We start from the raw sequence: 57,671 nt of genomic DNA, 5'->3' as shown, positions 1-57,671 counted from the left end.
GATACGGCGCCGGTCGAAGTCGTCCTGTGCGAGGTCGGTGAGCAGGCACGATTTCTGCGCGACGGGCGCGCGGATGTGGCCCTCATGCACCGGCCGGTCGATGACCTCGCCGGGTTTGACACCGAGGACATCTGCACCGAAGGCCAAGTTGCCCTCCTCCCGTCGGGACACCCGCTCGCCGCGCGCTCCCAGTTCACCCTCGCGGACGTCGGCAACGTGCCTGACCTGCCCATCGCCCGATGGCCCCGGCTCGACGGCTCTTACCCCGACGGCCCCGGACCAGAGGTGCACACCCAGTCACAACTCGCTCAGCTCGTCGCGCTCGGCAAGACCCTGCTCGTGATCCCTGCCTCCAGCCGCGCATGGCAGTGGCCCGACCATGTTGCGGTGCCCGTCGTCGACGCCCCGGACATCACGACCGTGCTCGCATGGCCGGCTGGCCACCAGTCTCCGGCCCTCGCCGCGCTGGCCCGAGCCGCAGCCGGGCTACGCAGCACCCCACCGGCTGCACCCGCGCGTTGAACGCCACCTGGAGACGTTCGCCAAAGCGCACCGCGAGCGCCTGGAAGGCCAACTACTGAGGGTCGGCCCTTCCTGAACCTCGGGTTCGCCGGAGCCTCCGCCATGGCGGGACTGATCAACATTGTCTCCCGCTACCTGCCCGACTACGGAAGGCGCCTGAGCGGGGCCGCGTGGTGCGGCCCGTAGTGATCGTCCACACCGCCCTGTGCGTCCTCATCGCCATCGCCTTTCAACGCGGACGTCGGCCGCCAGGCCGGCGCGTACGCCACCGGCATCCTGGCCATGATGGTCTCCGGCGCCTTCGCGGTGACCCTCTCCGTGGCTCGCAGAGGCCGCCGACCAGTGGCCGTCAGCTTCGCGCTGCTCACCCTCGTCCTGCTCTACGCCCTGGCCCACAACATCGTCGACAAGCCCGACGGCATCACCATCTCCGGCTTCTTCATCGCCGGCATCATCTTCGTCTCACCGATCTCCCGCGTGTCCCGCACCACGGAGCTGCGCGCCGACCGCATTGTCTTCGACGAAGCCGCCCGCCGTTTCATCACCGACACTCTCGCGCACGACAACTCGATCAACATCAACATCATCGCGCCAACCGCCGCCAGGCCGGCGACAGCGCCGAGTACAGCGACGAGTACAGCGACAAAGAGCGCGAGCAGCGCGGCAACAACCCGGTCCCCGGCCCGGCCGACGTACTGTTCCTGGAGATCGACGTAGTCGATCCCTCCGACTTCAGCGAAGCCCTTTCCGTCCATGGAGTCGAGGTCGACGGCTACCGGATCCTGCGCGCCGAGGCCCCGGCCGCCCCGAACGCCATCGCCGCGCTCCTCCTCGGCCGCGGCGACACCGCCCCGTGACGCGCGAGACCATCCGCAAACACCAACCCGACCCCGACCACCGCCCCGGCATCCACGTAGGCGGCTACCGGGTGACCCGGAACCTGAGACGGCAGATAACCGCGTCGGTGTCGCGTCGAACGGCGTGGGCGACGACCGCGCCGCGCTGGTTCTGCAGCAGGCGCTGCCACAGCCGGTCCGGCTCCGTCTCGGCGATGAGAACAGTGACGCGGGTGCCGGGCTGCGTCTGGGCCAGTGCGCGGACGTACGCGGCGATCGGGCGGCCCAACGTACGGCGTTCGGACGGCAGGCGGACAAGTTCCACGCCCGGGTCCCACAACGCCCAGTCGCGCTCCAACGCCTCGGTCACCGCCTGGTCCTCCGCGTCCGGGTGACACACCGTCACCGCCCGTACTTCGTCACCCAGGGAGACGGCGGCGGTGAGTGCCTCGCTGGTCAGGCGGGTCAGGGAGGAGACCGGGACCAGGACGAGTGAGCGCTGCTGGTGCGGCGGCTCCGGGATGCGGCCGATGCCCAGGCGCTCGCCGATGCGTCCGTACGTCCGGTGGACGTGCTCGAAGAGGGCGACGAGCAGCGGCAGGGCGATCACGATCAGCCAGGCTCCGTCATGGAACTTGGTGGCCGTGACGACGATCGCGGAGACGCCGGTCAGCAGCGCGCCCAGGCCGTTGAGCAGAGCCTTGCCCACCCAGCGGGGTCCACGCTCCTGGCGCCAGTGCAGCACCATGCCGGTCTGGGCAATCGTGAAGCCGACGAAGACACCGATCGCGAAGAGCGGCACGAGCGTGTTGGTGTCACCGCCGGAGAACACCAGAAGGACCGCCGAGACCACGGCCAGCCACACCACGCCGTGCCGGTGCACCTGGCGGTCCGCCTTCAATCCGAAGACGTGGGGCAGGTAGTTGTCGCGGGCCAGCAGCTTGAGCAGGACCGGCAGACCGCCGAACGACGTGTTCGCCGAGAGCGCCAGCAGCACCATGGTGGCGAACTGCACGACGTAGAAGGCCCAGTTGTGGCCGAGGGAGGCGTCGGCGAGCTGAGCGAGGGTGGTGACGCCCTCGACCGGCTGGAGACCGAAGCGGGAGATCAGCACCGACAGGCCAATCAGCATCACGCCCAGGAGCACACCCAGCGCGACCTCCGCGCGCATCGCCCGCCGGGCGGCCGGTGCGCGGAACGCGGGCACCGCGTTCGCGATCGCCTCGACTCCCGTGAGCGCCGAGCAGCCGGAGGCGAACGCCTTGAGCAGCAGGAGAGCACCGACGGTGGTGGCGTTGTCCGCGAGCACGGAGGCGTGGCCGGAGGAGGCCGCCGTGGACACGGGGGCGTCTCGGAACAAGCCGACAACGATCAGGACGAGGATCGCGCCGATGAAGATCGCCGTGGGCACGATGAACACGCGAGCCGAATCGACGATCCCCCTCAGGTTCACAGCGGTGATCAGAACCAGGACGGCGAGGCAGATCCACAGCCGGTCGCCGTACAGCCCGGGGAAGGCCGAGGTCAGGGCGGCGACACCGGCCGTGACGGCCACGGCCACGTTCAACACGTAGTCCAGGACCAGCGAACCGGCGGCGACCAGGCTCGTACGGCGGCCGAGGTGCGCCTTGGCGACAGCATAAGAGCCTCCCCCGTCGGGGAACGCCGCGATCACCTGCCGGTACGAGGCAACCAGGACAGCCAGCAGGCCGGCTATCGCGAGCGTGACGGGGAGGGTGAACCCAAGACCATGGCCGCCGGCGGCAGCCAGGACCAGGACGATGGCCTCGGGCCCGTACGCCACGGAGGCCATGGCGTCCAGGGAGAGCGCGGCGAGGCCGGTAACGGCGGTGAGCCGGTGACGGGCACCGGGATCAGAAGGCTTTTCGGCGCTCGGAGCGGCGGCATTCGAGGGGGTCAGGACGGCCATCGGGTTGATCCCTTTCAAGACTGGTCCGCTCAGACTGCGGTCCGGACTGGCCGTTTCCGACCCGTCTTTCCGCTCCCTTGACGCCCCGCGGCAGAGTCGTTACGTCCCCTTGATGCCGCAGCGCCGATCCGGCGGGCCGTCGATGACGGGCTTGCCGACGCTGAAGCACAGAGAAGAGGCGAAGCGGGCCGAGTACCGAGCCCTCCCTGTGAGGTGATCCGTCGGGAAGCGCCCGTCCTCGACGACCGAAGCTGAACAATGTTGTTCAAGGCGTGGCCCACGGCTGCCTGCACCACGGGGTAGCGCACCAACGTGACGACGATCGGGTCCGAACCGTAGTGGGTGGCCGAGCAGCGGCGCCGCCCGCCCGCCCGCTACCAGCTCCATCCCGCCAACAGCCCCCCGCGCGCGCCTTACACCGTCCCCGCTCCGGGGGCAGCGCTCCAGGACGCGAGGACGCGAAGTCATCGGCATCACGGCAAGCCCGCCGATACCGATCGGTGCCTCCTCGAAGGGGATCGGCCGTGCATCACCGGCGCAGGGAAGCATGATCGCCGTTCATGGGATGCGCCCCGCGGAACAAGGGCAGCGCCGGTGCGGGTGCCGGCGCTCCCTCACCCGCCGAACGGCCCAAAGGCCAAGATCTGCCTCTGCTGGTAGGTGTGTTCGCGGTGCTGGGGACCACTGCCCTCCCGCACGTGCTGAGCCGGTTCACGGAGGTGCTGGCCTACGCGCCGAACTTGAGCATGGCGATGACCCTCGACCTGACGATCGATACACGCTGTTCTTGCTCAGCCGCTACCGCGAGGAGCGGGCGCCGGGGTGCGCCATCCCGGCGCAGACACTGCGTACGATGCCGGCCACCTCCGGCCGGGCGGTTGCGATCTCCGCGGCCACGGTCGCCGCCGTGATGGCTGTCCTGCTGCTCTTCCCGGTGCCGCTGTCGCGGTCGATCGCCCATGCGGTCTCGCGGTGACGGCGATGGTGAGCCGGAAGGCTCGCCCGGGCGTCAGCCGACATTCGAGCGCCACACTCTTCGCCCGCAAAAAGCGGTTCTGTTCCAACGGCCCGGCCCGGACTGCGGCGATTGGTGCTTCCGCGCAGTGTGGTGCTGGTGCTGGTGCTGGTGCTGGTGCTCCCGGGTGCTGGTGCTCCCGACGGACGAGCGCGAGCATGGGCGCGAAAAGGGGCGCCCACCGTCTTGAGCTGCAACACACGGTGAACGACGGACTGATCCTTACGTCGATCGTCTGACCCTGCGGCAGGATGCACGGAAAGTAGCCCCCCATGACCCCTTCGTGATGTCACCCTGCGCAAGGTGACATGTCAGCGGAGGAGGGATCATGGGGCGGGCTGGGACATTGGCCGCACGGCTGTTCGGGGTCGTCCTGGTCCTGGGGCTCATGTCGGCCACTCCGGTACGGGCGGACGAGAGCGCGCGGCTGGAGGCGACGCCGCGCCGGGCGGCCGAAGGCTCGTACGGGGTTCTGAGCGTGTCAAACGCTCCCGAGACCTGCCGGCAAGACGGAGACGCCTTCCTCGTACAGGCATCTGTCCGCCTGCTCTGGGAGGGCTTGTCCATCGAGAGCAGCGGCACTCAGGACACCTGGTCGTCGTACCGCGTCAGTGATGATTCCTTCCTCGTCGGCTTCCAGTATCCGAACGTCTCGGCCGGCGATCAGGGCGGATCGCACACCGTGGTCGTGGAATGCCGTTCTGCCGACGGCGCGTCCTGGACGAGGGTCGGGAGCAGCACTCTCGACGTCGCAACGCTTGGTCAGGACGCACCCAGCTACCACTTCGGTGGTGGGCCCGGCATCCAGATCAGCGAGGGAAAGGCGTCGGAGGGCGAGAGGCGTCGGACCATTCGGATCCAGGACGCCGCCGATGAGTGCGCAGGCGGCCAGGTCCGGCTGGACGGCCGCGCCTTGGCGACCACGCTGGACGCGAAAGAAGGGCTGGGATACGTCACAGCGGAGTTCACCGTCCCCGCGAACACGCCGCAGGGACGACACCGGATCGCACTCGACTGCCCCCGGGGCACACTGATCAGCTACCCGATCGCCGTCCACAGGACGGCAGCCGCTGCCGGTGACCCGGCGCCCGCCCTCAACAAGTCTCCGGTGTTCGCGGCGATCCCCAAGCCCTCCGAGGTGCCGTGGGGACTGCGCAGCGTGGCCTTGACGCTGGCGGTGGCCTCGGCGCTGATCCTGCTGATCGGCTTCCCCGCAGACATGGTGAACAAGACGATCGAGGAGAACCGGCAGGAAATCGAAGGCTGGTTCCTCCCCTGGACGGTTTGGTTGCGTCGGCGGCGGACAGCGATGAACGCTCTGCGCATCGGCGGGCGGTCCGTCAGCGCTCTGTGGGCGTCACCCCGGCGGCGGTTCTGCTGGTTCGCGTTGGCCGCAGCACTGCTGACCACCCTGATCGATCCCGCGATCGGTATCCGCGGGGACACGATGATGCTCTTCTTCGGCCTCCTGGTGGCCTTCCCGGTGACCACCCTGGTCTACGCGGTGGTGGTGGAGTCCTTTGCACGGCGCTTCTCGGACGGTGTGGCGGGGGCCCTGTTCGTCCTGCCGTTGGGGCTCGTCCTGGCCGCGTTCTGCACACTCCTGTCGGTGGTGGCCGGATTCGTACCGGGTTATGTCTTCGGTCTCATCGCCGGATACGCCACGGCCGGCGAGGCCAGGCGTCAACTGTCGGACGAAGACCAAGGACGCAGCGTGCTCGCGGGCGCGTTCTGCCTGCTCGCTGTCGCGCTGCTGGCGTGGGTCGCCCTGGAGCGTACGTACGACGGGACCTGGCTGCCCCTGCGGATGCTGGACGCTGTGCTGTCCGCGGTCTTCTTGCTCAGCGTGCAGACTCTTGTCTTCGGACTGATTCCGCTGCACATGATGGACGGCCGACGCCTGTTGGCCTGGAGCCGCCGCGCCTGGCTGGCCGTCTACGCGGTAGCGGTGATCTGTTTCGTGCACCTGCTGGTACTGAACCGGCGGGACGTGCTGGCGCAGGGCACCGCGCCCGCGTTCGCGTCCACACTCGCGCTGTTCATCGGTTTCGGCGCACTGTCTCTGGCCTTCTGGGCCTACTTCCGCTACCGACCGCCGAGGCCTGTCCTGGCTGATCCGCCGACTCCACCAGTACCGCCCACTCCACCAGTGCCGCCGACTCCCCCGGCACCGCCGGACCCGTCCGCCGTCACCGGGAGTCAGCCGTAGGAATGCCGCGTACACGGCCACCGAACTCACCGAGCTCAGCCGGAGGAACAGCAGATGGCAGACAGCAGTGCGGGGACACCGGCATCGGGCCCTGAAGGACGTCGTGGCCTGCTGGTCATCCTGGCTCTGGTAGTCGTCTTCGTGCTGATCCTCGTCCTCGCGCGATGTGTCGGCTCGGGCGGCGGACCGGCATCCGCGTCCCCGACCGGCGCGCCCACCGAAATCGCGGAGCAGTCGAGTGAGGGCGCTCCCTCCCGCGCACCCGCGACGAAGGCAGAGGGCCGTTCGCCTTCCGCCACGGCCACGGCCACGACACCCTCGCGTCGTGGCGTGCCCACCGCCACGTCGTCGGCGCCGTCCACGAAGGCCGTAACCCCCACACCTCCCCCGAGCAGCACGAAACCCGAGGAGCCCACCACCGCCTACGTACACGTGATGATGACGACCAACTTCGAAGTGACCGTGACCAACGACCGTACGGCTGAGCGGTGTTCGCAGGAGCTCGACGCGCGGCCCAGCCAGCAGAACGCATGGTGCACCCTGGCCCTGCCGACCGGTGGCAGTGTCCAGCTCACAGGTGTGCTCAGCGGAACACCCTCCGGGGTCGTCAACCGGGAGCCCGAGCGAGATCCCGTCTGGTACGGCTGTCAGGAAGGCGACGGCGCGCCGACCTGCACCCTGGACCTGGCCAACGGCCACTGGGTCTGCCTGGCCAGCCACGACGTGTCCGAAGGGTCCGACACTGTCTGCGAGGGGTTTCGCGACTCAGGCGCTTTGGGCCCCGTGCCGCCTGGCTCTTCAGCGCCTCCCAGCGGCATCAGGATGCCGGGCTCGTGACGCGGACCGTGCAGAACGTTCGGAGTCTCACCCCACCTTGCGTGAGCCGCTGGGGCCGGGTACGCCGCGCATGCGCTGCGCCTTCGAGGTGCACCAAGGTGCGGGCGGCCGCCCAGTCGGCAGCCGGGAGGAGTACGCCGATCAGCGGACCCGGCTGTGACGGAAGGCGGCGACCGGCCCACCGTCCAGTGAGTGATGGGGCCGATTGTGTGTCCTGGTACCGGAGCGTACCCGGAGCGTACCCGGAGCCAGGGTCGCGGGGTGCGGGGATGCAACTGGCGCGGGACTCGACCGTGTCCTTGTGTGCGAGAGGCCAACAGGGAGGCCGTCAAGGGAATGTGACGGCAATTCAGGCGGTGCGCCGGGCAACGGTTCGAGGAGGGCAAATGGAACGCAGGCGATACATCCGGATAGCGGGGGCCGCCGTGGCACTGGCAGCAGGAGGCGTCATGACCACGGCCACCGGGGCGGCAGCGGTCGCACCCACACCCGCGGCCGCGTACAACAAGGTATGCGGCACCGGCTACAAGGTCGTGAACCACATCGACGTCGGGAAGGCGGGGACGGCCTATCTGACCTACAACTCCGCGACGGGAAAGAACTGTGCCGTGACGATCCGCAGCGCGCCGGGTCCTGCCGTCCACATGTACGTCTGGGTCCAGCGGGACGACACCAGAGATTACGCCGATGACGACGGCTATTACCGGTCGTACGCGGGGCCGGTGTACCTCGACGCCAGAGGCTACTGCGTCTCCTGGGGCGGCGTGATCGCCGGTGAGTCAGCCGGCAGGAACGGCACCAACTGCGGCCAAATCACCCGGTGACCGCGCCCCAGTGTCCGGCAGCGAGGGCATGCGGCCGCGGCGCTGCCCATTGCCGCCTCGCGCGGCATCACGCACACCTGTCTCAGCGCGGCACGCTCCTGCGTACCTGGACCAGGCAAGGCGAAGCAGGACGCACCCAAGCCGTGCGCGCGCCTTCACCTCCTACCCCCACCTGGACCGCTCGTCTTCGCCACGAACTCCGGGGCGCTGCTGGGTGCCCCGGCCTCGGCGTGCTCTGGTGGCGTACGTTTCGGCGGACAAGCCCCGGCGACCGAGGGGGCGCTGGAACGACTCGTCGTTCGGCTTGAGCGGCGGTGCTCGCACCTGTTCGGTGAAGTCGTCGGCGAGGCCCAGGCAACTCGGGGCGGCCGCCGCCTTCACCGGTTGTCAGCGGTGACGCATGCGCCAAAGCCTGCTGCCGCACAGAGGCTATCCGCCCGCAAAAGACGTATTGGACCGCGCCCAGCACATGTCCCAAAGCACTTCCCCCAGACCCTTCTCGAGGGAAAGCCGCTGAAACCTCGTCGGGGCTGGTTCGGCAACCGATGACGGAGTATGTCAGTCGCCTGCGCCGGCTCCGGGCAAGCCCGCGGGCCTAGGGTCCGTCATTGCGTCGGCGGTAGATCTACCGGTCGAGTACAGGTGGCCGTCCGCCGCGACGGCCGCGGTTGTGTCGGTGTCGCTGCTGGTCGCTTTTCTCCGGGATGGTGCACGCGATGCCGCGTTTGCGCAGGTAGGCGCGGAAGCCGCGTGAGCTGTACGCCTTGTCGGCGATGACCTGGTCGGGCCTAGCTCATGTGTATCACCGGTTCGCGCCTCGGGGACATCGGTGCCCGGCGTCGGCAGGATGGCCAGGCTCGGCTGGGTGGCCCACTGGAGCTGAGCGGCTGAGGTTCAGCCCGTTGTCCAGCTACGGAGCTTCTCAGGGTTGCGTATCACCCAGATGTGCTTGATCTGCCGGTCCGCGACCTCGAATGCGAACACCGTCACGATGACGCCATCCTGCTCGGCGACCACACCGGGCTGGCCGTTGACCGTACGTTCCAGGAACGTCATGTTGCCGGGTCTGCGGCGAGCGATCTCGGCCCATGCGCGCGCTACCTGTTCGCCGCCTTCGATGGGGCTCAGGAAGGTGGTGACGAGGCCGCCCCCGTCGCCGATCGCCATGGCGTCGGGGTCGAGCAGGCTGATCAGGGCGTCTATGTCCGCAGCCTCCCACGCCCGCTTGAAGTCTTTGACGATGCCGGCGCGCTCGGCTGCCGGGGCCGCGGAAGGCTGCGCGGACCGGACACGGCGACGGGCAGAGGAGGCCAGTTGGCGGCATGCCGCCGGTGTGCGGCCGACGATCGCGGATATTTCCGCGAAAGCGTAGCGGAAGACGTCGTGCAGGATGAACGCGACGCGTTCAGCCGGGGTCATCGAATCGAGCACGACCAGAAGGGCCAGGTTGACCGACTCGTCCAGGGTGACCCGGTCGGCCGGGTCGACGGCCCCGCCGCCCGTCCGCCCGCTGATCCACTCCGAGGGCTCGGGCAACGGCTCGGGAAGCCATTCACCCACGTAAGTCTCCCGTCGGGCCCGCGCCGAGCCGAGCACATTGAGGCAGACGCGGCTGGCGACCGTCGTCAGCCAGGCGGCGGGGCACTCGATGGCGTCCTGCTCCTGCCGGGACATGGCATACCAGCGGGTGTAAGTCTCCTGCACCGCGTCCTCGGCCTCGGTGAGGGAGCCAAGCAGCCGGTAGGCAAGATTGATGAGCTGACGCCGCTCGCTCATGATCGCGTCGAGCCCTGGGCCCGGTCGGCGTCCTCCTGGCGCGGACGGAGTGGTCATCGTGACGCCTCCCTCGGTCGTGTCTGCCTTCACCTGAACGACAAGACAGCGGGTCGGAATGTGAGGCCGGTGTGTCATCGAAATGTGAGGCCGGTGTGTCACCTGACATTCCCTGTGGCTGTCTTGTCGAACTGCCGAGACCAACTCGCCTGCCGCCGCTTCGCCGCGGCAACGTCCCAGCGGCACCCCAAGGGAGACATCATGAGTCTGTTCCGGCTTGACGCCAGCATCCTTCCCGGCACCTCGGCCGGCGCCGAACTGGCCGACATCATGGAAGCGGAGTGGACCGCGGCCCACCCGGGTGAGCCGGTGGTGCGCCGACACCTGGGCATCAATCCGCTGCCCGCCGACGCCTGGGCACAGGCGCACACCGGCGCTCTGGTGCCCGAACCCGACCGCACGCCCGCCCAGCGTGAGGCCCGTCTGCTCGCCGAGTCGCTCGTCGCGGAGTTGGAGGCCGCCGAGGCGGTGGTACTGGCCGTACCGCTGTACAACTTCGGTGTCTCCCAGCACTTCAAGACCTGGACCGACCTGGTCATCTCCGGGGCACCCTTGGGCAGCCCGGTCCTCAAGGGCAAGCCGACCGTCCTGGCCACGGTGCGCGGTGGCGGATACGCCCCCGGCACCCCTCGCGAGGGGTGGGACCACTCCACCCCGTACCTCAGGCGCATCCTCACCGACGTGTGGCAGGCCGACCTCACCGTCGTCGAACGCGAGCTCACCCTCGCCGCCTCACCGGGCATGGAGTCCCTCAGGGACCTCGCCGCCGACCTCCACACCAAGGCCCTGATCGCGGCTGGAGAAACCGGGCGCGACCTCGCGGCCAAGTGACGGTTGGTCCACGGGCCCCGGTCACGCCCTGGCGGTGCGCCAGGGTCGCGTATGCCCGGTGAAGGGCGGCATACCGGTGGCCTCGCCGGCCCCGTCCAGGGGGGCGGCCCTGCTCTGTCAGGGCGCGGCGCAGGGCGGCACCGAGTTCGGTGAGTTACCGCTGTGGGACATCGGCGGACAGGACCGCCGGCGAGCCGTGGACGGTGTGGGGCCGCTGGCGCAGGTGAAGATCCGCTGCGGCCAGGTCTCCTGGCGGTCGTCCAGTCCGGGCTGGTTGAGCAGGTGAAAACAGAGGCTAAGGCCCTGCTGCCAGCCGCCGTCGTGCCGCCAGACGACGGCGCCCTGTGCCCCGGCGGGGCGGTCGATCCGTACCGGGTCGTCGCGGTTAACCGGCATGGGGCGGTCTTCGATCTCCATCCCCGAGATGTGCGGCGCCGCTGCCGCCGCGGTGCGCTCCGCGAACTTCTCGCGGTCGGCGACCGAGTCGCTCGGATCAACCTTCGGTTGGCACCGGACGGCGCATCAGTTGGCCACTGTCGCCCGGCATGCAGATTCTCGCCGCGTCTGTCGCGCCCGGCACTCCTCTGCCGCATGTAGCAGCCGGACACGGGCCTGTTGTCCGCTGCGCGCCCCGCAGGCCGACGGGGGTCAACATCTGTCACGTCCGTTGTGCCATGTGGTACCAAGTGAGGCACCCAAGATCAGGACCGGAGCGTCTTCTGGGCCGTCAAAGCGGTATTGCAGGGTGCTCTTCGGCGTCTCACTCACGCCCCAGCCCCTCTCACGTCTCACAAAATTTCACACAGCCGGGGGAAGCCGATCGAGTCTGAGCCTGCTTCTGCGCGTCCGCCCCGGACACGACATTCATCGCACCATGGGCGTGAAGGCCGATCTCAGACCATGGGTGTGAAGAAGAAGGTGTCCCGGCTGCGGAAGGTGTTCGCGTCGGAGAAGGTGAAGAAGTCCGCGAAGCGCAGGTCCACTTCGCGGCCGTCGTGCAGAGCGCCACGGAACTCTCCGTGGACGGCCGCGTCGTCGCCGTGCAGCACCAGGGTGGCCACGGTGTGCCGCCCCTCCTTGATGACGCGGTGCTCACGGTAGAACCGTTCGAGGCCGGCATGGCCGACGAGGGGCTCGTATCCCGGCCGCCGATAGACCGCGTCCTCGTCGAACAGGTTCACCAGGCCGGGCACGTCCCCCGCGTCCACGAGTTCGTAGTACCGCCGTATCCGGCTCTCCCGGCCCTCGCGTGCCGCTCCGCCGACATCGTTCATCTCCGTTTCCCCCCTGACAGTCGGCCCCCGGCAGCCAAGGCGGCGCGTAGGGCGTCCATGACCTCGTCGAATCGCGCGTGCAGATAGAAATGTCCGCCCGGGAACTGCCGCACCACGAGCTCGGACTCCGTCAGGTCGCCCCAGGCCCGGAGGTTCTTCTCCGGCACTCCGGGGTCGGTGGTGCCGCCGAGCGCCGTGACCGGCAGGGAGAGCGGGGGACGTTCTGTGTAGCGGTGGGTCTCGCAGACCTTGTAGTCCGCCCTCATCACCGGCAGCAGCATCTGGATCAGCTCCGGGTGCTCCAAGACGGCACCGTCCGTGCCCTGGAGTGCGGCGATGTGCTCGATCAGCTCGCCGTCCGGCAGCTCGTGCACGACGTCGTACCGCGGGTTCCGGGGAAGGTGGGGCGCGGAGTAGCCGGAAACGAAGAGGTGTGCCGGCGGCCGACCGCGCCGTACCAACTCGTGAGCGAGCTCGTACGAGAGGAGTGCACCCATGCTGTGCCCGAAGAGCGCGAACGGCCTTGCCGGACGCCCCTCGGCCCCGGTGGGCAATGGGGCCGACGGATCGTCGAGGCGCTCCATGAGCGGTTCCACCAGGGCGTCGACCACCTCGGCCGTCGACGTGGCGCACGGCTCGCTGAACCGCGCCTCGCGACCCGGGAGTTGAGGGGTGATGACCTCCACCGCGGGGCCGAGATTCGACTGCCACTCCCGGTAGGTCGCCGCTCCCGCGCCCGCGTGCGGCAGGCAGACGAGTTGGATCACTGCGTCCGGTACCGGCGGCTGTTCGGCGAACCAGCGTCCGGTGCGTTGACTGCTCTTGCTCACTTCTCACCTTCCGTGTCCAGGGTTTCTCCGTTCCCGACCCTCCCGTCGACCACGCTGTCCCTTTCTGTCTCGTCCATCGCCAGCCGCTGCGCGGTCTCGTCGTTCATGGACTCGATCTCGCTCAGCAGGCGTTCGAGGTCGTCCAGCGCGGCGCCGTCCGTCTGCTCGGCCTCGGCCTGCTCGACCCGCGCGGCGAGTTCCCGCAGCCCCGGCTCCTCGAACAGGGTGCGCAGCGGCAGGTCGATGCCGAAGCGCTCGCGGATACGGGCCATCAGTTGGGTGGCTAGGAGGGAGTGTCCTCCCAGTGCGAAGAAGTCGTCGTCCAGACCGACCCGCTCCACCCCCAGCACTTCGCTGAAGAGCATCGCCACCAGGTGCTCGTGCACCGTGTTCGGCGCTACGTACACGCCCAGCCCGGCGAATTCCGCCGCCGGCAACCCGGCCCGGTCAACCTTGCCGTTGGGCGTCAGGGGCAGCGCGTCCAGAACGACGATCGCCGACGGCACCATCGCATCCGGCAGGACGGTCCCAACGGCGGCGCGCACCGTGTCCGTGTCCACCTGGCCGGTCACATAGCCGGCCAGGCGGGTCTGACCCAGGTGGTCCTCCACCGCCACCGCCACTGCGTCCGCCACGCCTTCGACCCCGCGCAAGGCCGACTCGACCTCGCCCAGTTCGATGCGTTGGCCGCGGATCTTGACCTGGTGGTCGCGGCGGCCCAGGAACTCGAGCTGCCCGTCCGGGAGGTAACGGACCACGTCACCCGTGCGATAAAGACGCGCACCGGGAACCTCCGAGAACGGGTCCGGCACGAAAGACGCCGCCGTACGCACCGGATCATCCAAGTAACCGCGGCCCACACCCATACCACCGACCAGCAGCTCACCCGGCACACCCACCGGAACCAACTCGAACCACTCATCCACCACATACAACCGCGTATTACGAATCGCCCGGCCGATCGGCGCCCGCACCAGACCCATCGCATCCGTGCCCTTGATGACAGCGTGCGTCACATCATCCGAACACTCCGTCGGACCATACGCATTCACCAACGGAATCTGCGGATAACGCGCCAACCACCGCTCACACAGGTCCGGCGCCAACGCCTCACCCGTCACCACCAGCCACCGCAGAGCCGCAAGATCCGGCAAAACCCCCAGCGTGTCCCACGCATCCAGCGCCGCCCGCAGCAACGACGGCACCACCTCCAACACCGTGACACCCACACCCGACGACCGCTCGAACAAGCCCGTCGCATCCAGCGCAGTCTCATCACCGAACACCACAGTCCGACCACCGACCACCAACGCCGACAGCATCTGCCACACCGAAATATCGAACGTCAACGACGCGTTCTGCACCACCACATCCGACCCGGCCAGACCCAGATCCTCCACCTTCGCCAACAGATGGTTATCCATGCCCAGACGATGAACCATCGCCCCCTTCGGACGCCCCGTCGACCCCGACGTATAAATCACATACGCCAGATCGTCGCCGTCGCCCAACAGCTCAGTCAGCACGACGTCCTCGGCACCCTCGGCGCCCTCGACACCCTCGGCAGCCATCGCCTCGGCGGATACGACCACCACAGTGACCGACTCCTCCACACCCTCCGCCAGCTGCCGCGCCACCGCCTCGTTCACCGCATTGGTCACAACGACACGCGCACCACTGTCCGACAAGATCGCCGCAGAGCGCGCCAACGGCGCACGCGGATCCAACGGAACATAAGCCGCACCCACACCCAACACCCCGAGCACCGCGGCTACCGCATCCACACCCCGGTCCAGGAACAGCGCAACCCGCTCCCCAAGCCCCACACCCGCACGACCCAGCGGACCGGCCAACCCATCCGCACGCAACACCAACTCACCGTACGTAACAGACCCACCCTCATCCTGCACCGCCACCGCACCCGGCCGCTCCACCGCCAACGCACGCACCCGCTGCACCACACCACCGAGCACATCCGCACGCTCAGTGGCATTCCACTCCTCCACCAGACGAACCCGCTCCACAGCCGAGACCGCCGTCAGGTGGCCAACCGTCAGCTCACCGGACGTCTCCGCCAGCGCCTCACACCCACGCACGAAATCGTCCAGGAGCGCCTGGCCGGTGTCCGGTGTGAACAGGTCCGTGGCGTACTCCAGCGTCACCGCCAGCTCCCCACCCGCCTCATCCACGAGCAGCATGACATCGAACTTCGCCGTGCCGTCCTCCACATCCAGCTGCGACAGTTCGATGCCTGCCATGTCCACACCGGTACGGGGTGCGTTCTGGAGCGTAAACATAGCCTGGAAGACGGGGTTGCGGGACAGATCCCGGTCCGACACCAGCTCCTCCACCAGACGCTCGAACGGCACATCCTGATGAGCGAAGGCGTCCAAAGACGCCTCACGCACACCCGCAAGCAATTCGCCGAACGAGCCACCCAAGTCCACACGTGTGCGCACCGGCAACGTATTCACGAAGAAACCGATCAACCCCTCGGTCTCCGTACGCGACCGATTCGCAATCGGCACCCCCACCACCACATCGGCCTGACCCGCACGCCGAGCCAACAACGCCGCCCATACCGCCTGCAACACCATGAACAGCGTCGCCCCATGACGCTGCGCCAACCCACCCAACGCGTCCGTCACCGACTCACCCAACACCGCACGCACATGCGCACCCCGATACGACGGCACCGCAGGTCGCGGGAAATCGGCAGGCAACTCCAACACCAGAGCAGCATCCGACAACGCCTCACGCCAATACGCGAGCTGCTCCTCAAGCGCGCCGGACGCCAGCCACTGACGCTGCCAGACCGCGAAGTCCGCGTATTGCACCGGCAGTACAGGCAGTTCCATGCCCGCATAGGCCGCCTGCACCTCACGCAGCAACACGCCCACCGACCAGCCGTCCGACACGATGTGATGCATCGACATCGCCAGCAGATAGTCTTCGTCGCCCAGTTCCGCCAGCGTCCACCGGAGCAACGGGCCGTGCTGGAGGTCGAAGGGGCGTTGCGCCAGCTCGGCCGTGAGCCGGACCGCCGCCTCCTGAATGTCCGACGTCTTCCGCAGGTCCCGCTGCGTGAAGTCGATGAGCGGGGTGTCACCGATGACCTGGACCGGCCGGCCATTCACCTCGGCGAAGACCGTGCGCAACACCTCATGCCGGAGGGCGACAGCATTCAACGCGGAGCGCAGGCGTTCCGGGTCGAGGGCACCCCGGAGACGCACGACAGCCGGGACATTGTAAGAAGCACTGTCGGGCTCCAACTGGTGCAGAAACCACATACGCTGCTGCGCATACGACAACTCCACCGGCCCCGTACGCTCCACCGGCACCAACGGAATGGCCACGGACTCACTCGCCGCACCCACCAGCCCGGCAAGCCCACCCACCGTCGGCTGCTCGAAAAGCGCACGCAACGGCAACTCCACACTGAAACGCTCCCGCACCCGCGCCATCAGCTGCGTGGCGAGGAGAGAGTGCCCTCCCAGTGCGAAGAAGTCATCGCCCAGACCGACCCGCTCCACACCCAGCACATCGGCGAACACCTCCGCGACCCGACGCTCCACCACACTCTCCGGCGCCACATACACACCCAGCTCAGCAAACTCAGGCGCCGGCAACCCGGCCCGGTCAACCTTGCCGTTCGGCGTCAGCGGCAACGCATCCAGCACAACGATCGCCGACGGCACCATCGCATCCGGCAGAAGAGCTCCTACCGCAGCCCGCACCGCGTCCGCATCAACACCACCCGCGACATACCCCGCAAGACGAGCCTGACCCAGATGGTCGGGGGTAGCCGTGACCACCGCGTCGGTGACGTCCGATACGGACCTCAACGCGGCCTCGACCTCACCCAGTTCGATGCGCTGCCCGCGGATCTTGACCTGGTGGTCGCGCCGGCCCAGGAACTCGATCTGCCCGTCCGGGAGGTAACGGACCACGTCGCCTGTGCGGTAGAGACGGGTACCGGGAACCTGTGAGAACGGGTCCGGCACGAATGACGCCGCCGTACGCACCGGGTCGTCGAGGTATCCGCGGCCCACACCCGTACCGCCGACCAGCAGCTCGCCCGGCACACCCACCGGAACCAGCTCGAACCACTCATCCACCACATACAACCGCGTGTTACGAATCGCCCGGCCGATCGGTGCCCGCACCAGACCCATCGCATCCGTGCCCTTGATGACAGCGTGCGTCACATCATCCGAACACTCCGTCGGACCATACGCATTCACCAACGGAATCTGCGGATAACGAGCCAACCACCGCTCACACAGGTCCGGCGCCAACGCCTCACCCGTCACCACCAGCCACCGCAGTGACGCAAGATCCGGCAAGACCTCCAGCGTGTCCCACGCATCCAGCGCCGCCCGCAGCAACGACGGCACCACCTCCAACACCGTGACGCCCGCACCCGAGGACCGCTCGAACAACCCCGTCGCATCCAGCGCAGTCTCATCACCGAACACCACAGTCCGACCACCGACCACCAGCGCCGACAGCATCTGCCACACCGAAATGTCGAACGTCAGCGACGCGTTCTGCACCACCACATCCGACCCGGCCAGACCCAGATCCTCCACCTTCGCCAACAGATGGTTGTCCATGCCCAGACGATGAACCATCGCCCCCTTCGGACGCCCCGTCGACCCCGACGTATAAATCACATACGCCAAATCGCCATCGCCACCCAACAACTCAGCGAACACGACGTCTTCGGCACCCTCGGCAGCGTTCGCCTCGGCGGACGCACCATCAACGACCACGATCTCGACCGGCCGACCTGCCGCCTCCGCGACTTGACGTGCTGTCGGCAGCCCCTGGAGGTCCGTGAGGAGATGGCATGCGCCGCTGTCGGCGAGGACGGAGGCGCTGCGGGCCAGTGGGGCGCGGACATCGAGCGGCACGTACGCCGCACCGGCGCCCAACGCGCCGAGGACGGAAGTGATGGCGCCGATTCCACGGTCCAGGTGAAGGGCGACGCGGTCACCGATTCCGACGCCGGATGCGGACAGACGCCGCGCCAAGTGGTCCGCTCGGACCGCGAGTTCGGCGTACGTCACGGAGCCCCGCGGGTCCTGGACGGCGACCGCCTCCGGGTGCGCGTTGGCATGGGCGCGGATGCGCCGCACGATTCCGCCGAGGCGTTCGGCACGGTCGGTGGCGTTCCACTGATCAAGGAGTTGGTGTCGTTCGGCAGCCGAGACCGCGGTCAGCTCTGCGACGGTGAGGGTCCCCTGGCTCGCGACCAGTACCTCGCATGCCCGGATGAAGCCGTCGAGGACCGCCTGAGCCGTCTCCTGCCCGAACAGATCTGTCGCGTACTCCAGCGTGATCCGCAGACCGGACTCGTCGCCGTCCAGCGGCTCCTCCGCCAGAAGCATGATGTCGAACTTCGACATGCCTTCCTCCAGCGGAAGGCGCTCCATCTCCACCCCCTCCAGCCCACCGCCCGCACTGCCCTGCGGCGCATTCTGAAGGGCGAACATGGCCTGGAAAACCGGATTGCGCGAGAGATCACGCTCCGGGGCAAGCACCTCCACCACGCGCTCGAACGGCACATCCTGATGAGCGAAAGCATCCAAAGACGCCTCACGGACATGGTCCAGGAGACGGGAGAAAGACCCCTGGAGAGCAATCCGGCTGCGAATGGGCAGAGTGTTCACGAAGAAGCCGATCAGATTCTCGGTCTCGGTTCGTGAGCGGTTGGCAACAGGCACACCGATAACGACGTCATCCTGACCTGCCCGACGCGCAAGCACGGTCGCATACACGGCGTGCAAGACCATGAACAGCGTCGCGCCATGCTTTTGGGCGAGACTGTTCAGGCCCGCCGTGGTGTCCGCACTCAAACCGGTACGCAGATGATCACCCCGGTAGCTCGGCACGGCCGGACGCGAATGATCCGTAGGCAAGTCCAGAACCGGCGGAGCCCCCTCAAGTGCAGTACGCCAATACGCGAGCTGCTCCTCAAGCACCCCCGACTCCAGCCACTGACGCTGCCACAACGCGAAGTCCGCGTACTGCACCGGCAGCTCAGGCAACGCCACACCCGCATACGCCGCCTGCACCTCACGCAACAACACACCCACCGACCAGCCATCCGACACGATGTGATGCATCGACATGGCCAGCAGATGTTCCTCGTCGCCCAGTTCCGCCAGCGTCCACCGGAGCAACGGGCCGTGCTGGAGGTCGAAGGGGCGGGCCGCGAGTTCCGTGGCGATGTGCTGGGCCGCTGCCACGGGATCGTCACTGCCCCGCAGGTCCCGCTGCGCGAAGTCGATGAGCGGGGTGTCACCGATGACCTGGACCGGCCGGCCATTCACCTCGGCGAAGACCGTGCGCAACACCTCATGCCGCACGGCGACAGCATTCAACGCGGAGTGCAGGCGCTCCGGAACAAGCGCACCCCGGAGACGCACGACAGCCGGGACATTGTAAGAAGCACTGTCGGGCTCCAACTGGTGCAGGAACCACATACGCTGCTGCGCATACGACAACTCCACCGGGCCGGTACGCTCCACCGGCACCAGCGGGATGGTCACGGACTCACTCGCCGCGCTCACCAGCCCGGCAAGCCCACCCACCGTCGGCTGCTCGAAAAGCGCACGCAACGGCAACTCCACACTGAAACGCTCCCGGATACGGGCCATCAGCTGGGTGGCGAGCAGAGAGTGTCCTCCCAGTGCGAAGAAGTCATCGCCCAGACCGACCCGCTCCACCCCCAGCACATCGGCGAACACCTCCGCGACCCGACGCTCCACCACACTCTCCGGCGCCACATACACACCCAGCTCAGCAAACTCCGGCGCCGGCAACCCGGCCCGGTCCACCTTGCCGTTCGGCGTCAGCGGCAACGCGTCCAGAACGACGATCGCCGACGGCACCATCGCATCCGGCAGGACAGTCCCAACGACGGCGCGCACCTTGTCCATGTCCACCCGGCCGGTCACATAGCCGGCCAGGCGGGTCTGGCCCAGATGGTCGGGGGTAGCCGTGACCACCGCGTCGGTGACGTCCGATACGGACCTCAACGCGGCCTCGACCTCACCCAGTTCGATCCGCTGGCCACGGATCTTGACCTGATGGTCACGCCGGCCCAGGAACTCGATCTGCCCATCCGGGAGGTAACGGACCACGTCACCCGTGCGATAGAGACGCGCACCGGGAACCTCCGAGAACGGGTCCGGCACGAAAGACGCCGCCGTACGCACCGGGTCGTCGAGGTATCCGCGGCCCACACCCGTACCACCGACCAGCAGCTCGCCCGGCACACCCACCGGAACCAGCTCGAACCACTCATCCACCACATACAACCGCGTATTACGAATCGCCCGGCCGATCGGTGCCCGCACCAGACCCATCGCATCCGTGCCCTTGATGACAGCGTGCGTCACATCATCCGAACACTCCGTCGGACCATACGCATTCACCAACGGAATCTGCGGATAACGCGCCAACCACCGCTCGCACAGATCCGGCGCCAATGCCTCACCCGTCACCACCAGCCACCGCAGTGAAGCAAGTTCCGGCGAAACCTCCAGCGTGTCCCACGCATCCAGCGCCGCCCGCAGCAACGACGGCACCACCTCCAACACCGTGACACCCACACCCGAGGACCGCTCGAACAACCCCGTCGCATCCAGCGCAGTCTCATCACCGAACACCACAGTCCGACCACCGACCACCAACGCCGACAGCATCTGCCACACCGAAATATCGAACGTCAACGACGCGTTCTGCACCACCACATCCGACCCGGCCAGACCCAGATCCTCCACCTTCGCCAACAGATGGTTGTCCATGCCCAGACGATGAACCATCGCCCCCTTCGGACGCCCCGTCGACCCCGACGTATAAATCACATACGCCAGATCGTCGCCGTCGCCCAACACCTCAGTCAGCACGACGTCCTCGGCACCCTCGGCACCCTCGGCGCCCTCGGCACCCTCGGCGCCCTCGGCAGCCATCGCCTCGGCGGATACGACCACCACAGTGACCGACTCCTCCACACCCTCCGCCAGCTGCCGCGCCACCGCCTCGTTCACCGCATTGGTCACAACGACACGCGCACCACTGTCCGACAAGATCGCCGCAGAGCGCGCCAACGGCGCACGCGGATCCAACGGAACATAAGCCGCACCCACACCCAGCACCCCGAGCACCGCGGCTACCGCATCCACACCCCGGTCCAAGAACAGCGCAACCCGCTCCCCAAGCCCCACACCCGCACGACCCAGCGGACCGACCAACCCATCCGCACGCAACACCAACTCACCGTACGTAACAGACCCACCCTCATCCTGCACCGCGACCGCCCCCGGCCGCTCCACCGCCAACGCACGCACCCGCTGCACCACACCACCGAGCACATCCGCACAGTCAGTGGCATTCCACTCCTCCACCAGACGAACCCGCTCCGCAGGCGAGACCGCGGTCAGCTCTGCGACGGTGAGGGTCCCCTGGCTCGCGACCAGTACCTCGCATGCCCGGATGAAGCCGTCGAGGACCGCCTGAGCCGTCTCCTGCCCGAACAGATCTGTCGCGTACTCCAGCGTGATCCGCAGACCGGACTCGTCACCGTCCAGCGGCTCCTCCGCCAGAAGCATGATGTCGAACTTCGACATGCCTTCCTCCAGCGGAAGGCGCTCCATCTCCACCCCCTCCAGCCCACCACCCGCACTGCCCTGCGGCGCATTCTGAAGGGCGAACATGGCCTGGAAAACCGGATTGCGCGAGAGATCACGCTCCGGGGCAAGCACCTCCACCACCCGCTCGAACGGCACATCCTGATGAGCGAAAGCATCCAAAGACGCCTCACGGACATGCTCCAGGAGACGGGAGAAAGACCCCTGGAGAGCAATCCGACTGCGAATGGGCAGAGTGTTCACGAAGAAACCGATCAGATTCTCGGTCTCGGTTCGTGAGCGGTTGGCAACAGGCACACCGATAACGACGTCATCCTGACCTGCCCGACGCGCAAGCACGGTCGCATACACGGCATGCAAGACCATGAACAACGTCGCGCCATGCTTTTGGGCGAGACTGTTCAGGCCCGCCGTGGTGTCCGCACTCAAACCGGTACGCAGATGATCACCCCGGTAGCTCGGCACGGCCGGACGCGGATGATCCGTAGGCAGGTCCAGAACCGGCGGAGCCCCCTCAAGTGCAGTACGCCAATACGCGAGCTGCTCCTCAAGCACCCCCGACTCCAGCCACTGACGCTGCCACAACGCGAAGTCCGCGTACTGCACCGGCAGCTCAGGCAACGCCACACCCGCATACGCCGCCTCCACCTCACGCAACAACACACCCACCGACCAGCCGTCCGACACGATGTGATGCATCGACAAGGCGAGAAGGAACTCCTGGTCGTCGAGTCGGGTCAGGACCCAGCGGGTCAGTGGGCCGTGCTGGAGGTCGAAGGGGCGGGCCGCGAGTTCCGTGGCGATGTGCTGGGCCGCTGCCTCGGGATCGTCACTGCCCCGCAGGTCCCGCTGCGTGAAGTCGATGAGCGGGGTGTCACCGATGACCTGGACCGGCCGGCCGTTCACCTCGGCGAAGACAGTGCGCAACACCTCATGCCGGAGGGCGACAGCATTCAACGCGGAGCGCAGGCGCTCCGGATCGAGAGCACCCCGGAGACGCACGACAGCCGGGACATTGTAGGAGGCGCTGTCGGGCTCCAACTGGTGCAGGAACCACATACGCTGCTGCGCGTACGACAACTCCACCGGGCCGGTACGCTCCACCGGCACCAGCGGGATGGTCACGGACTCACTTGCCGCGCTCACCAGCCCGGCAAGCCCACCCACCGTCGGCTGCTCGAAAAGCGCACGCAACGGCAACTCCACACTGAAACGCTCCCGCACCCGCGCCATCAGCTGGGTGGCGAGAAGGGAGTGTCCTCCCAGTGCGAAGAAGTCATCGCCCAGACCGACCCGCTCCACACCCAGCACATCGGCGAACACCTCCGCGACCCGACGCTCCACCACACTCTCCGGCGCCACATACACACCCAGCTCAGCGAACTCCGGCGCCGGCAACCCGGCCCGGTCCACCTTGCCGTTCGGCGTCAGCGGCAACGCATCCAGCACAACGATCGCCGACGGCACCATCGCATCCGGCAGAAGAGCTCCTACCGCAGCCCGCACCGCGTCCGCATCAACACCACCCGCGACATACCCCGCAAGACGAGCCTGGCCCAAGTGGTCCTCCACCGCCACCGCCACCGCGTCCGCCACGCCTTCGACCCCGCGCAGGGCCGACTCGACCTCACCCAGTTCGATCCGCTGGCCACGGATCTTGACCTGGTGGTCGCGGCGGCCCAGGAACTCGATCTGCCCGTCGGGCAAGTAACGGACCACGTCACCCGTGCGGTAGAGACGGGCACCGGGAACCTCCGAGAACGGGTCCGGCACGAAAGACGCCGCCGTACGCACCGGATCATCCAGGTAACCGCGGCCCACACCCATACCACCGACCAGCAACTCACCCGGCACACCCACCGGAACCAGCTCGAACCACTCATCCACCACATACAACCGCGTGTTACGAATCGCCCGGCCGATGGGCATGCCCGGGCGGTCGCCGAGGTCGTCGGAGGCGACGGCTTCGGCGACGCTGCAGCCGACGACGGTCTCCGTGGGGCCGTACTCGTTGACGACCCTGGCGTCGGGGGCCACGGCGAACAGGCGCCGCACCAGGCTCGGCGCGAGCGCCTCGCCGCCCACGACGAAACAGACGGACAGGCCCGTGAGCGCGCCCTTGGGCAGGAGGCGGCAGAGCGCCTCCAGGTGGGCGGGGGTCAGCTTGACGAGACTGGGGCGTGCCGGGCCGGTGAGCATCTCGGCGAGGCCGTCCAGGGGGTGGTCTTCGTCGACGAGGTGGACCGTTCCGCCGGTGGTGAGGGGCACCCACAGGCTGGTGACCGTGAGGTCGAAGCCGATGGTGGTGTGCAGCGGCGCGACCGGCGGCTCCCCCGGGCAGTACTCCGCCGCGGCCCAACTCACGTAGTTGAACAGGCCGGACCGGGTGATCTGCACGCCCTTGGGGCGGCCGGTGGAGCCCGACGTGTACAGCACGTACGCCAGGTTCTGCGCGCCGCTTCCGGCGGCGGCGGCCGGTGCGGCGGCCGCGGAGGATTCGGTCGTGGTCGCCGACCGGACGTCCAGGCGCGGGGTGCCGTCCGCGAGCGCCGCCGCGTGGCCGTCCGTCTCGAGGATGGCGGCCGGGCGTGCGTCGGCCACGATCGTCGCGAGCCGGGCTGCGGGCTGGGCCGGGTCGAGGGGGACGTAGGCCGCGCCCCGCTTCCATACGGCGAGCAGGGAGGCCACGAGCTCGGCGGACCGCGGCACGGCCACGCCCACCACGTCGTGCGGGCCGACACCCGCGTCCGCCAGGGCCGCGGCGATGCGCATGGCCTCGGTGTCGAGCTCCGCGTAGCTGACGGTCCGGTCGCCGGTGACGAGGGCGGGCGCGTCGGGGGCGGTGTCCACCTGGCGGGCGAAGAGTTCGAGCGCCGTGGCGGGGCCGTGCTCCTCCGGAGCGGTGGTGGGTCCCTGGGCCCAGGCCATCAGGCGGCGCCGCTGCTCCTCGCTCACCGGGAGCAGGCCCCGCAGCGGCCGCTCCGGCGCGTCGAGACCCGCGTCCAGGACGGCGAGGACCTGGCCGAGGAGGTCCTGGGCGGTCTGTCGGGTGAACAGGTCGGTGGCGTACTCCAGGCCCAGCTCGGTGCCTGCCGGGCCCTCGTGGACGAACAGGGTGAGGTCGAATTTCGCGCCGGGCAGGGGGACGTCGAAGCGGTGCGCGGTGAGGCCGGGGGCGATGTCGAAGCCACCGGGTGCGTTGTCCATGGCCACCATGGCCTGGAAGAGCGGGCTGCGTGACCGGTCGCGTCGGCCGCCCAGCTCCCGTACGACCTCGCCGAACGGCACGTCCCCGTGGGTCAGGGCCTCCGCGGTGCGTTCACGGACCTGGCCGAGCAGTCCGCCGAAGGTGAGGTCGCGGTCCCATGCGGTCTCCACGACCAGGGTGTTGGCGAAGAAGCCGATCAGCTCCTGGGTGTTCGGGTGGTCGCGGTTCGCCGAAGGGACACCGATCCTGACCCGCTGCTGCGAGGCGTTGCGGGCCAGCACCGAGGCGAACGCGGCGTGCGTCGCCATGAACGCCGTCGCGCCGTGCCCGGCCGCGATGCGGCGCATCCGGTCGGTGGCGTCCTTGTCCACCACGGCGGTGACGCGGTCGCCCCCGAAGGTGGGCACCCTGGGGCGTGCGTGGTCGGTGGGCAGTTCCAGGACCAGATCGCGGTCGGCGAGCGCTCCGCGCCAGTGGCCGAGCTGTTCGTCCTGGACGCCGCGCAGCCAGTCCCGGTGCCAGACGGCGAAGTCGGCGTACTGGAGAGCCGGCGGGGGCAACAGGTCGACGCCGCCGCCGGCCAGTTCGCCCAGGTACAGGACGGCGAGTTCCTTGATGAACACCCCCATCGACCAGCCGTCGGTGATGATGTGGTGCATCAGCATCGACACGACGTGGTCGTCCTCGCCCAGGTGGAAGGCGTGGACGCGCAGGAGCGGTCCGCTCTCCAGGTCGAAGAGTTCGGCGGCGCGGCGCGCGCACGCGTCGCGGCACGCCTCCTCCGCGGCGCTGCCCAGCCCGCGCAGGTCGTGCCGGTCCACCTCCAGGAGCGGTTCGGGGTGAATGACCTGCCGCACCTCCCCCGCGTCGACCGTGAAGGTGGTCCGCAGGATCTCGTGCCGCTCGCACAGCCTGCGCAGCGCCCGCTCCAGTGCGGCCAGGTCCAGGGGCCCGGTGAGCCGCATCGCGGCAGGCACGTTGTACGCCGTGTTCGTGGGGTCGAGCTCGACGAGCAGCCACAGGCCGACTTGCGCCGGAGACGCCGGCATGACATAGACCTGGCCTGAGTTCATCGGGTTCCTCGCTCGCGGTCGTGTTCGGGGGTACGGGGTGGCGGGTCGGCTACCGGGGGCCGGAGGTGGTGGTGGTGGTGCCGCCGGACTCGGGCTCCGGTCGCGCGTACGCGCTGCGGGACACCGCGGTCGGGCCCGCGGGAGTGGCGGGGGCAGGCACCGAAGGGGCGGGCGGCCTGCCGTCGGGGTGGGCCGCCGGCGTACCGGTCCCGTCCGCGCCGGTGCTCTGGGCGATCTGGTCGGCTACCGCGCGGGCCGTGGGGTCCGTGAACAGTTCATTCAGCGCCAGATCCACCCCGTACCGCTGCTTGATCTGCGCGATCAACCGGATCGCCGACAACGAATGCCCACCAACCTCGAAGAAGTTGTCATCCAGACCAACCTCCCCACGCCCCAACACCTCCGCCAACAACCCCGCCACCTCACCCTGAAGAACCGAAGGCCCGTCGCCGGACGCAGGCGCGGAATCGGAGCCGCCGACGCCGGTGCGCTCCGCGATCTGGTCGGCTACCGCGCGGGCCGTCGGGTCCGTGAACAGTTCATTCAGCGCCAGATCCACCCCGTACCGCTGCTTGATCTGCGCGATCAACCGGATCGCCGACAACGAATGCCCACCAACCTCGAAGAAGTTGTCATCCAGACCAACCTCCCCACGCCCCAACACCTCCGCCAACAACCCCGCCACCTCACCCTGGAGGACCGAAAGTCCGTCGCCGGGAGCGGAGCCGGAGCCGTTCGTGGCCGCGGGCTGTGCGGGGTTGCCGGTGGTGGCCCCTTCCGAAGCCGTGGCCGCAGTCGTAGCCGCGCCGACAGGCCCCGTCTCCGGCAGCCGAAGCAAGGAGCGGTCGATCTTCCGGTTGGGGTTCTTGGGCAGTTCGTCGAGGGGCACGAGGACGGCCGGCACCATGTACTCCGGCAGGCGCTCACCGAGGTGTGCCATGAGTTCGCCGGCCGTCGGCGTGCCGGAGTAGTAGGACACCAGCCGCTTGTCGCCCGTCGTCTCGTCGACCACGGTCACCGCTTCCAGGACACCGGGGTGGCCGTTGAGCGCGGCGTCGATGTCGCCGAGCTCGATGCGGTATCCGCGCACCTTGACCTGGAAGTCGACCCGACCGAGGAAGTCGATCGCGCCGTTCGGCAGCCAGCGGGCCAGGTCGCCGGTGGCGTACATGCGGGCGCCCGGCGTCGTGCTGAAGGGGTCGGGCAGGAACTTCTCGGCCGTCAGCGAGGTGCGCCCGAGGTAGCCGCGGCCGAGCCCGTCGCCGCCGATGTACAACTGGCCGGGGACGCCGATGGGGGCGGGGCGCAGCCGCTCGTCCAGGACGTACACCTGGGTGTTGGAAATGGGGCCGCCGATGGGCAGCCGCCAGGTGTCCCCCGGCACCTCGGGCAGTTGCTGGCAGGTGGCGAAGGTGGTCGACTCGGTGGGTCCGTAGCCGTTGGTGAGGAGGGGGCCGCCGAGTTCGGCGACCTCACGGGCGCGCTTGGGGTCCATGGCGTCGCCGCCGACCAGGAGTTGGCGGGTGGCGGCGAACGTGGCGGGGTCGTAGCCGACGACCTGGGTGAACAGGGGTGTGGCCATGACGACGGTGTGGATGTCGTGGTCGCGCAGTGCGTGCGCGAGGCTCGGCGGGGACAGGACGACGTCCTTGCCGAAGCCCACGAGCTGACCGCCGTTGAGCAGGGCGCCCCAGATTTCCAGGGTGGCCGCGTCGAAGGCGGTGTTGGAGATCTGGGCGACCCGGTCGCCGGGGGCGAGGGAGAGGTAGTCGGTGTCCCGGACGAGGCGGACCACGTTGCGGTGCGTGATGCAGATGCCCTTGGGTGTGCCGGAGGAGCCGGAGGTGTACATCACGTACAGGAGGCTGTCGGGCCCCGGGGGCACGGCGGGTTCGACGGGCCGGGTGGCCTCGAGGTCGCTCGCGGGGGCCGCGGTGAGGAACGTGCCGGGGTCGAGCCGGGTCAGCTCCTCGCCCCAGCCGCCGATGTCGGCGGTGGCGGGTGCCAGGAGCAGCGTGGGGCGTGCTTCGGCGAGGATCTGCCGCAGCCGCTGCGGCGGGTGCGCGGGGTCGAGGGGGACGTATGCTCCGCCGGCCTTGGCGACGGCGAGCATGGCGACGACCACGGCGGGGTCGCGGTCGACGTGCAGGCCGACCGGTGTCTCGGCCCGTACGCCGAGCTCGACGAGGCGGCGCGCGAGGAGGTTGGAGACGGCGTCCAGTTCGCGGTAGCTGTAGGTCAGGTCCCCGTAGGTGAGGGCCGGGGCGTCGGGGTGGGCGGCGGCGTGTTCGGCGAAGAGGCCGGGCACGGAGTCGGCGCGGGGGTAGTCGGTCGCGGTGGTGTTCCACTCGGCGATCTGCCGCAGTTCGCGGGCGCGGGCCGAGGGAATCTCGGCGAGCGGCAGCGCGGGCTGTTCGGCGAGGCGGGCCGCGAGGGCCGCGAAGTTCTCGCCGAAACGGACGACGGTCTCCCGGTCGAAGAGGTCGGTGGAGTAGTTGAGGGCGGCTTCGAGCCGGTCGCCGACCTCGCTGACGACGAAGGTCAGGTCGATCTGCGCGGTGCGGCGGACCAGGTCGAGGGATTCCGCTTCGAGTTCGCCCACCCGGACGCGGACGCCGGCGCGGCCGTGGTTGAGCGCGGCGATGCCGTCGCCCTGGCCCAGGTGGGACCGGGTGAGGCTGAACATGAGCTGGTAGCCGGGGGGCCTGGAGGCCTCACGGGCCAGTCCGAGGCGTTCGACGAGGACGGGGAAGGGCATGTCCTGGTGCTGCATGGCCCCGGCCACGGACTGCTTGGTCTCGTGGATCTGTTCGCTGAAGGTGCGCCGGGCGTCCATGCGGGAGCGGATGAGCACCGGGTTGACGAAGTAGCCGACGACGCCGTGCAGATCCCCGTCGCTGCGGCCTGATGCGGGCACGCCGACCAGGAAGTCGTCCTGGCCGGTGTAGCGCTGGACGGCGGACTGGAACACGGACAGCAGGGACACGAAGAGCGTGGTGCCCTCGTCAGCGGCGCGTTTGCGCAGCGCCGTGGTGGTCTCGGCGTCGATGGTCAGCGGGACGGTGTCGCCGCGGTAGGTCTGCGCGGGCGGGCGAGGCCGGTCGACGGGCAGTTCGACGACGGGCCTGCAACCGTCGAGCTCATGGCTCCAGTACTCCCACAGCCGCTCGCCGCGCGGCGAGTCGAGCAGCTCCCGCTGGCGCCGTCCGTGGCTCGTGTAGTCGGCGGTCGGCGCAGGGGGTACGACGGCGGTGCCGCCGCTCTCCCGCGTGTACAGACGGCCGAGTTCGTCGGTGAGGACCGCCATCGACCACATGTCGACGGCGATGTGGTGCACGACGAAGGACAGGATGTCGCCCCCGGGCCTGCGGAAGAGGACGACGCGCAGCACCCGGCCCTCGTCGAGGGCGAACATCTCGCCCTGGGCCTCGGTCTTGAGGCGTTCGTCGAGCTGCTCCGCGTCGAGGTGGGTGGCGTCCTCGACGACGAACGCCACGTCCAGGTGGTCGAGCACCTCCTGGTAGGAGGAGTCCTCGCTCCACCGCAGTGCGGTGCGCAGGGCGGGATGCCGGTCGACGAGTGTCTGGAACGCACGGTGCAGGGCGTCGGCGTCCACGTCGGTGAGGAAGCGTACGGCGACGTAGATGTGCTGGGCGGCGGTCCCGGGGTGCTGCTGCTCCAGGATCCACAGCGCCTGCTGGTTGACGGAGAGCTCGTGGCGTCGCGGTGCGCCGTCCGCGAGGGGCTCCGGGTCGCGGTCCTCGCCGACCGGGGCGAGGGCGTCGCCGACCGGGGTGTCGAGGAGCAGGTCGCTGACGCTCGCACCGGTGAGAAGCGCCTGTAGGGAGAGATCGAGACCGATGGCCTCCTCGACGTCCGCCTTGAGCTCGACGGCGCCCAGCGAGTCCAGGCCCTGGGCGACCAGTGGCTGGTCGGGGTCGATGGTGGTGTTCAGGCGGCGGCTGGCGAGCGCGAGGACGGTCTCGCGGGCGCTCTCCTGCCACAGGTGTCCGGGGAGTGCGGCGCGGTCGCCCGCTCGCCCGGCGTCCCAGCGGTGGACGATCTTCAGCGAGCCGCCGACCAGCGTGTCCCGGGTCGCGGAGCGCTGGACCTTTCCGCTGGTGGTGCGGGGGATGCTGCCGGGGCGCACGAAGACGACGGAGCCGGGGGTGACGCCGTGGTCGCGGGCGAGGCGGGCCCGGACGAGGCCGGTCACCTCGGCGATCTCCTCCGTTCGGTGGCCGACCGCGGTCTCCAGGACGACGCACACCTCTTCGCGTCCTTCGAGGTCCAGGGCGAACGCGGCGGCGCCCCTGCGCAGGGTGTCGTGCGCGTCGAGTGCGCTCTGCTCAAGGTCCTGGGGGTAGTGGTTGCGGCCGCGGACGACGATCAGGTCCTTGCTGCGGCCGGTGACGTAGAGCTGTCCGTCATGGAGGAAGCCGAGGTCGCCGGTGCGCAGGTAGCCGCGGGGGTCACCGTCGAGCACGGCGCCGAACGTGCGGTGCTCGGGGTCCTCCTGGCCCCAGTACCCGGACGCGACGTTCTCGCCCGAGGCCCAGATCTCGCCGACCGTGCCCTGCGGGCAGGCGACGCCGGTGTCCGGGTCGGCGACGGTGGCCGCGAGGTCCTTCGCGACGGGTCCGCAGCCGACGACGCCCAGGCCGTCCGCCGCGGGGACGGGCGTGCGCCCCGGAGCGAGCGAGTCGGCGTCGAACCGGTCGGCGACCGGGGAGTCGCCGACGGTGCGGCCGGAGACCATGAGAGTGGCCTCGGCGAGTCCGTAGCAGGGGAAGAAGGCGCCACGGTCGAAGCCGTACGGAGCCATGCGCTCGGCGAACCGCTCCAGTGTCCTCGCGCGCACGGGCTCGGCGCCGTTGAAGGCGATCCGCCAGTGCGAGAGGTCGAGCCCGGCAAGGTGTTCCTCGGGGATGCGGTCCACGCACAGGTCGTAGGCGAAGTTGGGGCCGCCGCTGATGCGGGCGCGGGTCTCGGAGATCAGGCGCAGCCAGCGCAGGGGCCGGCTGATGAAGGAGACGGGCGAGAAGAGCGTGCTGGTGGTTCCCGCGTAGAGCGGCTGAAGGATGCCGCCGATGAGGCCCATGTCGTGGTACGGGGGCAGCCAGCTGACGACGGGGGTCTCGGCGGTGGTGCCGAAACGCTCCTGGATCTGCCGGGAGTTCACGACGAGGTTGCGGTGGCTGACGACCACGCCGCGCGGGGTGGCGGTGGAGCCGGAGGTGTACTGGAGGAAGGCGACGCTGTCGCCGTCGATGCGGGGGCGGCGCCACTGTCCGGGGTCGGGCAGTTCGCCGTCGACCGCGATCAGCGGGAGGTCGGGGATACCCGCCGCGTCGACGAGTTCCGTGGGGTCGGCGAGGACCGCGCCGGGTACGAGCGCCGCCGCCGGGGCCGAGTCGGCGAGCACGGCGCGGTGCCGCGCGGAGTAGCTGCCCTTGCTCGGCGGGTAGAGGGGTACGGCGATGGCGCCGGCGTACAGGCAGCCGAGGAAGCCCGCGACGTAGTCGAGGCCGGGCGGCAGCAGGACGAGCACGCGGTCGCCGGGGGCGACGCGCTCGGCGAGCAGCGCGGCGATGGCGCGGGCCCGGTCGTGCAGGCCGGGGAAGGTGAGGGCCGGGTGGTCCTCGCCGGTGGGCAGGTCGGTGGTGACGAACGTGAACGCGGTGCCCGACGAGAGGGCTGCCCGCTCGGCCACCACGTCGACGAACGTCGAGGCACGGATTACAGACTGTTCCATGACGGGAGCTCCTAGCTCAGGCAAGACGCCAGCGAATCCAGCGGGTGGCTCCTGCCAGCCCGATCACGGTCATCGCGGTGAGTACGGCGAGGTCGAGGGTGAACGCGGTGCCCAGGTTGCCGGTGAGGGTGTGGCGCAGCGCGTCGGCCGCGTAGGTCGGTGGCATCAGATAGCCGAGGACGCGCAGCGGCAGCGGCAGTGAGTCGGGGGGAATCAGCACGGGTGCGGCGAGGAGCAGCACGAAGATCAGCAGATTGGTGATCACGACGATCAGGTCCATGCTGTCGATCAGCGTGCCGATCGCGAGACCGATCGCGGACAGCGCGAGGCAGGACAGCGGCAGGACGACGAGCAGGGCCGGTGAGACCTGGAAGTCCACGTCGTACATGAGGGTCGCGGCGATCACCGGGGTGACGAGGCCGGGCATGATCAGGAGGAGCCGGGAGAGCACCATGGCGGCGACGAAGGAGGCTTTGCTGATGGGCAGCGAGGCGTAGTAGACCATCATGCCGTCGTTCTTGATCACGCCGATGCGCTGGGCGAGGGTCGCGATGCCCTCGGTGGCGACGGAGAAGACGGCGGCTCCGCTGACGATGTAGAGCAGGCTCTCGGGGTCGCTGTTTCCGCCGCCGATGCGGGACAGGCCGAAGACCATGGCGACCGGCATCAGCAGGCCGAAGAGCACGCTCCAGGTCCAGGTGGTGCGGACCTCCAGCATCTGTTCCAGCCAGAGGTACTTGAAGGCGACGAGGGTCTGCCGGGCGCGTTCGCGCAGGGGGCGGCGGGCGGGCGCCCGAGGCGTGTCCGGGGCCGCCGGCGGGGGTCCGGGTTCCGGTTCCGTCGCGGCGGCCGGCTGCGCCTTGCCCGTGTCCAGGGTGAGGTAGACGTCCTCCAGGGTGGGGCGGGTCAGCCGGAAGTCGTCGATCCGCAGCGCGCCCAGGTCGCTGACCACGACCTTGACCAGGTCGGGCGTCTGCTCGGGGTCGGCGTGGACCACGTAACTGCCTTCCCGGCTGCCGGGGACGACGGCGCCCATGTCCGCGAGGCGCTCCAGCTCCGGCTCCCTGAGCGCTTCGCCGTCCTTGACGAAGAGCTCCATGCGGACCTTGTCGCCGAGACCTTCCTTGAGTTCGCCGGGCGTGCCGAGTGCGGTGATCCGGCCGCCGTGCATCACCGCGACGCGGTGGACGGCCTGTTCGGCCTCCAGGACGTTGTGGGTGACCAGCACGACGGTGGTGCCTTCGGCGGCGCTCCTGCGGGCCACCATGTCCCAGATGAGGCGCCGGTTGCGCGGGTCGAGTTCGTTGGTCGGTTCGTCGAGGATGAGCAGGGTGGTCCTGCCCATCAGGGCCATGCCGAAGTTGACGAGGCGTGTCATGCCGCCGCTGAGCTGGTTGACGTAGCGGTCGGCGACCGGGCCGAGGGCGAGTTCCTCGATCAGTTCGGTGGTCTGGCGCGCCGCCTCCGTCTCGCTCTGGCCGCGGAGTCGCCCGGTGTAGTGCAGGGCGCGCCGGACCTCGACCAGCCGCATCGACAGGCCGGTCTGGGGCAGGAAGCCGGTCATGGCCTTGACCGCCTCGGGGTCGGCCACCACGTCCACGCCTTCCACCAGGACGGTGCCGGAGGTGGGGCGGACCAGGCCCAGCATCTGCGAGACCAGTGTGGTCTTTCCCGCGCCGTTCGCGCCGAGCAGGCCGAAGACCTCGCCGCGCGCGACGTCGAACGTCAGGTCGTCGTTGGCCCGGACGGGTGCGGAGCCCTTGCCGACGCGGTAGCTGCGGGTCAGCCCCCGGACCTGGATGGCGGTGGATTCGTGGGTGCGTGCCATGTCCCCTCAGAGGCTCGTGATCCGACGGACGACGGCGGAGTCGTCGGGTGCGAACCCGAAGGAGACGGGCATCGTCCCCGCGGGCCGGGGGCCGACGACGGCACGTGCCGCGGGCGGCAGTCCGAGGGTGTAGTCGGTGACATCCACGCGCAACCGGGTGCCCGCGGGTATCTCGCAGCTCAATTCGATGGCCTTCTTGGCGCCGGTGTACTGGAAGACGATGCTCTTGTCCTCGACGTCCTTCGCGAGCGTCTCGGCGTCCATCCGGACCCCGGCCAGGGTGCAGGCCCGCACGGGACGCTGGGGCAGCCGGACCTGTAGACGCCAGGCGTCGCGCTGGGAGCGCACGGAGAACCGCAGGGTGCGGGTCCCGTTCTTCGTGGCGTCACCGGTGACACGGACCCGGGGGGCCGGCAGACGCAGGTCGGGGGCCTTGGCCCGCATGACGTCCTGCTTGTCGTGCTCGGGGAAGTAGTCGGCCGCGCTGCCCCGTTCGGGGTCGTCACCGAAGACCTTCTCCGTCCAGGCGTCCGGTTCGGGGTCGGCGCTGATCCAGGTGGTGGCGTCCTCGGACATGTCCTGTACGTAGACCAGGGCGTTGGGGCGCGGCTGCGCGGGACTGAAGTCGGAGCGCAGGATGCCGGTACCGACCAGGGCGACGGCGACGACCGCGGCCCCGGCGCTGCTCAGGCCGGGCCGGGGCAGCCGGGCGAGCAGCGGGAGCAGCAGCGCTCCGCCGATGGCGGCGACGGCAACCGCGACGGCGGCCAGCGGGATGCCGAGGGCGACGAGCAGGCTGTCCACCAGCGGGACGAAGAGGACCAGCGCCACGGCGGGCGGCAGCGAGGCGAGGGCCACGCCCTGCCACGCTCCTGCCCCGGTGTCCTCCCCGCGACGGCAGGCCCACCACAGGGCGGGCACTCCGGCCAGCAGCGGCCACTGCAACAGGTAGCTGGCGCCGGGCACGGTGAGCACCACGACGGACAGCAGGACGGCGATCAGCAGGAGGGCTCCCGCGAGGAGTTCCGCGGGGCGGCGGCCGCGTACCGTGCGGGCCGCGGCCAGGAGCGCCGCGGCGGCGATCACCAGGAAACCGGCGGCGAAGAAGCTGCGCTCGTACGGTTCGGACAGCGGCAGGGCGGCGAGTTCGGGGCGCAGGGCCGCGGTCGCCTGCCACAGGCCGAAGCTGAGGAGCAGGGCGATGACGACGGCGGCGAGTCCCGCGCCCGCGGAGGCGAGGACCCCGCTGATGCGCAGCGTCGCCCGGCGCGCGCCGAGGAAGGCGACCGTGCCGAGTGCGGCCAGGGTGAGCAGGGCGAGGGGCAGGGCCCACGAGCCCGGGTAGTGCACCAGGACGCGGGCGAACAGGTCGAAGTAGACGGCGTCGTCGCCGCGGACGTCCCGCAGATCGGTGGAGCCGAGGTCCCGGGTCAGGCCCAGGATGGTTTCGCCGTGGTGCTGCATGCTGTCGGCGCTGAGCCGCTCGGTGTCGTCGTGGACCGAGTGGTAGTCGTGGAATCCGTGCAGGAACGCCGCGTTGAGGCCGGCGGCGCCCGCGTCGCGGAAGACGGTGAAGTCGCTGCCGTTGGGCATGCGCCGGTAGACCTCGTACGCCAGGGAGTTGGCGACGGGGCGGCTGCTGGCTCCGGCGAAGGCGTTGATCAGCGGGCCGTTGCCGGTGCTGGTCTCGAACATCATCACCGGCCCGCTGCTGCCCCGGGCCTCCCAGTTGAGGACCGCGCCGTAGCCGTCGACGCCGTGCTTGCGCACGAACATCTCCGCGCCCAGGGCACCGAGTTCCTCGCCGTCCGTGAAGAGGAAGACGACGTCGTTGCGTACGCCGCCGGACTCCTTGAGGGCGCGCATCGCCTCCAGCATGGCGGCGACCGCCGCACCGTTGTCGGCCGCTCCCGGTCCTGTGGGCACCGAGTCGTAGTGCGCGACGAGCAGCAAGGCCTTGCCGCCGCTGGTCTGCGGGGCGGTGCCGGGGACCTTGGCCACCACGTTGTGCGCGTCGCCCGCGGGGAAGGGGTTGCCCCAGTCGGGGCGCACGACGGCGCCCGACTCGACGGTGACCCGGGCGCCCAGCGTACGGGCGGTGGTCACGAGGTAGTCGCGGACGCGTTCGTTGTCGGCCGTGCCCAGGGGGTGGGGGCGCTTGGCTATCTGTTCGAGGTGGCGCTCGGCGCGGGCCGCGGAGAATTCCTTGGCCGGGGCGTCCGCACCCCGCGCCGCCGGTGGTGCGAACACCAGCTGCGCGAGGGTGCCGAGAACGGCGAGTGCGGCCAGCAGGATCAGCACGACCGCGGTGCCGGCACGCCGGGGGCGGGTGTCGCCCCCGGGTGCGGCCAGCAGGTCCGGCTCGGCGGTGGAGTGTACGGACATCCCGGCGCTCTCAGGTAGTACGCCAGAACGGCACGATATTCTCGATCTTCTCGATCATGCCGTGGCAGTAGTTGGCGTTGTGGTCGATGCTCTGGGCGGCCATGTAGGGGTACTGGAGTCGCTTGTGGTCCACGGTGAACGTGGTGCCGACGGGGGGCGCGGGATCCAGGCGGGCCGCGGTGGCCAGCGCCTCGTGCCACTCCTTGCCGAGCTCCACGGTGTACGTGCGGCCCTGGCCCGGGGTGACGCGGAGCGTCTCGAAGGGGTGGTCGTGCTGCTCGATCGGCGTGGAGCTGTACACGTAGGGCCGGTTGACGAGGTCCATCTCGAACAGCCCGCGGGCCGTGTCGTCGGACCACCACGGCTGCGAGCGGGCGAAGTCCCGCAGGTGCCGGGTGAACAGCGCCCGGTGTTCGTGCAGCACGGTGTGGATGACCAGGCCGTAGTTGCCGACGTCGTAGTAGAGGGCGTCGCGGATGGAGCGCTCCACGAACTCGACGATCGGGTCGTCGGCGGGCAGGGTGCGCCAGTGGTCGACGAACGCCGAGAACAGCTCGGGGAAGGTGACGATGCCCTTGCCGGTGAGGTACTTGCTGGTGGCGCGCAGGCTGCGGGTGTTGTGGACCGCGTGGACGGCGTAGAAGTACCGCATGCCCTCGACGAACTCGTCGGTGGTCACCTGGTCGGTGGCGACGACGATCTGCGCTTCGGCGACCCCGCCGCCCGCGGACCGGGTGACCAGGCCCAGCTTCTCGCGGTTGTGGTAGATCGGGGTGTTGTTCAGGAGCAGGTGCGAGTAGGCGATGATCGTGTGGGCGTCCTTCTCGCAGAGCGTCCCGATGCCCTGCTTGAAGGTCTCCAGGGTCTCGCCGGGCAGCGGCCAGATCAGCTCGATGAAGGAGCTCAGGCCGCGGTCGCGCAGGTCGTCCTGGACGGCCCCGAAGGCGTCCAGCTTGATGTTGTCCCGCCGGATGATCTTCAGGCTCTCCGGTTCCAGGGTCTGCATCGACACCGGCTGCGAGGTGACGAGCCCGGCGTCCTGGAAGATTCCCGTGATCTTGGTGACGGCCTGCGGTTTGTTCTTCGCCGAGGAGAAGTAGACGACGTTGGGCATGTGGTGTTCCCGTGCCAGCGCGGCGATGTGCTCGGAGAACTCGACGTCCCGCGCGAGCATGCCCCAGTTGGCGTCGGCGATGTAGAGGAACAGGGAGCCGTTGCGCGACATCCAGGTGAGCTCGTCGCGCACCCGCTCCTCGTCGAAGCGGTAGACGCGGTCATTGGTCGCCGCGCCCCAGAAGCAGAAGCCGCAGTGGTACGGGCAGCCGCGGTTGGTCTCCAGAATGCTGATGGTGTATTCGGGCGCGATGAACCCGGACAGGAACGGTGACGGAATGGTGTCGAGTTCCTTGATGCGGGCACGGTCACCGGTGTTGACGAGTTCCCCGTCGCGGTAGACGCTCAGCCCCTCCACCTTGGTGAGGTCGGGGTGCGGCTCCGTCAGCTCCCGCAGGTACTCGGTGAAGGAGGCCTCTCCCTCGCCGTTGCACAGGGACAGCATGTCGTCGTGCGGGTCCAGATAGCGCAGCCCGTGGTGCATGACCTGCGGGCCGCCCATCATGACGTGGGCGTTCGGCTTGGACTCCCGCAGCAGTTTCACCAGCGGGCGCACCAGGCCGATGTTCCACACGTAGGCGGAGAAGGCGAAGACGTCGGAGTCCTTGGCGAGGAGGTCCTTCGCGATCGTGTCCAGCGGTGTCTTGATGCTCGTCGTGTACTGGTCGAACCGGTACTCCTTGCTGACCACGGAGTCCGTCGAGGCATATGCCTGAAGATATCCGGAGACCAGCGGGGTGATCCGCTCGAAGACCGAGAGCTCGACCATCGTTACCGTCTTCATACCGCTTCCGATCCATGGCGTTCGCGTACCGACCGGGGCGTCAGATCCGTCCAGACCTCGGCGATGTGGGCCAGGCAAGCGTCTTTGGTCCCGGAGAAGCCGACCTCGATCCAGCCCGCGGGCAGTTGCCGGTCGGCGAACCAGATGGAGTGCTGGTCCTCGTGGTTGGACACCACCGTGTACAGGTCGTTCGTCTGCTGCTCGTTGCCGTCGCTCATCGTTGCTACCTCACCGCTTCGCCGAAGAAATCCGGGATGTCGTGGCCGTGGCCGTCTGCCGCCACCTGGTCGTGGATCCACTTGCCGACGGCCAGGTCGAGGACGCCGAGGCCGAAGGGCGAGAAGATCGCTGCCTTCCCCGGATCCCGCGTCACCGTGCCGGTCAGCAGCTCGGCGATGGTTCCTTCGATGAAGTCCCGGTTGCCGGTGCGCTGTTCGGTCAGGTGGAGGGAGGTCCGCTCGCGCACCGCGTGGTCCACGTCGTCCGTAAAGTTCTGGGCGGCGAGGATCATCTCGGGGGCGAGGTCGCGCAGGGACAGGTGCAGCACGACCGGCGCGTGGGCGAGCAACTCGGGGTCGTGGATGTGTGGTTCGCCGGCGACGGTGGTCAGCACCACGAGGTCGCAGTCCAGGAACGCGTCCTTCACGTCGTCGACGACGAGGACGTCGTCCGCGCCGCGCTCGGTGAGCTTGCGGGCGAACTCCTCGGCGTGCGCGCGGGATGTGTCGAAGAGCCGGAAGCCGCCCGTCTTCCAGTTCAGGTCCTCCAGGAACCTGGCCACATGGCCGGCGATCAGGCCCGTACCGACGACGCCGACGCGGCGGGCCTCACGCGAGCCGACCAGCGCTTCGGCGCCGAGGGCGGCCGAGGCCGCGGTGCGGGTCGCGGAGATGATGGAGGACTCCAGGCAGGCGAAGGGGTAACCGGTCTCGGTGCTGTTCAGGACCAGCACGGCGGAGGCCCGGGGAATCTTCCGTGCGCCGGGGTTGTCGGGAAAGCTTGCGATCCACTTCACTCCGGCAACGTCGAAGTCTCCGCCCAGATAAGCGGGCAGGGAGATGATCCGCGAGTTCGGCTTGTGCGGGAAGCGCAGGAAGCTGCTGTGCGGATTACTGCTCTCGCCGGCGCCGTGCGCGAGGTAGCCGCGGCGCACCGCGTCTAGGCACGCGTCGCGTTTGTCGTCGATGTGCTTGAGTACTTCGGCCCCGGTGATGACGCGGAGCGAAGGCATCGGAAACTCGGCAATGGAATCGGGCACTGAGATTACCTTTCACGTCACCGGAAGGGACGGTGGGCACTGGGGTTCAGAGGCATCGGGGTCGGGTTCGTCGATGAACTTCGACACCCAGGCGTGGTTGTACACGGTGTTGGCATAGCTGGTTCCGCGATCCGCGCAGATAAAGAGCACAGAGGGCCGGGGACCCGGAACAGGACCACCCGAGAAATAGCGCTGGATCGCGGAATACACACTTCCGGTCGATCCGCCCGCATAGAGTCCGCTGCGCCGGAAAAGCTGTAGACAACCCGCCACCGCTTCCCGCTCCGAAACGATGACGATGTCGTCGATCAACGCGTGCTGAATCAAGGGCGGAGTAACGCTGGAACCGATCCCAGGAATGCGTCGAGTGCTGGGTGGTTGCCCGAATATGGCGGAGCCGACCGTATCCACGGCAACCACCGTGATTCCCGGATATGCCTCTTTGAGGCGCTTCGAGAGTCCGGCGATCGTGCCACCGGTACTCACGCCGACAAACAGGTAATCGAGGCTCTTGAAGTCCTGGACGACTTCTTCGCCCGTGAGGGTGTAGTGGGCCGCCGCGGCGTCCGTGTTCGCGTACTGGTTCGGCCAATAGGGCTGGTCGAGCTCCTTGCGGAGCTCCTCCACACGCTCCAGCCTCGTGCGCAGGTAGCCGCCGGCGCCGTCAGCCCGGGTCACCTTCTCGACCCGGTCGCAGAGCGTCCGCAGGTACACCTCGGTCGAGGCGTTGCAGTTCGGGTCGATGACCGGAATGAACCGGATCCCGAGCGCACTGCAGAAGGACGCCATAGACATGGCGAAGTTGCCCGAAGAAGATTCCACGACCGTGGAGTCCTCGGTGATTTCGCCGCGTTCGATCCCCCGCTTCAGGATCCAGAAGGCGGCTCGATCCTTGGAACTTCCGTTCGGGTTGCTGAACTCCAGCTTGGCGTACAGATCAACTGAATCATCTGTCACTTGAGCCACGGAAGTCGTACTGAACAGGCGTTGAACCCTCTCCAAGCGGCCCCACATTACAGACATTCAGAGATCCACCACGTCTCGTAAAACGGCCACCCGGGTCGCCAGGGTGGCAAAAATGACCGAACTGGGCGATCACCGAACAGAATTCGCCGTGCCCGTCTGCAACCAAGAGAAATCGATCAAGGTAACGCCCCCGTGTCGGCGCACTGACAGATACACACACCCCGCTCAGTGGATCAGCTCGACGTAACTGGATCCCATCCGTCGCCGAGCGTAAAGGTAGGCGAGCGGAACTGTCTATCGTTCATTGTGGGTTCCCGACGCCCTCAACTCCCCAATACAGGACAAACCCAAAGTGGCGGCCGGAAGGCTCCGGCGCCCGGAACGCGGAGCCGCGAGCCCGAGGCGCAGACTTCATTCACCCCTTTGATTGACGCGGACACGCCATGGCGATCTCTGTGTCACGTCGCCCGAGTCTCACCCCGTGGCCCGGAGACCCGGGAGGCGCAACGGGCACAACGCGTTCGATTTTCGAACGCCCGACGCGACGGAATGCTCTTGACAGGAACCCCGTGGTCAGTCACTTTGTTATCGGCTTGACCAACCATTGACCTGCGGGGGGATTCTCAACGGTGCCTGACGCCGAGCGTCGCCCCCTTTTCCGTTACGCACGGACTGTAAGTCACGTGTCGCCGGCGACCGCCGGAAAGGTATGGCAATCGTGGGGGATCTCGAGGAGCGGCTTGCCCGCCTGTCCACCGAGAAGCGGGCGCTGCTCGCCGCCGCTCTGGACAGCAGGGCACGGGCGAACAAGGCGAGGCCGGCGAACGCTCCGGACCTCGGGGAGTACCCGGCAGAACTGACCCACCGTCAAAGAGATATGTGGGAGCGGTCGGCCCAAGCCCCGTCGCCCAGCCACCACTGGCCGCTCGTCGGCCGGCTCCTCGGCACCCTCGACACGGCCGCCCTCGAAACCGCCCTGCGCCAGGTCGTGCGCCGGCAGACGGTTCTGCGGACCGGCTACCGCGAGGAGAACGGCGAGCTGATCGCCGTCGTCCACCCGGCGGACGCCTTTCCCCTGGCGCACCTCGACCTTTCCGCGGAGACCGAGGCCGATCCCGACGCCGGACTCACGGCTGCCCTGGCCCGGGCCCTCGACACGGCCGACGAGCCCATCGACCTCACGGCAGGACCGCCGGGACGCGCCTGCCTGGTCCGGCTGCGCCCCGACGAGCACCTGCTGGCCGTCGCGGTCCACCCCATCGCGACCGACTACGAATCGACCGAGCTCTTCTTCGAGGAGTGGATCGAGGCCTACGCCACCGCGGCGGCGGGCGGCACGGACGACCGGCCCCCGGCCCCCGCGTTCACGGCGTACGCCCGCGCGCAGAACACGTCCCTGGCGCAGGGGCGCCTGGCGCAAGGACTGCGGTTCTGGGAGAGCCGCCTCCAGGACATCGACCTCAGAGCCCATCTGCGGACGCCCGCGGACTCCGGCGCCGCGGACTCCGACGCCGCGGCGTCCGCCGACCGCAGCGAGCGGCTGTACTGGCGGCTGCCGAGCGGCCTCGTGAAGCGCATCCACGACCTGTCGGGGGAGAGCCGTCTGACCCCCTTCATGATCATCGCCACCGGGGTCGGCGTCGCTCTCTCCGCTCATACGGGGCTGCCGGACACCGTCCTGTCCATCCCCGCACCCAACCGCCCCACCAGCGAACACAAGAAGATGTTCGGCTGTCTGGCCAACCCGATCCTGCTCCGCGTCACACCCGACGCCGGCAAGGCGATCGGAGACGTCTTGGACGAGGTGCGGCAGGAGTCGGTGGCGGCCTACGAGCATCAGGACATCCCCTATGCCGAGGTCGTCGCGCGAGCGCTGGGAGAGCCCGTCGGGGCCGTCGCCCCGCAGGCGAGGTTCGCGTTCGCCTATCACTGCGGCAACGAGACCATCACCGCGAACGGCCTCGACCTCGACCGCGTCGACATCCTCCTCGGCGGCGCCCGCGCCGATCTGAGCCTCTCGCTGCGCTACGACCCGGTCGGCATCGACGTCGTGGCCGAGTACGACACCGGGAAGTTCACCCGGGACGCGGCGCGGACCGTGGTCACCTGGGTCGAGTACGCGCTCGACACGCTCACTTCATCCCCCACGGCCTCGGTCCATGAGATCGTTGCCGTCATGCGATCGGGCCGACTGCCGCTCATCACCGAAGAGCCGGTGCCGGCCCTCCCCCGTGCCCGGCCCTCATGGGGAGTGGGGTGACCACCATGTCCGGTGAAGTCGAACTGCGTCCTGTCACACCGGACAACTACAAGGAGTGCCTCGCGCTCCGGGTCCATCCGGAGCAGACGGAGTTCGTCGCCCCCAACAGTGACTCGCTGGTCCTCGCCTACGTCTATCCCCAGGCCGAGGCCAAGGCCGTCTACCGCGGCGACGACCTCGTCGGGTTCGTTCTCTTCCATCCGATCGACGAGGAAGCGCCCGACAAGGGACACTGCATCGTCCGCTTCATGATCGACCGTGCTTTTCAGGGACAGGGCATCGGACGGCGGGCACTGGCCGCCGCGCTCGACTGGATCGTGCGGGAACGCCACGTCGACACGGTGCAGTTGAGCGTCGAGCCGGAGAACGTGAAGGCCCTCGAATTCTACCGCGCGAGCGATTTCGTGGAGACCGGGGAGATGGACGAGGGCGAGATCGTGCTGCGGCGCAAGGTGCCGTGAGCGGCTGGGGCCGGCGGCGCCGAAGCTCCGCCGGCCCCGGCCCTTGAGCTACCAGCGGACCGGAAGCGCGCGTACTCCGCGCAGCAACGTGCCGGGCAGCCAGTCCAGGGCATCCTTTTCCACGTCGAGGGCCAGGCCCGGGACCCGTTCCAGCAGACCGCGGATGGCGATGGCGCCTTCCATACGGGCCAGCGGGGCACCGAGGCAGTAGTGGATCCCGTGGCCGAACGCCACGTGGCCCTGGGTGTTGCGCCGGATGTCGAAGCGCTCGGACTCCGGGAACCTGCTCTCGTCGCGGTTCGCCGCGCCCAGGGCGACCAGGACCGGGTCGCCCACCTGGATGACGGTGTCCCCGACGGTCACCGGCTCCACGGCGAAGCGGAACGTGGCCATCTCGATGGGGCCCTCGTAGCGGAGCATCTCCTCCACCGCGCCTTCGAGCAACGTGAAGTCGCCGCGCAGCTCCGCGAGTTGCGCTGGGTGCCGCAGCAGCGCGTACACGCCGTTCGAGATGAGGTTGACCGTGGTCTCGTGGCCCGCGGAGAGCAGCAGGTAGGCCATGGAGCGCAGTTCGTCGGGCGAGATCCGGTCGCCGTCCTCGTCCGTCGTGCGGATCAGGGTGCTCAGGAGGTCGTCGCCCCCCTCCTCGCGCTTGCTCTCGATCAGGTCGGCGAGGTAGTCGGCCAGTTCACGGAAGGCGGTCAGCTTCTGCTGGAATCCGATGGGGGCGTTGATCGCGTTGGACCAGGCGCGGAAGGACGTGCGGTCCATGGACGGCACGCCGAGGAGCTCGCAGATGACGCCGATGGACAGCGGGAAGGCGTACGACTCGACGAGATCGGCACGGTCCGAGCGCAGCATCTCGTCCAGGAGCCGGTCCGCCTGCTGCCGCACCCCCTCCCGCATCGCCTCGACCCGCCGCGCCGTGAACTCCCGTGACACCAGGCGGCGCAGACGGGTGTGGCGGGGCGGGTCGGACACGAGGAGGTGGGGGCCGAGGAGCTCCATGTCCAGCGAGCTGGCCCCGATGCGGGCGAGGTCCTTGGACAGCCGCTGGTCCGTGAGCGCGGCGCGCGCCTCCTCCACCCCGACGACCAACCAGAACTCCTGGCCGTCGGGCATGCGGACCCAGTGCAGGGGCCCTTGGGCGCGCAGCTGGTGGTAGACGGGGTACGGGTCGCGGTCGAAGTCTTCGGAAAGGCCGGCCAGCTCCACGGCGACCCGCGTCGCCGCGGCCCGCGTACCAGCACCTTGCGTGCTCACTGCGTACCCCCCAGCTCATGGCCCGCGCACCGTGCGCAGACCGGCAACCAGCATGTCATCACCGAGGCGGCGTGCGAACAGGCAATTGCGTCGGCGTTACTTCGGCGCCGGGGCGCGGGTGAGCAGCCGGTCGATCTCGGTGAGCACGCGGTCCACATGCGGACGCACCTGCGCCTGCAACGCGTCGCTCCAGCGCTCCTCGGAGTAGTGGCAGTCGAGATAGAGCTGCCTGGCATGTTCGAGGGCGGCGCGGTGCTCGGGCGGGAGCTGGGCGAGGGCCCAGTCGGCGGCGGCGTCCTTGGACTTGATCTGGCCAGTGGCGAGCGTGGTCCAGATGCGGGCGAAGGTCAACAGGACGTTGCGGGTGTCGCTGTCCAGGTCGTCGAGCAGGCCGGGGATACCCGCCACGCTCGCCCGGACCAGGTCGGCCTGCGGCACCGGGTCGAGGACCTGCGCCGGGCGCGGTCCTGTGAGGGGGTGGTCGCCGGTCAGCGCCATGGTGATCAGCAGGGCCAGATCGGGTATCGGTTCCGGCTGAGGCACCTTCCCGGCCTCGTACTCGGCGCGCAGCCACTCGCCGTAGAGGAAATCGCCGGTCGGTGGGTACCGCCACGGCCTGACCTCGGACTGGACGACCACAGTGAGTTCGACCGGGCGGACCTCACTTCGGGAGCCGGAGATCCGCATCAGGCCACCGAGGAGTGTCCGTCGTTCCTGCTCGTCCATGCGGCGCCGGGAGACGACCAGCACGTCCACGTCGCTGGCCGGCCTGAGTCCACCGAGCACGGAGGAGCCGTGGAGGTAGGTGCCGATGGCATCTCGGCCCAGCACACCGCCGACCAGCCCCACGATCTCCTGAACCTGATCCACCGCACCAGCGTCTCCTGTCATCCTCCCGATCCTCCCTCCGTCGATGGAAGGTGGGGGTTTCCCCTAAACCCGGTTCCACTTCAGGAGGCCGCTCACAACCGGAGGGTTAGGCTCAACGTGTCGACGTGACAGCGTGTTTGGTCCGGAGGGAAGAGCGTGTGGGTATGACGGCATCCGCCATCGAGAGCGACGCCAAGCGAAAGTTCACCGTACGTGTGGGAGAGGCGAGCGGCGACCGCATACGGCTGAGCGTCTACGACATGCTCATAGGCACGATCTATACGCCTCGTGTCTTCTTCTACCGGGAGACACTCGACGGCGAGGCGCTCCGCGCCTCCCTGAGCAGGACATTACGCAACTTCCCGATCCTCGCCGGCCGCATGAAGAAGGATCCCGACGGCGGTCTCAGCGTGCTCTGCGACGACGCCGGTGTGCGCTTCGTCGAGGTACACGCCTCCGTGCCCATGCCGGATTACGGCCCTCGCCACACGGCGAAGAAGGGGCTGGAGCGCCATCTCAGTCACACCGTGCCGTTCTGGGTGGTTGACCGCGATACGCCGCTTCTCACGGTGAAGCTCACCCATATGAGAGGCGGGGGCACCATTCTGGGCCTCACGATGAACCACGCAGTGGCCGACGGGGCCAGCTACATGAGCTTCCTGGAGAGCTGGGCGCGGGAGCACCGGGGCCTCGGGTACCCCAAGCCCAGCCATGACCGTGGAGTCATCGACGCGCTCGCCGCGTCGGCCGCGGGTGACACCCGTACGGGCGGCGCCCATCTCACGGTCATGGAGCGTGGCCGGAAGGCCGCCTTCATCGGCCGCCTCCTGCGGGGCAGCTTCGGCAGCGTGACGACGGTGACCACCCGCTTCTCAGCGGCTGAACTGGCCACCATCAAGGCCACCGCGATGGCCGACCTCGCGGGCACGGAGCGGTGGGTGTCGACCAATGACGCGCTGACCGCCCATCTGTGGAAAGTCCTCGGCGCGTTGCGTGACCGCCCCGACACGAGCGAGGAAAGGCTCGGCCTCATCGCCGACTTCCGTTCGTTCGTCGGCGGATCCGTGCCGGCTGACTACTGGGGCAACGCCGTCACCAATACCCGGCCCGGGATGACCGCGGCCGAACTGCGCTCCCGCCCCCTCGGCGAGGTCGCCGCGACGGTCCGTGCGGCCCATGCCGCGAACACGGCGGAGAGAGTCCGCGAGGAAGTGGCGTTTCTCTGTGCCGAACGCGATGCGGGGCGCTTCAAGCGCGTCATGACCACGATGGCTCTGGACTCGTTCGACAGCACGATCGCGATCAACAACTGGTCGAAGCTGCCCTACTACAGCATCGACTTCGGGCAAGGCACGCCCTTCTGGTACGACTTCACCTCCATGGTGGTTCCCTGGACCGTGCACATCGCGCCGACCCCGGCCGACCAGGACGGCGCCCTCGATGTACATATGGCGCTGCCCCGTGCCCAGGTCCGTGCCCTTCAGGAGCCGTCCTGGGCAGGCCGGTTCCACCACTACACGGGTTCCGGCGAGGTATTTCCGCTGACCTCTATGGATGCCACAGCGAAGCCGTGAGCCGTGAGCAGTGAAGCCGTGAAGCGCCGAGGCCAGGGGCTGCCCCGCGTATCTCCGCGGTGAGCTGTGCGGCGGCACAGCAGGTGCTCGGCGCGATCTCGGCCTCGGTGTCCTTCGGGCGACCCTCAGCGCGCTTCAACACGCGGCCTCGTCGGAGCACTCTCATGGTGCAGCCATGAACAGCGGGCGGTCGCCCGGCGCCACCGCCGTCCTTCCGACGGACCTGACAAGGACCCTACGTTTCGCGTCCGTTTTCCCTGTACTTAGCTGCCCACCAGCCACAAGGGCCGAAACAGCCGCTCATACCTGCCACGATTTCAACACAGCAGCACACGAGATGTTCAAAAACATTCAGGAGCGGAGGCCCTTGAACATGGCTGACATCGCGAGGCAGAACTTAGAGCAGGCGGACGACGCACGGTCAAGGCCCGACGGCCGTACGCGCGACACCGCCCCGCCTGGCCGGGGCAATGGGCTCCAGCATGGGAGTTGGCGTGCGGCAACGCCTCACCGGCGGGGGTGGCCGGCGGGGGCATCGTGGTCCGGGAGACCGACGTGCTCAACCTTCCCGGCGTTGCACTCCACTGTCCGCCACGCATCTCGTGGCTGCTCTTCCTCAAGACCGGCCGCCGGGTGCGGCAACTGCGGCTGATTACACCGCTTCGCGGACGACAGCCGACTTGTCAAAAATCTCCGGCGAGTGAACTTCTCGGGATCCCCTCCAGGTTCGCCCTCATCCTCGGCGGCGGGCCGAAGCGGCCGGTGGCCCAGCGGCCGCGCGCTGCCGGACACCAGGTTCTCACCTGACCTTGCCGGAGGCAGCCGCCACGCTCGACGACATCCGCCGGCTGACCCGACGGATCAAGGGCCTGACAAGAAGCCCCACTTGGGCTGCGCACCCGCCGAGATCTGCGGCATCGGCACGGTCCTGGCCGTCTCCTCCGGAAACACCACGCCCGGGCCCCCCGCCATCGGCTCGACATCGGCGGGCAACCGCAGGGACAACTCCGTGCTGCACACTGCCCTAGTGTCGGCTCATTCTGACCCCCACCTTCTGACCCCCACCATTCTGATCACCCCACCTTTCTGATCATGCACATCAGCCAGGCTTCGGCAGATCCACTCCCGTATCGACGGCCGGGCCGCCCCTGTCGCCGACATCTGCGCCGCCGTGGTGGCCGGTGTGCGGGGCACCGTAACGAACCTCCGTGCAGCACCGGCGCTGCGCGCGATGGCCGAACCCGCCCCGCAGCGGCATCCGATCCTTCCACTGGTCCGCAGCGCCGATTCCGCTGCGGATCTCTTGTTCACCGAAACTCGGGAGAGGTTTTCATGCTCCAGAATACCGACCGAACGACCATGGCCGGCGATCTTCCCTCACTCGCGCACAACACTGTTAACCGAAATCGTCGGGCAAACGGGCCGCACCCTTTCACCTACATGGTGTATCTCGACGCCGAGCTCAACATCGAAGCAGCGGACTCCGACTTCTTCCGTCATGTCGCGCGTCCCTCGCGGGAAATTTGCGGGCAGAGCATCTACGACGTGCTGCACCCCAGCGCCCGCACCATCCTGCCCAAGCATTTCAGCCATATCTCGGACGGCCATGGCGGAAGATTCGTCGAGAAAGTGGTCGTGAAACGCGGCCATGACCGGGGCTTCTCGACCGAGATAACAGGCATAGCGATCCGGGGAGAGGGGGACGCCTTCTCAGGTGTCGTCGTCCTGATGACCCCCGACGACGACCCGTCCGAGGCAGCCCCGGCAGCGAAGTCGAAGCCTCTCCTCACGCCTCTCGACGCCCGCATCCTGGAGGGCGTCGCCACCGGCTCGTCGACCATCCAGTTGGCCTCGCGGCTGTACCTGAGCCGCCAGGGCGTCGAGTACCACGTGGGCCTGATGCTACGCCGGTTCAAGGCGCCCAACCGCGCCACACTTGTCTCCCGCGCCTACGCGATGGGCGTCTTCACGGTCGACAGCTGGCCGCCCCGCGTGCTGCCCGACTTCGTGAAGTGACCGACGAAGAGCGGCCTCCGGGACTGCCGGTCCCGGCGGCCGCTCAGCGGCGGTAGCCGCCGATCCCCTCGTCGTCCGCGTCGTGCCAGACCACGGTGTCGTCGGAACCCTCGCGTATGCGGACGGCATCGCGGGCGACGTTCGCCACCGTCATCTGCGTCAACGTGGCCACAGAGCCGGTCACCGAGGCAAACGCGTTCCGCGATTCGGGGTCCTCCAAATCCAGCTCGAAGCGATCCACATCATTCATCAGCCTGCGAACGTACGGAGAGTCGCCCTGACCGTTCCGCAGCGCGTTCAGGCTGCCACGCAGCTTCATCAAGGCTTTTCGGATTTCAACGATTTCCGCGCTCACCCTACGTTCCTCCGTCTCTTCCGAACCGGCCGGTCCATCGCCACCTGTGCCGATCCAGGATCCCGGGACTCCCGTCATTTTGTGCGGGCCGGACCTATTAAGGAGGAAGACCTGGGTGCGCGCAATACTTGTTTCACCCTCGGCACGTTGTCTGGTAATTTCCCAAAACAGGCGACGCGCCGCCGCACTTCGTGAAGCCCATGGGGCCGGACGGCTCAGACCCCGTCCGGGACGCTCCGCGCCGCGAAGTGCTCGTTGAGGACGCTCAGCACGTCAGCGGCGCGTTCGTTGAGGTAGAAGTGCCCGCCGGGGAAGATCCGCAGGTCGAAGTCGGCCGTGGTGTGCCGCTCCCAGTCGCGGGCCTCGTCGATCGTCGTCTTGGTGTCGCTGTCGCCGACCAGGGCGGTGACCGGGATGTCCACCGTGACGCCGGGCGGGCAGCGGTACGTCTCCACTGCCCGGTAGTCCCCGCGCAGCGCGGGCAGGATCATGCGCAGGACGTCGTCGTCGCCGAGCAGCCGGTCGTCGGTGCCGCTCAGGGCCTTGACCTCGGCCATGACTCCGTCGTCGTCACGGAGGTGGACGCTCTCCTCGCGGTGGCTGGAGGGGGACCGCCGGCCGGAGACGAAGAGCCGTACGGGGCCCGTGCGGCCGTCCTGCTCAAACCTTCGGGCGACCTCGAAGGCGAGGAGCGCGCCCATGCTGTGGCCGAAGAAGGTGAGCGGACGGTCGTCCTCGCTGCGCAGCGCCTCGTACACGCGGTCCGCGAGCGTGCCGATGTCGTCGATCAGCGGTTCCTTGCGCCGGTCCTGGCGGCCCGGGTACTGCAGCGCGACGACGTCGACGTGCGGGGCCAGGGCGCTGGCGACGGGCACGTAGTAGCTGGCCGAGCCCCCCGCGTGCGGGAAGCAGATCAGGCGGTGGGCGGCGTCGGACGCCGGTTGGAACCGGCGGCACCACAGGTCGTTGTCATGGGGGCTCACACTCACGCTGCTTCCATTCCCTTTTCTCTCTTTTGCTCCCGTGATCGACTGTGATCAAACGTGATCGACTGTGGAGCATTGCCTGTTAAGGCGGACACCACACCACTATCGAGGACGCCTGAGTCCAGGGGGGTCACACGTCGGGAAGTCTGGGCGAATCCCTTGTCCTTGGCCCGGCATGCCGGTCACGCGTTGAAGGAATGGGTGGGCCGATGGGATAAATCTGAGCGCCGGACGCGAATCGAGGCGCCGGACCCGCAGCGAGGAGTTCGGCATGCCCAGCATCACGAATCCGCGGATACTGACCCGGCGAGGTGTCCGATGACTCCGCTGATGCGCCGGCTGCTGCCGGCCCAGGTCGAGGTGACCGAGGTCCGCGGCGAGTTGGCGGCTCCGCCGCTGTTCCCGGAGGAGGCCGCGACGGTGGCCCGGGCGGTGGCCAAGCGGCGACGGGAGTTCGCCACCGGCCGCCGCTGCGCCCGCCTGTCGCTGGCCGCGCTCGGCCGCACGGCGGCCCCGCTGTTGCCGGGCCCGTCGGGTGCGCCCTGCTGGCCCGCCGGGGTGGTCGGCGCGATCTCCCACTGCGACGGCTACCGGGTGGCCGCGGTCGCCCACGACAGCGACCTGGCGGGGCTCGGCATCGACGCCGAACCGGCCGGCCCACTGCCGGACGGTGTCCTCGACGCGGTGTCGCTGCCCGAGGAACGGGCCGACCTGGCCCGGCTGACGAGCGCGGCGCCCCACATCCCCTGGGACCGGTTGCTGTTCAGCGCCAAGGAGGCGGTCTACAAGGTGTGGTTCCCCCTCACCCGTAAACCGCTCGGCTTCGAGGACGCCCGGCTGCGCTTCACCCGCGAGCCAGGAGCGGCGGGCCTGGAGCACGGCACGTTCTCGGTCCGGCTGCTGGTGCCCCTGCCGCCCGCGCTCGTACGGGCGGCCGACGGCGGGGCCGTGGACCTGACGGGCCGGTGGCTGGTGGGCGAGGGCATGGTGCTCACCGCGCTGACGCTCCCCGCGGCCGGCTCCGGCACCGCCTGAACGGCCGGTGTTACCTCGAAGTCTAGGAATTCACTCAGGAGCCATTCCGCGCCCTTGGTCGGCCATTTTGGGGAGCCCATCATGGTGATGACCTCCACCCGCACAGCCGGGCGGAATACGGCCGAGGAAAGGCATCGCATGGGCAGGGAATGGGGAACTCTGACGGCCGGTGGCCGAAAAGCACGGGTGAAAGTCACCGGACCGGCGCTGGACCCGGAACGGCCCCACTTATTCCCGTCAATCGGCGAGTACCCGATATACGATGCCTTCGTCTATCAGGCCATGCTCGCCGACGAACCCCGCAACGAGGTGTTCCGGGAGGCCATCGTCCGGCAGGCGCCCGGCGCCACGGTGCTGGAGATCGGCTGCGGGCCCGATCTGTTCTGGTCGCTGTGTGCCGCGGACGCCGGTGCGGACCGCGTCGTCGCCATCGAGAGCCTGGACGACAGCGCCCGCCGAGCGGAGAAACTGGCCCGGGACCGGGCGCCGGACCGGATCAGCGTCGTGGCGGGCCTGTCGACCGAGGTGACGCTCGCGGAGCGGGCGGAACTGTGCATCGCCGAGGTGGTGGGCTGCATCGGCGGCTCCGAAGGCATGGCCCGCGTGATCGAGGATGCCCGGAGCCGGCTTCTGTCGCCGGACGCCCAGGTGGTGCCGCATCGGGTCCGTACGCTGGCCGCGACGGTCTGCCTCGCCGACCTGATGCCCGAAGGCCCCGGCGTGTCGGAGAGCGTGGTGCCGTACGTGGATTCGGTCTTCCGTGCGGCCGACGGCTTCTTCGACCTGCGGATGTGCGTCGGCGGGATCGGGTACGACGCGATCCGCTCGACCACCGGAGACGTCGAGGATCTGCGGTTCAACGACGGGGGAGTCACGGCAGAGCGGCGAACTGCGGCTGACCGCAACCCGGCCGGGCAAGGTCGACGGGCTGCTGCTCTGGCTGGACCTGCAGGGCCGGCCCGGTGGCAAGCGCCTCGACACGCTGTCGACCCGGACCAACTGGCTTCCGGTGTACGTACCGCTGCTGGCCGACGAGCAGGTGTCCCTCGACCCGGGCGACGTCATCGAGTTGCAGGTGTCGTGCGAGCCGAGTGCCGACGGAGTCCACCCGGACTACCGGTTCGCCGGAACGGTACGGCACGCCGACGGACGGCGCATCCCGGTCACGGCCGAGTCGCTCTACGGCGGATCTACGTACCGTCAGACACCCCTGCACAAGGCTCTGTTCAGCGCCGCGTAACCGGCCGCGGGCCGCTGGACAACACCGAAGAAGCGGCCCCGTGTGCCGGTGCACACGGGGCCGCTTCTTCGTGTTCTTCGTGGTGCCCTCGGGTCAGAGCTCGTCCAGTTCCAGCGGCGCGAGCTCGTCGAACACATCCCCCGGCCCGGGGTTGGCCGGGTGGCTGCCGCCGCCGAGATGACGTACGACGCCCCACACGGCGTTCAACGCCGTGGTGACCGCGCCCTCCGCGAAGCCGCCGGTCCAGGAGATGTCGTCGCCGGCCAGGAAGAATCCCCGCTGGTGCGCAGGCAGCTCATCCTGCATGAAGTGGGTGAACAGGCGGCGCTGGTAGCGGTAGTGGCCCGGCAGGTTGGCCTTGAAGGCTCCGGTGAACCAGGGTTCGTTCTCCCAGGTGACGGCCACCGGCGGCGCGATGATGTGAGACCGGATGTCCACGCCCGGATAGATTTCGCCGAGCGAGCGCAGGATGACGTCCAACCGCTCCTCGGCGGACAACGCGGCGACCCGCTGCGAGTCGTCGTTCCAGGTGTAGGACAGACACATCACTCCGGGTCGGTCGGGCCCCCGGCCGAAGAGATACACCGAACGCGGCAGCCTGTCGGTGAGCGTCATGCCCATCACGTCCCGCCCGGTAGCGGCGTCGACGTCCTGCCAGAACGGCCGGTCGGTGAGCGCGAACAGTTTGGAGGAGCCCATGTAGTGGGTGCGCTCTATCGCCGACCGGACCGGCCCGGGCAGCAGCGCGTCGTCGCAGGCGACCCGGCTGTTCAGCAGCCGGTGCTGCCCGGTGAAGACCACCGCCCGGTAGCCGCGCGTCCGGCCGTCGGCGTCGGTGACCTCGATGCGTTCCCCCGCACGGCGCAGCGCGGTGACGGCGGGCCGGGGCCGGTTCTCGTGGAGTGTGGCGAGCGACGTACCGGCCGGCCAGTGCGCGAGGCCCTCGGGAGCGTGCCGCCACAGGCCCAGCGGTACCTGTTCGCAGCCGCCCTCGATGGTCTGCTGGTCGACGTCGGCCTCGGTGTAGACGACGCGGAGGATCTCCAGCATCGAGTTGGGGAAGTCGGTGTCCCAGCCGCCGGTGCCGAAGCCGACCTGCCCGAAGAGCTCACGGAGCCGGAAGGAGGCGAAGGCGGGCGTGGAGCTGAGGAAGCCGTAGAAGGACTGGTCGTCGAGGAGCGGCACGAGGCGGTTCCACACCGCCTTGACCGTGGCCGTGTCCCGGGTGCGGATCGCCTCCTGCATGACCCATACGTCGGCCTGCTCGCGCAGCGTCTTGTCCCAGGCGTCAGCGACCTCCCGGTAGACGGGCGGCAGATCCGCCTCGGTCCGGGCCCAGTGGCTGACGCCGCCGATGTCCAACACCGTCATGGGGGTGGAGGGGCTGAGCGGGTTGGCGAACGGGGTGGTGCGCAGGCCCAGCGTGCGGACGTAGTGGAACAGCGAGGCGGCCGAGAGTGGGAACCGCATGGCCCCCAGCTCGGCCACCTCGTCCGGAAATCCGTCGAAGCCGGCAGAGCGCATCCGGCCGCCCAGGCGTCCCGCCTCGTGGAGAACCGGACGCAGTCCCATCCGCATCAGTTCGTACGCGGCGACCAGACCGGCCATCCCGCCGCCGACGATCGCGACCTCGGTTCCCACAGCGTCGGCCGGGACACGGCCCAGGCCCGCCGGGTGGCTCAGCCAGTCGTCGTAGGGGAAGGGAAAGTCGGGGCCGAGCATGGTGATTCGAGAGCTCGACGGGCCGTTCCCGTGGGGGGTGGTGAGGAGCATGTCGGGCCTATCCCCTCGTCACGCCGGGGCCCGCTGCGGGCCGACCGGCCCTGCCCCGTGGTAGCAGACCCGGACCTCGCGCATCACACATGGCTTCTCCCTGTGGTGGGTGTGCGACCCATAGCCCAGCACGGCATGCGGGGCGCAGACCAGCGAGGACAGTGGACTCTAGGGAATTGCTGGTCATGACCGCCCCCAGCACCGACCAGCCCGGACCACCGCCACGGCCCACCTGCCCGCACCCGCACCCGCACCCGCACCCGCACCCGCACCCGCACAGGTAAGTGGCACCAGGTGGGAATCAAGTACACGAAGCGGTAGACCGAGGAATTCAAGCGGGACGCATCGCGCTCGTCGACTTCACGGGGAAGGCGGTCACTGCGGTCGCCCGGGGACTCGGGATCAGCTCCGGGTCGCTGCGCGGCTGGTATCGCCAGGCCAAGGCGAACCGGGGCGAGAGCCCGAGCGGCGAGCTGACCAGTGCCGAACGGGAGGAAGTGCGGCGGCTGCGCAATGAGAACCGCGAACAGGAGCAGACCATCGAGATCCTGAAAAAGGTGTGCCACGAACGCGGGAGGCTGCTTGCGGTAGTTGAGTAGCTGAACGCGGTGCTGCACGAGAGATGAAGGGGATCAGAGAGGCGGAGCGCAGTCCCCCTGCAGGGGATGGCTGTTGACGCGTCGTTATTGAGCCTTTTCCAAGGTAGCGGTGCTGCCCGCGAGTTGGACGGTCCTGCTCGACGACGAAGCCCCTGGTAGACGGGATCTCGACAAAGATCACCCGTGTCCGCCAGGAGCGTCGCGTGCTTGTCCACCCGTCCTCGATTGATCTGGCCAGCCGCACCCTGCGGTTTCTGACCGGACAGCTGACAGCCAGGCGGCAGGAGATCGGGAGGCGATGGCGGCGCCTTTCCGCCGCACGTCAGGCCCTGCTCCCTGACTCATCTACGGTGCGGTGACACCTCCGCCCAACTCGCCGCCGGATTCGGGATCGCGACCGTCTACCGCTACATACGTGAAGCCGTCGACGCCCTGTCCGCCCTTGCCCCGCCCCTGTGCGAGGCGATGGGGACGATCCGGGCGAAGGCGTTCGTCATCCTCAACGGCACCTTGCTGCCCATCGACCGCATCGCCGCCGACACCCCGTACTACTCCGGGAAGCATTAGCGCCACGGCATGAACGTCCAGGTCCTCGCGGATCCGCTCGGACGGCTGCTCTGGGCCTCGCCGGCTCTGCCCGGTTGGACTCACGACCTGACCGCCGCGCGACAGCACGGGATCATCGAAGCCCTCGCCGATGCGGGGCTCAAATGCTGGGCGGACAAGGCGTACCAGCGGGCCGGTGAACCCGTCCGAGTACCGTTTCGAGGTCGTTGCCGCCTCAGGAGATGGAAGCGCCGCCACACCACCACCCACGCCAAGATCCGCCGCCTTGGCGAGCGGGCCATGGCCACCCTCAAGGGCTGGCGCCTCCTACGGAAGGCTCCACTGCAGCACCAACCAAATCACCGACGTCGTGAAGGCAGTCCTCGTCCTTCACCACGCATCAGCGTGGGGTTGGAAAACGCTCACTCTCGCAGCTTGACAGCCAGCATGAGGAATCAGCCATCAACCGAAACGTGTAATCGCCAGGACGGGCAACAGCTCATGCCTGTACTGCGAAGGTCACTTGCGGGACAACCCTTAAACTGGACAATATTTGGACTTTATTTGTTCATGGCGCATTCCATTCCTAGGGAATTCCGGGTCTCCGGCCTGGCATGCTGATCCGGAAGTTCACTCAGGGAGAGGTTGAAAATGCATCATTCTTTCGTCGCGGAGTTGGCCGCGCCGGGGCGCAAGGTGCCGGTGCGGGCGTGCGATCTGGAGTCGAACCCGGTGTGGCTGTTCGCCTCGATCGGTGAGTACCCGGTGTACGACGAGGCCGCGTATGAGACGATGATCAACGATGGGCGCCGGATGAGCCGGTACGCCGAGGCCGTCCGCCGCTACGCCCCCGGCCGGACCGTGCTCGATATCGGCACAGGGCAGGACGCGGTGTGGGCACTGGCCGCCGCCCGCGCCGGAGCGCGGCATGTGTGGGCCGTGGAAGTCATCCCCCGGTCGGCGCGGATCGCCCGGACGAAGATCGAGCAGGCCGGTTTCGCCGACCGGATCACGGTGATCGAGGGGCTGTCCACGGAGATCGAGCTGCCCGAGCCCGTCGAGATGTGCGTCTCGGAGATCATCGGCACGCTCGGCGGCTCCGAGGGTGCGGGGTCCGTGCTGCGGGACGCACGGGAGCGGCTGGTGAAGCCCGGCGGGGTCTTCATCCCGCACCGCAGCGCCACCACCGCCGTCGCCCTGGACCTGGACAGCGCGAACCTCGGCAGGCCGCCTGGTTTTCCGCCCATAACCTTCCCTTATGTGGAGGAGGTGTTCGCCTCGGTGGGCCGCGCCTTCGATCTGCGGGTGGTCATCGAGGGGCTGCAGGACAACCCGAAGGTACGGGAGCGGTCGTATCTGTCCGGCCCCGTAGAGGTGGAGCCGCTGGAGTTCAACGGCGAGCTGCAGCCGGAAGGCGCGGACGCCGCCGAACTGGCGATCACCCGGCCGGGCCGCTTCTCCGGGCTCGCCCTCGGGGTGCGCCTGTGGGTGGCCGAGGACGATGAGCCGATCGACTCGCTGGTCCAGCCGAGCAGTTGGACCCCGGTGTACGCCCCGCTGTCGGAGGAGGGGCTGTCGGTGCGGCCGGGAGACCGCTTCGAGTTCGACTTCACCACGACGCTGAGCGACGACGGCGTACACCCCGACTACGCGCTCACCGGCGAGTTGCACCGGTCCGGTGCTCCGGCGGTGCCGCTGAGCTGGACCTCGACGCACCATGGGGAGGGCTTCCGCACGACGCCCTTCTACCGCTCGCTGTTCCCCGGGCCAGGAGGGCCCTGACCAGGTGGGCCATCAGCGCGGATGTCGTCGCTCATCGTGGCGCAGTCGAAGCCGTCCGCGGGGTGGGCGGAGTCGCCCAGACCACGGAGGTCCGGTACGACGACGGGGTGCCGTGCCGTCAGCTTCGGGACCAGGTGCCGCCAGTGACAGCCGGTCTTGGGCACGCCGTGCAGCAGTATTACCACCGGGCCGGAGCCGGCCGTTCGGTAATGCAGCTTGGTCCCGTTACGGCGACGCGGCTGGTGCGGACAGGTGCTCCAGGATGGTCGGAAATCATTGCTTCCCCATGATCGATCTCAGAGGTTCGGGGCTGAGTAGTCTCGAATGAACGCTGGCATGAGCCACTGGCAACCACAGGTGTCTTCCGCGCTCGCGCGGCCGTGGATCGCAGCCGTCAGTCGGTGCCGACGGCCGCCCGCGGGGTCAGCATCGCCATGACGGCGTTGACGGAGGCGGTGAAGCGGTCGCGCTGGTCCGCGCCCGCGCACGACAGCACCTTCAGACCGCTGTTGAGCGAGGCCGGCATGGTGGCCGCGGACCTCGGATCCACGCCGAGGGCCTGCTCGCCCTCCGCGTGGGCCTCAGCAGCGCGCTGTGGAGCGCGGTCTCGAGGCGGCTTCGGTTGCCCTCGATCCGCCGCGCGATCTTCGGGGCCGAATCGCCATGCTCCCCGGGGCGTCGACCGCGAAACAGCCCTGGGCGTGTCCGGTTTCGGGGCCGCCGCGCTGATTCCCAGGAGATCCCGGACGGCGTCCAGGGCCGATGTCCGCGTCGCCGGTATGTCGGGCGTGCTCGGCCCCGCGGCGCCGGAGAGGAAGCGGTCGAGCGCGGCCGGATACAGGCCGCGCTCGGACCCGTAAGTCCCGTACGGGCTTGCCCGCGCGATGTCCAGTTCGTCCACCAGGTCGCCGGTGGAGGTCCCCTCGTAGCCATTGCGCCA

The 57,671-nt window shown here is 68.8% G+C and carries 36 protein-coding genes and 3 pseudogenes (2 of these 39 running past the window's edge); 17 read left to right on the top strand and 22 right to left on the bottom strand.

The window, feature by feature from the left end; genetic code table 11:
• Positions 1–522, top strand: the 3' portion of a protein-coding gene (locus ACRAKF_RS31660; protein ID WP_447041132.1) for a LysR family transcriptional regulator. It extends 357 nt beyond the left edge of the window; only the last 522 of its 879 coding nucleotides appear in the window; its start codon lies beyond the left edge, outside the window; its stop codon occupies positions 520–522.
• A gap of 282 nt (positions 523–804) precedes the next feature.
• Positions 805–1,239: a hypothetical protein gene (locus ACRAKF_RS31655; RefSeq protein WP_447041130.1), complete on the top strand. Its 435-nt coding sequence runs from the start codon at positions 805–807 to the stop codon at positions 1,237–1,239.
• Positions 1,240–1,443: 204 nt separating this feature from the next.
• Here ACRAKF_RS31655 and ACRAKF_RS31650 read toward each other — a convergent pair whose 3' ends face one another.
• Positions 1,444–3,288, bottom strand: coding sequence for an APC family permease (locus tag ACRAKF_RS31650; protein ID WP_447041128.1), 1,845 nt, complete (start codon positions 3,286–3,288; stop codon positions 1,444–1,446).
• Positions 3,289–4,075: 787 nt separating this feature from the next.
• Here ACRAKF_RS31650 and ACRAKF_RS31645 point away from each other — a divergent pair.
• The 4 genes from ACRAKF_RS31645 to ACRAKF_RS31630 all read left to right on the top strand — a co-directional run bounded on the left by ACRAKF_RS31645 (position 4,076) and on the right by ACRAKF_RS31630 (position 8,173).
• Complete coding sequence (locus tag ACRAKF_RS31645; RefSeq protein WP_447041126.1) at positions 4,076–4,264, top strand: MMPL family transporter; 189 nt, start codon at positions 4,076–4,078, stop codon at positions 4,262–4,264.
• Positions 4,265–4,691: 427 nt separating this feature from the next.
• Positions 4,692–6,512, top strand: a complete 1,821-nt coding sequence (locus tag ACRAKF_RS31640) for an FGLLP motif-containing membrane protein (protein ID WP_447041124.1) — start codon at positions 4,692–4,694, stop codon at positions 6,510–6,512.
• Between the two features lie 435 nt (positions 6,513–6,947).
• Positions 6,948–7,349 carry a hypothetical protein gene (locus ACRAKF_RS31635; RefSeq protein WP_447041122.1) on the top strand — a complete coding sequence of 134 codons (402 nt, stop codon included), beginning with the start codon at positions 6,948–6,950 and terminating at the stop codon, positions 7,347–7,349.
• Positions 7,350–7,753: 404 nt separating this feature from the next.
• Positions 7,754–8,173 (top strand): spore-associated protein A, encoded by a 420-nt coding sequence (locus ACRAKF_RS31630; RefSeq protein ID WP_447042266.1) that lies wholly within the window; start codon positions 7,754–7,756, stop codon positions 8,171–8,173.
• 628 nt (positions 8,174–8,801) lie between these two features.
• Here the strand turns inward: ACRAKF_RS31630 and ACRAKF_RS31625 are convergent.
• A pseudogene (locus tag ACRAKF_RS31625) lies at positions 8,802–8,963 on the bottom strand (IS5 family transposase); the annotation flags it as partial.
• 104 nt (positions 8,964–9,067) lie between these two features.
• Positions 9,068–10,006: an RNA polymerase sigma factor SigJ gene (gene sigJ / locus ACRAKF_RS31620; protein WP_447041120.1), complete on the bottom strand. Its 939-nt coding sequence runs from the start codon at positions 10,004–10,006 to the stop codon at positions 9,068–9,070.
• Positions 10,007–10,207: 201 nt separating this feature from the next.
• Here sigJ and ACRAKF_RS31615 point away from each other — a divergent pair, with 201 nt between their 5' ends.
• A complete protein-coding gene (locus ACRAKF_RS31615) occupies positions 10,208–10,837 on the top strand; it encodes an FMN-dependent NADH-azoreductase (RefSeq protein WP_447041118.1) in 630 nt (209 codons plus the stop codon).
• Between the two features lie 117 nt (positions 10,838–10,954).
• On the opposite strand, the gene ACRAKF_RS31610 is transcribed toward ACRAKF_RS31615, so the two are convergent.
• The 11 genes from ACRAKF_RS31610 to sbnA form a co-directional block, all read right to left on the bottom strand.
• Positions 10,955–11,254 (bottom strand): hypothetical protein, encoded by a 300-nt coding sequence (locus tag ACRAKF_RS31610; protein WP_447041116.1) that lies wholly within the window; start codon positions 11,252–11,254, stop codon positions 10,955–10,957.
• Between the two features lie 476 nt (positions 11,255–11,730).
• Complete coding sequence (locus ACRAKF_RS31605; protein ID WP_447041114.1) at positions 11,731–12,111, bottom strand: nuclear transport factor 2 family protein; 381 nt, start codon at positions 12,109–12,111, stop codon at positions 11,731–11,733.
• Positions 12,108–12,941, bottom strand: a complete 834-nt coding sequence (locus ACRAKF_RS31600) for a thioesterase II family protein (RefSeq protein WP_447041112.1) — start codon at positions 12,939–12,941, stop codon at positions 12,108–12,110. Before ACRAKF_RS31600 ends, ACRAKF_RS31605 begins: the two co-directional genes overlap by 4 nt.
• Complete coding sequence (locus ACRAKF_RS31595; RefSeq protein ID WP_447041110.1) at positions 12,938–25,882, bottom strand: amino acid adenylation domain-containing protein; 12,945 nt, start codon at positions 25,880–25,882, stop codon at positions 12,938–12,940. Before ACRAKF_RS31595 ends, ACRAKF_RS31600 begins: the two co-directional genes overlap by 4 nt.
• A gap of 49 nt (positions 25,883–25,931) precedes the next feature.
• Positions 25,932–31,637: an amino acid adenylation domain-containing protein gene (locus ACRAKF_RS31590; RefSeq protein WP_447041109.1), complete on the bottom strand. Its 5,706-nt coding sequence runs from the start codon at positions 31,635–31,637 to the stop codon at positions 25,932–25,934.
• 16 nt (positions 31,638–31,653) lie between these two features.
• Complete coding sequence (locus ACRAKF_RS31585) at positions 31,654–33,465, bottom strand: ATP-binding cassette domain-containing protein (RefSeq protein WP_447041108.1); 1,812 nt, start codon at positions 33,463–33,465, stop codon at positions 31,654–31,656.
• Between the two features lie 6 nt (positions 33,466–33,471).
• A complete protein-coding gene (locus tag ACRAKF_RS31580; protein ID WP_447041106.1) occupies positions 33,472–35,850 on the bottom strand; it encodes a M20/M25/M40 family metallo-hydrolase in 2,379 nt (792 codons plus the stop codon).
• Between the two features lie 10 nt (positions 35,851–35,860).
• Entirely contained in the window at positions 35,861–37,747 is a 1,887-nt protein-coding gene (locus ACRAKF_RS31575; RefSeq protein ID WP_447041105.1) for a hypothetical protein, read from the bottom strand.
• Complete coding sequence (locus tag ACRAKF_RS31570) at positions 37,744–37,965, bottom strand: MbtH family protein (RefSeq protein WP_447041104.1); 222 nt, start codon at positions 37,963–37,965, stop codon at positions 37,744–37,746. Before ACRAKF_RS31570 ends, ACRAKF_RS31575 begins: the two co-directional genes overlap by 4 nt.
• Before the next feature lie 5 nt (positions 37,966–37,970).
• Entirely contained in the window at positions 37,971–38,978 is a 1,008-nt protein-coding gene (sbnB, locus tag ACRAKF_RS31565; RefSeq protein WP_447042264.1) for a 2,3-diaminopropionate biosynthesis protein SbnB, read from the bottom strand.
• A gap of 39 nt (positions 38,979–39,017) precedes the next feature.
• Positions 39,018–39,962 carry a 2,3-diaminopropionate biosynthesis protein SbnA gene (sbnA, locus tag ACRAKF_RS31560; RefSeq protein WP_447041102.1) on the bottom strand — a complete coding sequence of 315 codons (945 nt, stop codon included), beginning with the start codon at positions 39,960–39,962 and terminating at the stop codon, positions 39,018–39,020.
• 727 nt (positions 39,963–40,689) lie between these two features.
• Between sbnA and ACRAKF_RS31555 the strand changes: the two genes are divergently transcribed.
• Positions 40,690–42,231: a condensation domain-containing protein gene (locus tag ACRAKF_RS31555; RefSeq protein ID WP_447041100.1), complete on the top strand. Its 1,542-nt coding sequence runs from the start codon at positions 40,690–40,692 to the stop codon at positions 42,229–42,231.
• Between the two features lie 5 nt (positions 42,232–42,236).
• Complete coding sequence (locus ACRAKF_RS31550) at positions 42,237–42,692, top strand: GNAT family N-acetyltransferase (protein ID WP_447041099.1); 456 nt, start codon at positions 42,237–42,239, stop codon at positions 42,690–42,692.
• A 48-nt stretch (positions 42,693–42,740) separates the two neighbouring features.
• Here the strand turns inward: ACRAKF_RS31550 and ACRAKF_RS31545 are convergent, their stop codons facing one another.
• Entirely contained in the window at positions 42,741–43,955 is a 1,215-nt protein-coding gene (locus tag ACRAKF_RS31545) for a cytochrome P450 family protein (RefSeq protein ID WP_447041097.1), read from the bottom strand.
• Between the two features lie 96 nt (positions 43,956–44,051).
• Positions 44,052–44,846 carry an aminoglycoside adenylyltransferase family protein gene (locus ACRAKF_RS31540; RefSeq protein WP_447041095.1) on the bottom strand — a complete coding sequence of 265 codons (795 nt, stop codon included), beginning with the start codon at positions 44,844–44,846 and terminating at the stop codon, positions 44,052–44,054.
• 143 nt (positions 44,847–44,989) lie between these two features.
• Between ACRAKF_RS31540 and ACRAKF_RS31535 the strand changes: the two genes are divergently transcribed.
• The 3 genes from ACRAKF_RS31535 (at position 44,990) to ACRAKF_RS31525 (ending at position 48,415) form a co-directional block, all read left to right on the top strand.
• Positions 44,990–46,399: an acyltransferase gene (locus tag ACRAKF_RS31535; RefSeq protein ID WP_447041093.1), complete on the top strand. Its 1,410-nt coding sequence runs from the start codon at positions 44,990–44,992 to the stop codon at positions 46,397–46,399.
• Positions 46,400–47,285: 886 nt separating this feature from the next.
• Complete coding sequence (locus ACRAKF_RS31530) at positions 47,286–47,489, top strand: hypothetical protein (RefSeq protein WP_447041092.1); 204 nt, start codon at positions 47,286–47,288, stop codon at positions 47,487–47,489.
• 242 nt (positions 47,490–47,731) lie between these two features.
• Entirely contained in the window at positions 47,732–48,415 is a 684-nt protein-coding gene (locus tag ACRAKF_RS31525) for a helix-turn-helix transcriptional regulator (RefSeq protein ID WP_447041091.1), read from the top strand.
• 43 nt (positions 48,416–48,458) lie between these two features.
• Here ACRAKF_RS31525 and ACRAKF_RS31520 read toward each other — a convergent pair whose 3' ends face one another.
• Together ACRAKF_RS31520 and ACRAKF_RS31515 are read right to left on the bottom strand one after the other, a co-directional pair.
• Positions 48,459–48,770 (bottom strand): hypothetical protein, encoded by a 312-nt coding sequence (locus ACRAKF_RS31520; protein ID WP_447041089.1) that lies wholly within the window; start codon positions 48,768–48,770, stop codon positions 48,459–48,461.
• 215 nt (positions 48,771–48,985) lie between these two features.
• Complete coding sequence (locus ACRAKF_RS31515; protein WP_447041088.1) at positions 48,986–49,759, bottom strand: thioesterase II family protein; 774 nt, start codon at positions 49,757–49,759, stop codon at positions 48,986–48,988.
• Between the two features lie 315 nt (positions 49,760–50,074).
• Here ACRAKF_RS31515 and ACRAKF_RS31510 point away from each other — a divergent pair, with 315 nt between their 5' ends.
• Positions 50,075–50,791 (top strand): 4'-phosphopantetheinyl transferase family protein, encoded by a 717-nt coding sequence (locus ACRAKF_RS31510; protein WP_447041086.1) that lies wholly within the window; start codon positions 50,075–50,077, stop codon positions 50,789–50,791.
• Positions 50,792–51,066: 275 nt separating this feature from the next.
• Here ACRAKF_RS31510 and ACRAKF_RS31505 read toward each other — a convergent pair whose 3' ends face one another.
• A complete protein-coding gene (locus ACRAKF_RS31505) occupies positions 51,067–51,369 on the bottom strand; it encodes a hypothetical protein (protein WP_447041084.1) in 303 nt (100 codons plus the stop codon).
• Positions 51,370–51,551: 182 nt separating this feature from the next.
• Here ACRAKF_RS31505 and ACRAKF_RS31500 point away from each other — a divergent pair, with 182 nt between their 5' ends.
• Positions 51,552–52,031, top strand: coding sequence for a hypothetical protein (locus ACRAKF_RS31500; protein WP_447041082.1), 480 nt, complete (start codon positions 51,552–51,554; stop codon positions 52,029–52,031).
• Positions 52,032–52,124: 93 nt separating this feature from the next.
• Here the strand turns inward: ACRAKF_RS31500 and ACRAKF_RS31495 are convergent, their stop codons facing one another.
• Positions 52,125–53,804 (bottom strand): flavin monoamine oxidase family protein, encoded by a 1,680-nt coding sequence (locus tag ACRAKF_RS31495; RefSeq protein ID WP_447041080.1) that lies wholly within the window; start codon positions 53,802–53,804, stop codon positions 52,125–52,127.
• 284 nt (positions 53,805–54,088) lie between these two features.
• On the opposite strand from ACRAKF_RS31495, the gene ACRAKF_RS31490 reads away from it, so the two are divergent.
• From ACRAKF_RS31490 to ACRAKF_RS31480, 3 genes and pseudogenes are all read left to right on the top strand, one after another.
• On the top strand, positions 54,089–54,403 hold the full coding sequence (locus tag ACRAKF_RS31490) for a transposase (protein WP_447041078.1): 315 nt from the start codon (positions 54,089–54,091) through the stop codon (positions 54,401–54,403).
• A gap of 203 nt (positions 54,404–54,606) precedes the next feature.
• Positions 54,607–55,388: pseudogene (locus tag ACRAKF_RS31485) on the top strand (transposase family protein).
• Positions 55,389–55,600: 212 nt separating this feature from the next.
• Positions 55,601–56,731 carry a 50S ribosomal protein L11 methyltransferase gene (locus ACRAKF_RS31480; RefSeq protein WP_447041076.1) on the top strand — a complete coding sequence of 377 codons (1,131 nt, stop codon included), beginning with the start codon at positions 55,601–55,603 and terminating at the stop codon, positions 56,729–56,731.
• Between the two features lie 20 nt (positions 56,732–56,751).
• Here ACRAKF_RS31480 and ACRAKF_RS31475 read toward each other — a convergent pair.
• Together ACRAKF_RS31475 and ACRAKF_RS31470 are read right to left on the bottom strand one after the other, a co-directional pair.
• Positions 56,752–57,008: pseudogene (locus ACRAKF_RS31475) on the bottom strand (alpha/beta fold hydrolase); the annotation flags it as partial.
• 117 nt (positions 57,009–57,125) lie between these two features.
• Positions 57,126–57,671, bottom strand: the 3' portion of a protein-coding gene (locus tag ACRAKF_RS31470; protein WP_447041075.1) for a TetR/AcrR family transcriptional regulator. Its footprint extends 96 nt past the window's final position; 546 of the gene's 642 nt are visible here — the last part of the coding sequence; the start codon falls outside the window, past its right edge; the stop codon is at positions 57,126–57,128.

This window comes from Streptomyces sp. DSM 118878 (assembly GCF_052936595.1).
The sequence above is the reverse complement of the archived record's forward strand: the minus strand, read 5'-3'. Positions and strand labels throughout refer to the sequence as shown.

What these genes read in the sequence shown, in the direction of transcription:
- ACRAKF_RS31655 (WP_447041130.1), top strand. Translation starts at nt 805, where the DNA reads ATGATGGTCTCCGGCGCCTTCGCGGTGACCCTCTCCGTGGCTCGCAGA.
- ACRAKF_RS31650 (WP_447041128.1), bottom strand. Translation starts at nt 3,288, where the DNA reads ATGGCCGTCCTGACCCCCTCGAATGCCGCCGCTCCGAGCGCCGAAAAG.
- ACRAKF_RS31640 (WP_447041124.1), top strand. Translation starts at nt 4,692, where the DNA reads ATGTCGGCCACTCCGGTACGGGCGGACGAGAGCGCGCGGCTGGAGGCG.
- ACRAKF_RS31635 (WP_447041122.1), top strand. Translation starts at nt 6,948, where the DNA reads ATGATGACGACCAACTTCGAAGTGACCGTGACCAACGACCGTACGGCT.
- sigJ (WP_447041120.1), bottom strand. Translation starts at nt 10,006, where the DNA reads ATGACCACTCCGTCCGCGCCAGGAGGACGCCGACCGGGCCCAGGGCTC.
- ACRAKF_RS31615 (WP_447041118.1), top strand. Translation starts at nt 10,208, where the DNA reads ATGAGTCTGTTCCGGCTTGACGCCAGCATCCTTCCCGGCACCTCGGCC.
- ACRAKF_RS31610 (WP_447041116.1), bottom strand. Translation starts at nt 11,254, where the DNA reads ATGGAGATCGAAGACCGCCCCATGCCGGTTAACCGCGACGACCCGGTA.
- ACRAKF_RS31605 (WP_447041114.1), bottom strand. Translation starts at nt 12,111, where the DNA reads ATGAACGATGTCGGCGGAGCGGCACGCGAGGGCCGGGAGAGCCGGATA.
- ACRAKF_RS31595 (WP_447041110.1), bottom strand. Translation starts at nt 25,882, where the DNA reads ATGAACTCAGGCCAGGTCTATGTCATGCCGGCGTCTCCGGCGCAAGTC.
- ACRAKF_RS31590 (WP_447041109.1), bottom strand. Translation starts at nt 31,637, where the DNA reads ATGGAACAGTCTGTAATCCGTGCCTCGACGTTCGTCGACGTGGTGGCC.
- ACRAKF_RS31585 (WP_447041108.1), bottom strand. Translation starts at nt 33,465, where the DNA reads ATGGCACGCACCCACGAATCCACCGCCATCCAGGTCCGGGGGCTGACC.
- ACRAKF_RS31580 (WP_447041106.1), bottom strand. Translation starts at nt 35,850, where the DNA reads ATGTCCGTACACTCCACCGCCGAGCCGGACCTGCTGGCCGCACCCGGG.
- ACRAKF_RS31575 (WP_447041105.1), bottom strand. Translation starts at nt 37,747, where the DNA reads ATGAAGACGGTAACGATGGTCGAGCTCTCGGTCTTCGAGCGGATCACC.
- ACRAKF_RS31570 (WP_447041104.1), bottom strand. Translation starts at nt 37,965, where the DNA reads ATGAGCGACGGCAACGAGCAGCAGACGAACGACCTGTACACGGTGGTG.
- sbnB (WP_447042264.1), bottom strand. Translation starts at nt 38,978, where the DNA reads ATGCCTTCGCTCCGCGTCATCACCGGGGCCGAAGTACTCAAGCACATC.
- ACRAKF_RS31550 (WP_447041099.1), top strand. Translation starts at nt 42,237, where the DNA reads ATGTCCGGTGAAGTCGAACTGCGTCCTGTCACACCGGACAACTACAAG.
- ACRAKF_RS31540 (WP_447041095.1), bottom strand. Translation starts at nt 44,846, where the DNA reads ATGACAGGAGACGCTGGTGCGGTGGATCAGGTTCAGGAGATCGTGGGG.
- ACRAKF_RS31535 (WP_447041093.1), top strand. Translation starts at nt 44,990, where the DNA reads ATGACGGCATCCGCCATCGAGAGCGACGCCAAGCGAAAGTTCACCGTA.
- ACRAKF_RS31525 (WP_447041091.1), top strand. Translation starts at nt 47,732, where the DNA reads ATGCTCCAGAATACCGACCGAACGACCATGGCCGGCGATCTTCCCTCA.
- ACRAKF_RS31510 (WP_447041086.1), top strand. Translation starts at nt 50,075, where the DNA reads ATGACTCCGCTGATGCGCCGGCTGCTGCCGGCCCAGGTCGAGGTGACC.
- ACRAKF_RS31505 (WP_447041084.1), bottom strand. Translation starts at nt 51,369, where the DNA reads ATGCAGCCCACCACCTCGGCGATGCACAGTTCCGCCCGCTCCGCGAGC.
- ACRAKF_RS31495 (WP_447041080.1), bottom strand. Translation starts at nt 53,804, where the DNA reads ATGCTCCTCACCACCCCCCACGGGAACGGCCCGTCGAGCTCTCGAATC.
- ACRAKF_RS31480 (WP_447041076.1), top strand. Translation starts at nt 55,601, where the DNA reads ATGCATCATTCTTTCGTCGCGGAGTTGGCCGCGCCGGGGCGCAAGGTG.